This is a genomic window from Streptomyces sp. NPDC054849 (assembly GCF_053610945.1).
This window is the reverse complement of the sequence record NZ_JBSGZI010000042.1, coordinates 1-57,671: the sequence shown is the minus strand read 5'-3', so window position 1 is coordinate 57,671 and position 57,671 is coordinate 1. Positions and strand designations below refer to the sequence as shown.

Below are 57,671 nucleotides of genomic sequence, written 5' to 3'. Positions count from 1 at the left end.
GGGTCCACCACCGCCGGGCAGTGGCTCGACCGGATCGTCGCCCACGGTCTGGGGGTCCGCAGCCGGGTGGAACTCACCCTGACCGACGCGGGCCTCGACGTGGTCCGACCGGGGGCCACCGACTTCTTCGTACCGGCCGCGCAGCTGCGCGGCGCCCGCCTCGACAAGGGGATCGCGGGCAAGGTACTCACCGAGGGCGGTCTGCTCGTCGTCACATGGGCGCACGGCGACAAGCTGATCGACTCCGGATTCCGCTCCGACCGCGCGGCCGAGCACGCCGCCTGGGTCGAGGCCATCAACCTCATGAACTCATCCATCACGACGGAAGGCGCCGAACGATGACGACCTCCACCAGGGGAGCAGCCAAAGCTCCCGCCGTACTCGTCCTGGAGGACGGTCGGATCTTCCGCGGCCGCGCCTACGGCGCTGTGGGGGAGACCTTCGGCGAGGCCGTGTTCTCCACCGGCATGACCGGCTACCAGGAGACCCTCACCGACCCGTCGTACCACCGGCAGGTCGTCGTGATGACCGCCCCGCACGTGGGCAACACCGGCGTCAACGACGAGGACCCCGAGTCCTCCCGCATCTGGGTGGCCGGCTACGTCGTGCGCGACCCCGCCCGCGTGCCCTCCAACTGGCGCTCGCAGCGCTCGCTGGACGAGGAACTGGTCAAGCAGGGCGTCGTCGGGATCTCCGGCATCGACACCCGCGCCCTGACCCGCCACCTGCGCGAGCGCGGCGCCATGCGCGTCGGCATCTTCTCCGGCGACGCCTGGACGGGCATCCGCGACGAGGCCCTGCTGGCCAAGGTCCGGTCCCAGCCCCAGATGAAGGGCGCGAACCTCTCCGCCGAGGTCGCCACCAAGGAGGCGTACGTCGTCCCCGCGATCGGCGAGAAGCGCTTCACCGTCGCCGCCGTCGACCTCGGCATCAAGGGCATGACCCCGCACCGGATGGCCGAGCGCGGCATCGAGGTGCACGTGCTGCCCGCCACCGCCACGGTCGAGGACGTGTACGCGGTCGGGCCGGACGGCGTGTTCTTCTCCAACGGCCCGGGCGACCCGGCCACCGCCGACGGTCCCGTCGCCGTCATGCAGGGCGTGCTGGAGCGCAAGACCCCGCTCTTCGGCATCTGCTTCGGCAACCAGATCCTCGGCCGCGCGCTCGGCTTCGGCACCTACAAGCTGAAGTACGGCCACCGCGGCATCAACCAGCCGGTGCAGGACCGCACCACCGGCAAGGTCGAGGTCACCGCGCACAACCACGGCTTCGCCGTCGACGCGCCCCTCGACAAGGTCTCGGAGACCGCCTACGGCCGCGCCGAGGTCTCCCACGTCTGCCTGAACGACCAGGTCGTCGAAGGCCTCCAGCTGCTCGACCAGCCGGCCTTCAGCGTCCAGTACCACCCCGAGGCGGCTGCCGGCCCGCACGACGCCGCGTACCTCTTCGACCGCTTCGTATCCCTGATGGAGGCCGAGCGTGCCTAAGCGCACCGATATCCAGTCCGTCCTGGTCATCGGCTCCGGCCCGATCGTCATCGGACAGGCCGCCGAGTTCGACTACTCCGGCACCCAGGCCTGCCGCATCCTCAAGGCCGAGGGCCTGCGGGTCATCCTGGTCAACTCCAACCCCGCGACGATCATGACCGACCCGGAGATCGCCGACGCCACGTACGTCGAGCCGATCACCCCCGAGTTCGTCGAGAAGATCATCGCGAAGGAGCGCCCCGACGCGCTGCTCCCGACCCTCGGCGGCCAGACCGCGCTGAACACCGCCATCTCCATGCACGAGCAGGGTGTGCTGGAGAAGTACGGCGTCGAGCTGATCGGGGCCAACGTCGAGGCGATCAACAAGGGCGAGGACCGCGACCTCTTCAAGGGCGTCGTCGAGGCCGTCAAGGCCAAGATCGGTTACGGCGAGTCCGCCCGCTCGGTCATCTGCCACTCGATGGACGACGTCCTCAAGGGCGTCGAGACGCTCGGCGGCTACCCCGTCGTCGTCCGCCCCTCCTTCACGATGGGCGGCGCCGGCTCAGGCTTCGCCCACGACGAGGAGGAGCTGCGCCGCATCGCCGGCCAGGGCCTCACGCTCTCCCCGACCACCGAGGTGCTCCTGGAGGAGTCCATCCTCGGCTGGAAGGAGTACGAGCTGGAGCTGATGCGCGACACCAAGGACAACGTGGTCGTCGTCTGCTCCATCGAGAACTTCGACCCCATGGGCGTCCACACCGGTGACTCGATCACCGTCGCCCCGGCGATGACGCTGACCGACCGCGAGTACCAGCGGCTGCGCGACATCGGCATCGCGATCATCCGCGAGGTCGGCGTCGACACCGGCGGCTGCAACATCCAGTTCGCCATCGACCCCGCCGACGGCCGCGTCATCGTCATCGAGATGAACCCGCGCGTCTCGCGCTCCTCGGCGCTCGCGTCGAAGGCCACCGGCTTCCCGATCGCCAAGATCGCCGCCAAGCTGGCCATCGGCTACACGCTCGACGAGGTCCCCAACGACATCACCGAGAAGACGCCGGCCTCCTTCGAGCCGTCCCTCGACTACGTCGTCGTCAAGGCCCCGCGCTTCGCCTTCGAGAAGTTCCCGCTCGCCGACGCCACCCTCACCACCACCATGAAGTCGGTGGGCGAGGCCATGGCGATCGGCCGCAACTTCACCGAGGCCCTCCAGAAGGCCCTGCGCTCGCTGGAGAAGAAGGGCTCGCAGTTCACCTTCGTCGGTGAGCCCGGCGACAAGGACGAGCTGCTGCGCACCGCGGTCCGCCCGACCGACGGCCGCATCAACACCGTCATGCAGGCCATCCGCGCCGGCGCCACCCAGGAGGAGGTCTTCGAGTTCACGAAGATCGACCCCTGGTTCGTCGACCAGCTCTTCCTCATCAAGGAGATCGCGGACGACCTGATCGCAGCCGACAAGCTCTACCCCGAGCTGCTCGCCGAGGCCAAGCGCCACGGCTTCTCCGACGCGCAGATCGCCGAGATCCGCGGCCTGCGCGAGGACGTCGTCCGCGAGGTCCGGCACGCGCTGGGAGTCCGCCCGGTCTACAAGACGGTCGACACCTGCGCCGCCGAATTCGCCGCCAAGACCCCGTACTTCTACTCCTCCTACGACGAGGAGAGCGAGGTCGCACCCCGCGAGAAGCCCGCGGTCATCATCCTGGGCTCCGGCCCGAACCGCATCGGCCAGGGCATCGAGTTCGACTACTCCTGCGTCCACGCCTCCTTCGCGCTCAGCGACGCCGGCTACGAGACCGTGATGGTCAACTGCAACCCGGAGACCGTCTCCACCGACTACGACACCTCCGACCGCCTGTACTTCGAGCCGCTGACGCTCGAGGACGTGCTGGAGATCGTCCACGCCGAGTCGCTGGCCGGCCCCATCGCCGGTGTCATCGTCCAGCTCGGCGGCCAGACCCCCCTGGGCCTCGCGCAGGCGCTCAAGGACAACGGCGTGCCCGTCGTCGGCACCTCGCCCGAGGCCATCCACGCCGCAGAGGACCGCGGCGCCTTCGGCCAGGTCCTCGCCGAGGCCGGCCTGCCGGCCCCCAAGCACGGCACGGCCACCACCTTCCCGGGTGCGAAGGCCATCGCCGACGAGATCGGCTACCCGGTCCTCGTCCGCCCGTCGTACGTGCTCGGCGGCCGCGGCATGGAGATCGTCTACGACGAGGCCCGCCTCGAGTCGTACATCTCCGAGTCCACCGAGATCTCCCCGACCCGCCCCGTGCTGGTCGACCGCTTCCTCGACGACGCGATCGAGATCGACGTCGACGCCCTCTACGACGGCACCGAGCTCTACCTCGGCGGCGTCATGGAGCACATCGAGGAAGCCGGCATCCACTCCGGCGACTCGGCCTGCGCCCTGCCCCCGATCACCCTCGGCGGCTACGACATCAAGCGCCTGCGCGCCTCCACCGAGGCCATCGCCAAGGGCGTGGGCGTCCGCGGCCTGATCAACATCCAGTTCGCGATGGCGGGCGACATCCTCTACGTCCTGGAGGCCAACCCGCGCGCCTCCCGGACCGTCCCCTTCACCTCGAAGGCGACCGCCGTCCCGCTCGCGAAGGCCGCCGCGCGCATCTCGCTCGGCACCACCATCGCCGAGCTGCGCGCCGAGGGCCTGCTGCCGAAGACCGGCGACGGCGGCACCCTGCCGATCGACGCGCCGATCTCCGTCAAGGAGGCCGTCATGCCGTGGTCGCGCTTCCGCGACATCCACGGCCGCGGCGTGGACACCGTCCTCGGCCCGGAGATGCGTTCCACCGGCGAGGTCATGGGCATCGACGCCGTCTTCGGCACCGCCTACGCCAAGTCGCAGGCCGGCGCCTACGGCCCGCTGCCCACGAAGGGCCGCGCGTTCATCTCCGTCGCCAACCGCGACAAGCGCTCGATGATCTTCCCGGCGCGCGAGCTGGTCGCCCACGGCTTCGAGCTGATGGCCACCTCCGGCACCGCCGAGGTGCTGCGCCGCAACGGCATCAACGCCACCGTGGTGCGCAAGCTCAGCGAGGGCGAGGGTCCGAACGGTGAGAAGACCATCGTCCAGCTGATCCACGACGGTCAGGTCGACCTGATCGTCAACACCCCGTACGGCACCGGCGGCCGCCTCGACGGCTACGAGATCCGCACGGCGGCCGTGGCGCGCAGCGTCCCGTGCCTGACCACGGTCCAGGCGCTCGCCGCGGCCGTCCAGGGCATCGACGCGCTCAACCGCGGCGACGTGGGCGTCCGCTCCCTCCAGGAGCACGCGGAGCACCTGACCGCGGCCCGCGACTAAGCAGCCCGTACAGCCCGGACAGGGGGAGGGGGACACCGGTTTCACGACGGGTGTCCCCCTCCTCACGAGCGCAGAGGGATCTTCTCGACGATGTACAAAATCTTCTTCAACCTGGTCTTCAAGCGGATGGACCCGGAGCAGGCCCACTACATGGCCTTCCGCTGGATCCGCCTCGCGGCCCGTACGCCCGTGCTGCGCACCTTCCTCGCGGCCTGGCTCGCCCCGCGCCACAAGGAGCTCCGCACGCAGGCCCTGGGCCTGCGCATGCACGGCCCCTTCGGGCTCGCCGCGGGCTTCGACAAGAACGCCGTCGCCATCGACGGGATGTCGATGCTGGGCTTCGACCACATCGAGATCGGCACGGTCACGGCGCAGGCGCAGCCCGGCAACCCCAAAAAGCGGCTCTTCCGGCTCGTGCCGGATCGCGCGCTGATCAACCGGATGGGCTTCAACAACGAGGGCTCTGCCGCCGTCGCGGACCGTCTGGCCGCCCGCCGCCCGGTCTTCAGGACGGTCGTCGGCGTCAACATCGGCAAGACGAAGGCCGTGCCGGAGGAGGAGGCGGTGGGCGACTACGTCGCCTCCACCGAGCGCCTCGCCCGCCACGCCGACTACCTCGTCGTGAACGTCTCCTCCCCGAACACCCCCGGCCTGCGCAACCTCCAGGCCACCGAGTCGCTGCGCCCGCTGCTGACGGCCGTACGGGAGGCCGCGGACCGGACGGTCACCGACCGCCGCGTGCCGCTGCTGGTCAAGATCGCGCCCGACCTCGCGGACGAGGACGTCGACGCGGTCGCGGACCTGGCCCTGGAGCTGGGCCTGGACGGCATCATCGCGACGAACACCACCATCGCGCGGGAGGGGCTGGGCCTGAAGTCCTCCCCGGACCTGGTCAAGGAGACCGGCGGGCTCTCCGGCGCCCCCGTCAAGGAGCGCTCGCTGGAGGTCCTGCGCCGCCTGTACGCCCGTGTGGGGGACCGGCTGGTCCTGGTCGGGGTCGGCGGCATCGAGAACGCCGAGGACGCCTGGCAGCGGATCCTGGCCGGGGCCACGCTGATCCAGGGCTACAGCGCCTTCATCTACGAAGGCCCGTTCTACGCCCGCGCCATCCACAAGGGCCTGGCGGCGCGCCTGGCCGTCAGCCCGTACGCGACGCTCGCCGATGCGGTGGGCGCCGAGACCCGAAAGGCCGCACTGTGACCGCCCACCCGTCGCCCGACCACCGCCCCTCAGCGACGCCCTCCGGGCGGCCCCTTCCCTTCGGCACCCGCCTCCGCGAGGCGATGGACTCCCGCGGCCCGCTGTGCGTGGGCATCGACCCGCACGCCGCCCTGCTGGCGCAGTGGGGCCTCCGGGACGACATCGCCGGCCTGGAGCGGTTCTCCCGCACGGTCGTGGAGGCGCTCGCCGGGTCGGTGGCGGTCTTCAAGCCGCAGGCCGCCTTCTTCGAGCGGTTCGGCTCCAAGGGCGTCGCCGTCCTGGAGCAGACCGTCGCGGACGCCCGGGCCGCCGGGACCCTGGTCCTCATGGACGCCAAGCGGGGCGACATCGGATCGACGATGGCGGCCTACGCCTCGGCCTTCCTGGACCCGTCCTCGCCGCTGTTCTCGGACGCGCTGACGGTCTCCCCGTACCTGGGCTACGGCTCGCTGAAGCCGGCCGTGGACCTGGCCCGGGAGTCGGGCGCGGGCCTGTTCGTCCTGGCCCTGACCTCGAACCCGGAGGGCGCGGAGGTCCAGCGGGCGGTCCGGGAGGACGGCCGCACCATCGGCGCGACCATGCTGGCGCACCTGGCGGCGGAGAACGCGGACGCCTCCCCGATGGGGTCCTTCGGCGCGGTGGTCGGCGCCACCCTGGGCGACCTGTCCTCCTTCGACCTGGACATCAACGGGCCGCTGCTGGCCCCCGGCATCGGCGCGCAGGGCGCGACGGCGGCGGACCTGCCGACCGTGTTCGGCAAGGCCGTGCGCAATGTCGTCCCGAACGTCTCGCGGGGCGTCCTGCGGCACGGTCCGGACATGGCGGCCCTGCGCGACTCGGCGCGCCGGTTCGCCGACGAGATCCGCGAGGCCGTCTCCGCGTAGCCGGTCACCTGCGAGGTCCCGTCCGCACCTGCCCGGCGCGGCGTCTCGCACTCCTTGACGAAATTCGAACGTCCTTCCTCGGACAAAACAGGGGTATTTTGTCTGTGATGTACGGTTCAGTGGAGGCTGACCAGGACTTTTCGTTCGTTCTCGCTGACTGGAGCGGTGATGGCCGCTAGTCTCCGAGCAGAGTGAACGAGCAGCGAGCGATTTTCATCGCTGTTCGGGGGCTCGCCTGGTGTGGTGCCCTTGGGTTCCCCACCGGTCCGTATCCGACAGTTCGACATCCGAGGTGACGTAGGCGTGGCTCTTCCGCCCCTTACCCCTGAACAGCGCGCAGCCGCGCTCGAAAAGGCCGCCGCGGCTCGCCGGGAGCGGGCCGAGGTGAAGAATCGACTCAAGCACTCCGGCGCCTCGCTCCAAGAGGTCATCAAGACGGGCCAGGAGAACGACGTCATCGGCAAGATGAAGGTCTCCGCCCTGCTGGAGTCTCTGCCTGGCGTGGGCAAGGTGCGCGCCAAGCAGATCATGGAGCGTCTCGGCATCTCCGAGTCCCGGCGTGTCCGAGGTCTCGGTTCCAACCAGATCGCCTCTCTGGAGCGCGAGTTCGGCAGCACCGGCGCCTGAGGCGTCGACTGAAGTTCTCCCGGCGTTCTCAGGCAGTCCTGAGAACCTGGATAATCGCTCTATGGCAGCAGAGGTTCGTCCGCGGCTGACCGTGCTCTCCGGCCCCTCAGGGGTCGGCAAGAGCACGGTCGTCGCGCATATGCGCAAGGTTCACCCCGAGGTATGGCTCTCGGTGTCGGCCACCACCCGCAAGCCGCGGCCCGGTGAGCGACACGGAGTCCACTACTTCTTCGTCAATGACGACGAGTTCGACAAGCTGATCGCCAACGGCGAGCTGCTGGAGTGGGCCGAGTTCGCGGGCAACCGCTACGGCACACCCCGTGGCGCGGTGCTGGAACGCCTGGACAACGGCGAGCCGGTTCTGCTGGAGATCGACCTCCAGGGCGCACGGCTCGTCCGCGAGTCCATGCCCGAAGCCCAGCTGGTCTTCCTGGCTCCCCCGAGCTGGGACGAGCTGGTCCGCCGGCTGACCGGCCGGGGCACCGAATCGGCCGAGGTCATCGAGCGCCGGCTCGCCACCGCCAAGATCGAACTCGCTGCCGAATCCGAGTTCGACACCACCCTGGTCAACACCTCCGTCGAGGACGTTGCACGTGAGCTGCTAGCCTTGGTGGCAGTTGTCTGATCGTTGATCGATGTTTTGAATCGGTCGGCTCCAGGACGGCCCCATCTTTCACCCATCTTCGGAAGGTAGAGCGTGTCCTCTTCCATCACTGCGCCCGAGGGCATCATCAACCCGCCGATCGACGAGCTGCTCGAGGCTACCGACTCGAAGTACAGCCTCGTGATCTACGCGGCCAAGCGCGCGCGTCAGATCAACGCGTACTACTCGCAGCTCGGTGAGGGCCTGCTCGAGTACGTCGGCCCGCTGGTGGACACCCACGTCCACGAGAAGCCGCTTTCGATCGCGCTGCGCGAGATCAACGCGGGTCTGCTGACCTCCGAGGCCATCGAGGCCCCGGCCCAGTAAGGCACCGAGATTCCTTTCACCACAGGCCCGGCAGAACATCTGCCGGGCCTGTGGTGTGTCATGGGTAGGTACGACGATCAGAGCCGAACGCGTCGGACACGTCGAAGGGAAGTGCATGGTGGGTAAGCCGAAGGTCGTCCTGGGAGTCAGCGGCGGCATCGCCGCCTACAAGGCGTGCGAGCTGCTCCGCCTGCTGACCGAGTCCGGCCACGAGGTCCGGGTGGTACCCACCGCGGCCTCCCTGAACTTCGTCGGCGAGGCCACCTGGTCCGCCCTCTCGGGGAATCCGGCCTCCAGCGAGGTGTGGGAGTCCGTCCACGAGGTGCCCCACGTGCGCATCGGACAGTCCGCCGACCTCGTCGTCGTCGCCCCGGCCACCGCCGACATGCTGGCGAAGGCCGCCCACGGGCTCGCCGACGACCTGCTCACGAACACCCTGCTCACCGCCCGCTGCCCGGTGGTCTTCGCGCCCGCCATGCACACCGAGATGTGGGAGCATCCCGCCACCCGGGAGAACGTGGCCACGCTGCGCCGGCGCGGCGCCCTCGTCATCGAGCCCGCCATCGGCCGGCTCACGGGCAAGGACACGGGCAAGGGGCGGCTGCCCGACCCTCAGGAGATCTTCGAGGTGTGCCGGGGCGTCCTGACCCGCGGGGTGGCCGAGCCGGACCTCGTCGGGCGGCACGTGGTGATCAGCGCCGGCGGTACGCGCGAGCCGCTGGACCCCGTCCGCTTCCTCGGCAACCGCTCCTCCGGCAAGCAGGGCTACGCGCTCGCCCGTACGGCCGTCGCCCGTGGCGCCCGGGTCACCCTGGTCGCGGCCAACACCGCACTGGCCGACCCGGCCGGGGCGGACGTCGTCCGCGTGGGCACGGCCGTGCAGCTGCGCGAGGCCGTGCTCAAGGCGGCCGCGGACGCCGACGCCGTGGTGATGGCCGCGGCCGTGGCCGACTTCCGGCCCGCCGAGTACGCGGGCGGAAAGATCAAGAAGAAGGACGGCCAGGAGCCCGCGCCGGTCGCGCTCGTACGCAATCCGGACGTTCTCGCCGAGATTTCGGCCGACCGGGCCGTGGACGGCCAGGTCGTGGTCGGATTCGCGGCCGAGACCGACGACGTCCTCGCCAACGGCCGCGCCAAGCTCGCGCGCAAGAGGTGTGATCTTCTCGTCGTGAATGAGGTCGGGGAAGCAAGGACCTTTGGATCCGAGGAGAACGAGGCGATTGTCCTGGCCTCCGACGGGTCGGAAATCCAAGTGCCCTTCGGTCCGAAGGAAGCGCTGGCGGAAGTGATTTGGGACCAGGTGGCGGTCCGGCTTCCGGCGCGACGCGCCTGAGCGGATTCCCTTCTCCTGGTCACATCCGTACGTCAGAATGTGAGTGCCGCAGGTCACAGGGCTCCCACAAGGCGAGACGGGTGGTCCCGGAAACGGTGGCGACCGATAAACTGCACTCGGAACGTGATCGGGCGCAGCCCCCGATGTGGTTCCGCCAAATGATCAGCCAGCAGCCGCTGCAACCCCAGGGAGCGTTGTGTCCCGTCGTCTGTTCACCTCGGAGTCTGTGACCGAGGGCCACCCCGACAAGATCGCTGACCAGATCAGCGACACGATCCTCGACGCGCTCCTCAGCGAGGACCCGACCTCGCGTGTGGCCGTGGAGACCCTCATCACCACGGGTCTCGTGCACATTGCGGGAGAGGTGACGACGAAGGCCTACGCGCCGATCGCGCAGCTCGTCCGGGACAAGATCCTCGAAATCGGTTACGACTCCTCGAAGAAGGGCTTCGACGGCGCCTCCTGTGGCGTGTCGGTGTCCATCGGCGCCCAGTCCCCGGACATCGCGCAGGGTGTCGACACCGCCTACGAGAAGCGGGTCGAGGGCGACGAGGACGAGCTCGACAAGCAGGGCGCCGGCGACCAGGGCCTGATGTTCGGCTACGCCTGCGACGAGACCCCCGAGCTCATGCCGCTGCCGATCCACATCGCCCACCGGCTCTCCCGCCGGCTGTCCGAGGTCCGCAAGAACGGGACCATCCCGTACCTGCGCCCCGACGGCAAGACCCAGGTCACCATCGAGTACGACGGTGACAAGGCCGTGCGCCTGGACACCGTCGTGGTCTCCTCGCAGCACGCCTCGGACATCGACCTGGACTCGCTGCTCGCTCCCGACATCCGCGAGTTCGTCGTCGAGCACGTGCTGGCCCAGCTCGTCGAGGACGGCATCAAGCTCGACACCGAGGGCTACCGCCTGCTGGTGAACCCGACCGGCCGCTTCGAGATCGGCGGCCCGATGGGCGACGCCGGCCTGACCGGTCGCAAGATCATCATCGACACCTACGGCGGCATGGCCCGCCACGGTGGCGGCGCCTTCTCCGGCAAGGACCCGTCCAAGGTCGACCGTTCCGCCGCGTACGCAATGCGCTGGGTCGCCAAGAACGTGGTCGCCGCCGGCCTCGCCTCGCGCTGCGAGGTGCAGGTCGCGTACGCCATCGGCAAGGCCGAGCCGGTCGGTCTCTTCGTCGAGACCTTCGGCACCGCCAAGGTCGAGGTCCAGAAGATCGAGGACGCGATCGGCGAGGTCTTCGACCTGCGCCCGGCCGCGATCATCCGCGACCTGGACCTGCTGCGCCCGATCTACGCCCAGACCGCCGCCTACGGCCACTTCGGCCGCGAGCTGCCGGACTTCACCTGGGAGCGCACCGACCGCGTGGACGCGCTGCGCGCGGCCGCCGGTCTGTAGGACCTGAAGACGCACGGCCCCGGACCCTCGCGGTCCGGGGCCGTACGTGTCTCCGGACCGCCTGTGTCTCCGGACCGCCTGTGTCTCCGGGACCTCCTCGGTTCCCCGGCCGCAGGGGCTGCGGGCGGGCCCGTTGTCGGTGGCGTTTGGTAAGAATGCGGGTGTGAGCAGCGCGAACGAGCCCGAGCAGCGGCGTGTGGACCAGGGTCCCGGCGGTCCGCCGGAGCAGCTTGCGCTGATGCGGGAGATGGTCGCCGAGGCGAAGGCCAAGGCTCCCAAGGCCAAGCCGCGCACCTGGCGCGGCGCCGCGCTCGCCGAGGAGCGGCCGATCGCCAGGGTCCTGGTCAACAAGGGCGTTCTGCACCTCGACCAGACCTGGGACTACGCCGTTCCCGAGCACCTCGACGCGGACGCTCAGCCGGGTGTCCGCGTCCGGGTCCGCTTCGGCGCGGGCGAGGGCCGGGTCCGCGAGGGGCGCCGCGAGGGCGGCGGCCTGATCGACGGATACCTGATCGACCGCGTGTCCGAGACGGACTACGACAGACCGCTCGCGGCCCTCGCCCAGGTGGTGTCGCCCGAGCGGGTGCTCAGCCCCCAGATCGAGAAACTCGCGCGGGCCGTCGCGCGCCGCTACGGCGGAAGCCTGGCAGACGTCCTGCAACTGGCGATCCCGCCCCGCCACGGACAGGCCGAGAGCCGGCCCTCGCCCGCCCCGCTGCCGCCGCCCGGTGCCCCAGGCCCCGGAGGCTGGGAGCGCTACCCGGCGGGGCCCGAGTTCCTGCGCGAGCTGGCGTCCGGCGCGAGCCCGCGCACGGTGTGGACCGCCCTGCCAGGCCCGACGTGGCCGGACGAACTGGCACGGGCCATGGCGGCCACGCTCGCCTCGGGGCGGGGAGCACTCGCCGTGGTGCCCGACGGCCGCACCGCCGCGCGGGTCGACGAGGCGCTGACCGCCCTGGTGGGCAAGGGGCTGCACGCCGTACTGACCGCCGAGTCCGGGCCGCAGAAGCGCTACTCGCAGTGGCTCGCGGTGCACCGCGGATCGGTGTGGGCCGTCATCGGGACCCGGGCCGCGATGTTCGCTCCGGTGCACCGACTCGGTCTCGTGGCGATCTGGGACGACGGAGACTCCAGCCACAGCGACACCAGCGCGCCGTTTCCCCACGTGCGCGAGGTACTGCAGCTGCGCTCCCTGACCGAGGAGTGCGGTTTCCTGCTCGGCGGCACCAGCTGCACGGTCGAAGCGGCCCAGCTCGTCGAGTCCGGCTGGGCCCGGCCCCTGGTCGCCGACCGCGAGACGGTACGGTCCTGCGCGCCCCGGATCCGGACCGTCGGCGACGAGCTGCTCGCCCGCGACGAGGCGGCGCGGGCCGCGAGGCTGCCCAGCCTGGCCTGGGAAACCGTACGGGAGGGGCTGAAGACGGGGCCCGTGCTCGTGCAGGTGCCGCGGCGCGGATACGTGCCCCGGCTGGCCTGCGAGCGGTGCCGGACACCAGCCCGGTGCACGACCTGCGCCGGACCGCTGGAGGCACCGGACCAGCAGGACCTGCAGTGCGGCTGGTGCGGGCTGCAGGAGACGTCCTGGCACTGCGAGGAGTGCGGCTCCTTCCGGCTGAGGGCACAAGTGGTCGGCGCCCGCCGCACGGCCGAGGAACTCGGGCGGGCCTTCCCCGCCGTACCCGTGCGCACCTCGGGCCGCGACCACGTCCTGGAACGGGTCCCGGACGCGCCCGCCCTCATCGTGTCGACGCCGGGAGCGGAGCCGGTGGCGGAAGGCGCCGGGTACGCGGCCGCGCTGCTGCTGGACGGCTGGGCCATGCTGGGCTTTCCCGACCTGCGGGCCGGGGAGGAGGCGCTGCGCCGGTGGATCGCCGCCGCCTGCCTGGTGCGGGGCGACGGCCAGGTGGTCATCGTCGCCGAGCCGACGCTGCGGCCGGTCCAGGCGCTGGTGCGGTGGGACCCCGTCGGGCATGCGCTGCGCGAGCTGGCGGAGCGGGCCGAACTGCGGTTCCCGCCCGTGTCCCGGATGGCGTCGGTGGTCGGGCGGGCCGCCGCGGTGGAGGACTTCCTGGCAGCCGCCGAGCTGCCCCCGGACGCCGAGATCCTGGGCCCGGTGCCGCTGCCGGGCCGGCGCGGAGAGCCCTCGCCCGGGGAGCGGGCGCTGGTCCGGGTACCGCCCGGCAGCGGGGCGGCGCTGGCGGCTTCCCTCAAATCCGCGCAGGCGGCCAGGATGGCCCGCAAGGTGGCTGCGACCGAGGCGGTGCGGGTCCGGATCGACCCGCCGGACATCGGCTGACGCCGCATGCCGAAGCCCCCGGCGGGACGACCGGGCGGTCGCCCCGCCGGGGGCGGAGTCGGGTCGGCGAGCGACAACCGGCCGTCGGGGGTCGGCGTCCCGGCGGCAGGACGCGCGTCAGCCGTTGCGCGGGCCGGGGAAGGCGGGCGACCGGGGGGCCTCTCCGAGACCCCGTCCGGGCGGACCGGCGGCCGCGGCCTGGGCCTCCTCGCGCACCGGCTGCGGCGGCACCGAACGGGCGGCCGGGACGGTCGGCAGCGGCCCCAGGGTCCGCGTGGTCGTCGCCTCGGCCACCGGCTCCGCCGACTCGGCGGACTGCGCCCGGCGGGCACCGTAGCGGCGGTGCACGGCCTGCTTGGTGACACCCAGCGCCGAGCCGACCGCGTCCCACGAGAAACCGAGCGAACGGTCGAAGTCCACCGCGGCGGTGACCAGCGTCTCGACGCTGTCCCGCAGCTCCTGCGCGAGGCGGACGGTGGGTGCGGGCGCCCGGCCGTAGACGACGAAGCCCGTGGAGGGACCTGAGCGGCGCGGGCGGTACACGTTGCCGAGCTGGGCGGTGAGCGTACGCAGGGCATCCACCTGCCGGCGAACCCGCTCGATGTCCCGCACCAGCAGGTGCAGGCTGGCCCGGGCTTGGGCGTCGTGGGTGGCGTGGTCGGCCATGAAGAAGCCTCTCGAACCGGTGCTGAAGGGCGGATCGGGCCGCAGACACCGTTCACACGCGGCCCGTTTTGGTCAATCTCTCTTGACCAACGCGCCACCCGTCGCCCAGGTCACGCTGTGGGGGCGTGTCGGCATATGCGAGGGGCGCGCGGGTGTGTGTACGCCCCCTCGACTCCGCAGCCGGGGCGACCGGCGACCCCCTGCACCGGCGCCCCATAGACTGGTGCGCTGCTGACAGCCGAGATAGCGAGGTAGGACCCCAGTGAAGCTCGTCTTCGCAGGCACCCCCGAGGTCGCCGTACCCGCCCTGGACGCCCTGATCGCCTCCGGGCGGCACGAGGTCGCCGCCGTCGTCACCCGGCCCGACGCACCGGCCGGCCGCGGTCGGCGGCTCGTCGCCAGCCCGGTCGCCGAGCGAGCCGAGGAGGCGGGGATCGAGGTGCTCAAGCCCGCCCGCCCGCGCGACGCGGACTTCCAGGCCCGCCTGCGCGAGATCGCCCCGGACTGCTGCCCCGTCGTCGCGTACGGGGCCCTGATCCCCAAGAGCGCCATCGACATCCCCAAGCACGGGTGGGTCAACCTGCACTTCTCGCTGCTCCCCGCCTGGCGCGGCGCCGCCCCCGTCCAGCACTCGATCATGGCGGGGGACCAGGTCACCGGCGCCTCCACCTTCCAGATCGAGGAGGGCCTGGACTCCGGCCCGGTCTACGGCATCCTGACCGAGGAGATCCGGCCGACCGACACCAGCGGCGACCTGCTCACCCGGCTCGCCTTCGCCGGATCCGGACTGCTGGCCGCCACCATGGACGGCATCGAGGACGGCACCCTGCGCGCCGTCGCCCAGCCCCACGACGGGATCTCCCTCGCGCCCAAGATCACCGTCGAGGACGCCCGGATCGACTGGGCGGCCCCCGCGATGCGCGCCGACCGCGTCGTACGCGGCTGCACGCCCGCGCCGGGCGCGTGGACCGTCTTTCGCGGCGAGCGGCTGAAGCTGATCTCACTGGGCCTGGTCCCCGACCGTACGGACCTGGCGCCGGGCGTGCTGGCCCCGGCCAAGAACAACGTCTACGCCGGCACCGGCTCGCACGCCGTGGAGCTGCTGTGGGTGCAGCCGCAGGGCAAGAAGCCCATGCGGGCCGCCGACTGGGCCCGCGGGGTGCGGATCGCTCCCGGCGAGCGGCTCGGCGGGGCCGACGTAGGCTGAATCGAGCCGCGCCGCTCGCGGCGGCGCGGGCGCAGCACCGTACGGCCCGCCCCTCCGGGGCGCCGGCACCTCTCCACCTCATCACCGCAGCACCTCGTAAACCCGGAGCACCTTTCACGTGAGCGAACAGCCCCGTCCCCGTCGCAACCCCGCAGGCACCCGGCAGGCCAAGCCGCACCGCCGGCCGCAGAAGGACCCCGTCCGGATGCTGGCCTTCGAGGTGCTGCGGGCGGTGGACGAGCGCGACGCCTACGCGAACCTCGTGCTGCCGCCGCTGCTCAAGAAGGCCCGCCAGGACGAGAGCTTCCAGGCGCGCGACGCGGCACTGGCCACCGAACTGGTCTACGGAACGCTGCGCCGGCAGGGCACGTACGACGCCGTCATCAAGGCGTGCATCGACCGGCCGCTGCGCGAGGTGGACCCGCCGGTGCTGGACGTGCTCTCGCTCGGCGCGCACCAGCTCCTCGGCACCCGGATCCCCACCCACGCGGCGGTCTCCGCGAGCGTGGAGCTGGCCCGGGTGGTGCTCGGGGACGGGCGCGCCAAATTCGTGAACGCCGTCCTGCGGAAGATCGCCGCGCACGACCTGGACGGCTGGCTGGAGCGGGTCGCTCCGCCCTACGAGGACGACGCCGAGGAACACCTCGCGGTCTACCACTCGCACCCCAGATGGGTCGTCAGCGCCCTGTGGGACTCGCTCGGCGGCGGGCGCGCGGGGATCGAGGACCTGCTGGAGGCCGACAACGAGCGGCCCGAGGTGACGCTGGTCGCACGGCCGGGGCGGTCCACGGCGGAGGAGCTCCTGGAGGCGGTCGGCGAGGAGTCGGCGCTGCCCGGGCGCTGGTCGCCGTACGCCGTCCGGATGGCCGAGGGCGGCGAGCCCGGAGCGCTGGAGGCGGTGCGCGACGGTCGCGCCGGCGTGCAGGACGAGGGCAGCCAGCTGGTGGCGATGGCCCTCGCGGCCGCGCCGGTCGAGGGCCGCGACGAGCGGTGGCTCGACGGCTGCGCGGGCCCCGGCGGCAAGGCGGCGCTGCTCGCGGCGCTCGCGGCGCAGCGCGGGGCGTTCCTGCTGGCCTCGGAGAAGCAGCCGCACCGGGCGCGGCTCGTGCAGCGCGCACTGGCGGGCAACCCCGGCCCCTACCAGGTCATCGCGGCCGACGGCACCCGGCCGCCGTGGCTGCCGGGCTCCTTCGACCGCGTCCTGATGGACGTCCCGTGCACCGGCCTGGGCGCGCTGCGGCGGCGCCCGGAGGCTCGCTGGCGCCGCCGTCCGCAGGACCTGGAGGGCTTCGCACCGCTCCAGCGCGGGTTGCTGCGGGAGGCGCTCTCGGCGGTGCGGGTGGGCGGCGTCGTGGGCTACGCGACGTGCTCGCCGCACCTGGCGGAGACGCGGGTCGTCGTGGACGACGTCCTGAAGGGCCGGGGCGCGGGCGCGTCGCCGGTGTCGGCGGAACTCATCGACGCCAGGCCGTTCATGCAGGGCGTACCCGGCCTGGGCGAGGGCCCGGACGTCCAGCTGTGGCCGCACCTGCACGGTACGGACGCGATGTACCTGGCATTGCTGCGCCGGACGGCGTAGCGGCGGCCGGGGGGCCGTGTGACCTTCGGTCCGAGGCTTGCAACTGCTGCAGTGCTCTCGTCGGTCACCCGTCCGAACGTGCGGTCTTGCCCGGGTTCGCGCGGTTCGCCGACGGCAAGTCCTTGCCATGGCGAGGACTTGCCGTCGTGAGGCCTTCACGCCGGCCCTGACCGGCCGATAGACCCATGGCATGTCCTCCCCCTCTCAGGCTTCCGCCTCCCGGCGCAGGCGCTGGCGGCTGATCTCGGCCGCCACCGTGGTGCCGCTGCTGGCGTCAGGGCTCGCAGCTCTGCAAGCGCCCGCTCAAGCCGCTCCGAGCAAGCCCCCCGCCCCGCCAACCCCTGGGCGACCCACAAGGTCACCCTGGTCACCGGCGACGTCGTCACGGTCTCCACCATGGCCGACGGCAAGCAGATAGCCGAGGTCGACCGGCCGGACAGCGCGGTCGGCGGCGTAAAGGTCCAGGAGATCAAGGGTGACCTGTTCGTCATCCCGGACGAAGCCGTGCCCCTGCTGGGCACCGACAAGCTGGACCGGCGGCTGTTCAACGTCACCGACCTGATCGAGATGGGCTACGACGACGCGAAGACGCCCGCGGTGCCGCTGATCGCCACGTACACGGGGTCGGCATCCCGCTCGGCCGCCGAGCCGACCGCCCCCCGGGGCAGCAGGCTGACCCGCAACCTCAAGAGCATCCGCGGTGCCGCGCTGAGCACCGAGAAGCAACAGGCCCGCACCTTCTGGACCGCCGTCGCGCCGCAGGGCGGCACGACGTTGGGCGCGGACGTGGCGAAGCTGTGGCTCGACGGTCGGGTGAAGGCCGGCCTCAAGGAGAGCGCGCCGCTGATCGGCGCGCCCGAAGCCTGGGCGGCCGGGTACACCGGCAAGGGCGTCAAGGTCGCGGTGCTCGACACCGGCATCGACGTCAACCACCCCGACTTCGCAGGCCTGATCGACGGCACGGCCAGCTTCGTGCCGGGCGAGGCCGTCACCGACGTCAACGGGCACGGCACACACGTGGCCGGCACGATCGTCGGCTCGGGCGCCGCGTCAGGCGGGGACCACAAGGGCGTGGCCCCCGGCGCCGACCTGGTCGTCGGCAAAGTGCTCGGTGGCGCGGAAGGCTCCGGCCAGGACTCCTGGGTCATGGCCGGCATGCAGTGGGCCGCCGAGTCCGGTGCGGACATCGTCAACATGAGCCTCGGGGATTCGTACCCGACGGACGGCAGCGACCCGATGTCACAGACGGTCGACGCGCTGTCCGCGCAGTACGGCACGCTGTTCGTCATCGCCGCCGGCAACGCGGGCCCGGAGAGCATCTCCTCCCCGGGTGCGGCCGCCTCGGCGCTGACGGTGGCCGCCACGGACAAGCAGGACCAGCTCGCGTCCTTCTCCAGCACCGGGCCGCTGGCCTACTCCGGCGGCATGAAGCCCGACATCGCGGCGCCCGGCGTGGACATCACCGCAGCCCGCTCTCAGGAGATGACCGACGGTGGCGGAGGTCTCTACCGCACCATCAGCGGCACCTCGATGGCCACCCCGCACGTGGCCGGTGCCGCAGCGATCCTGGCCCAGCAGCACCAGGACTGGACCGGCGCGCAGCTCAAGGAACACCTGATGAGCACCGCGAAGGATCTGCACGACCGCCACTCGCCGTACGAGGTCGGCGCGGGCCGTCTCGACGTGGCCGGCGCCGTGGGCACCACGGTCCGCAGCGCCGGATCGCTCTTCTTCGGCAACTACACGTGGCCGCACGAGCCGGGCGATGTCGCCGTCACCAAGGACCTGACCTTCACCAACTCCGGTTCCGCCGAGGTCAGGCTGAACCTGGCGCTGACCGGCCACGGCGGCCCGTTCACGCTGGGAGCCACCACGGTGACCGTCCCTGCGGGCGGCACCGCCACCGTCCCGGTGACCGGTGACCCGCGCACCGCCCCGGCCGGCCGGCACGCCGGCTACGTGACGGGCACCGACGCGACCACCGGGAAGCCGGTGACCCGCACCTCCGTGGCGCTGCTCAAGGAGGAGGAGCGCCACGACCTGAACATCAAGCTTGTCGGCCGGGACGGCAAGCCCGCCGCAGGCTGGGTCTCGGTCAACCTGGCCGGCGACCTCTGGCCGTGGAACCTCTACGTCGACGGCTCGACCACCATGCGCATGGCACCCGGCCTGTACACCGTCGCGGCGTACCTCGACGTGGCCGGTGAGGAGGCGGACCGCTCGGGTCTGGCCGTGCTGGTCGACCCGGAGACCGTACTCAAGGACGGCTCCGCGGACGTGGTGCTGGACGCGAGCAAGGCACACCTGCTGCAGACGCAGGCGCCCCAGCGCACCGAGGACCGCCAGCGCAAGGTCGACTTCAACGTCCACTACAAGGGCCTCGACCCGTACACGGACTACCGCAGCGCGTATGTGCTGCCGATGACGTACGACGACGTCTACGTCGCGCCGACCGAGCCGATGAAGCAGGGCGACTTCGTGCTGACCACCCGCTGGCGCAAGGGCGAGCCGCAGCTCAGCCTGAGCGCGCTGGGCGGTCGGCTCCAGTTCGAGACACGGGTGCAGGCGGGCAGCGCCCTGGGCACCGCCACGGACAGGCTGCACGCCGTCTACGCGGGCAACGGTGCGGCGGCCTCGTACGAGAAGACCGACGCCAAGGGCAAGATCGTCGTCATCGAGCGCAGCGACGAGGTCTCGCCGCAGGAGCGCACCCGGGCGGCGGTCGCGGCCGGTGCGAAGGCGCTGATCGTGGTCAACAACGGCGCCGGTGCCCTGATCGAGTACGTCGGAGAGGCGGCCATCCCGGTCGCCGGCGTCCACCGCGACGAGGGGAAAACCCTCGTCTCGATGGCCAAGGCCGGGAGATTCCAGCTGACCGCGAAGCAGACCGAGCACACGCCCTTCGTCTACGACCTGACCCGGGACTACCCCGGCCAGGTTCCGGACCGGGCCCTGGTCTACAAGCCGGCCGAGGCCGACCTCGCCCGGATCGACGCACGCTACTACTCGGCCACCGACGGCGGACCGGCGGAAGGCTACCGGTCCGACTTCACCCTCAGCCCGTCGTTCAACTTCCCCGAGCGCGAATGGCACCCGGGCACCCGCACCGAATGGGTGACGCCGGGCCAGGTCTGGAGGGAGTTCCACACGCAGGGCGTCGACGGAGCCCTGCCGTGGGCGATGGTCTCGGGCGACAACACCTATGCCAAGGGCGGCACCACACGGCTGGACTGGTTCGCCCCGGCGACCCGGCCCGGCCAGGGCGAGGCCTTCGGCGTGTACAACTCCCGTTGGCAGAACCACATGACCTGGAACGTGCAGGCGTGGGCCTCCGCCAGCGACACCATGCGGCTGGGCGGCTACCTGCCGTGGGGTGAGACGCCGTCCCGCCTGCAGATCTTCCAGGGCGACACACTGATCCACGACAACCCGGTCAGCGGTGACATGCAGTGGCAGGAGGTGCCGGCGGGCAATCTGCCCTACCGCGCCGTCCTCGGCGTGGAGCGGCCCGGTGACGTCTTCCGGCTGTCGACGCGCACCCACACCGAGTGGACCTTCATGTCCGACACCGTCGACTCGGACCGCTTCGAGCGGTTCTCGGTGCTGAACCTGGACTACAGACTGGAGTCGGATCTGCACGGCGACGTCAAGGCCAACGCGACCCAGAGGATCGCGCTCAAGCCGGTGTCGATGGACGGCGGCACCGTGCCCGGCAAGGTCGCCGCGGTGAAGCTGGACGTCTCGTACGACGACGGCGCCACCTGGCAGAAGGTGACCCTCTCCAAGGACGCCCACGGCTACTGGGCGGGTTCGTTCAGGACGGCGAAGAAGCCCGGGGGCTTCCTCTCGGTCCGCGCGAGCGCCGCGACGGACCGCGGTTTCAGTGTCAAGAACGAGATCATCCGGGCGTACGGCCTGCGATGAGCCGTACTGGCGGGCCCCGGGGAGGCGAATCCCCGGGGCCCTTCCCCTCGCACCTGCTCCCAGCAGGGACTTTTCAGGGTCTGCCGCCATGGCGCATACTCTCTCCGCTGCGGCAAGCGGAAGAGAGTCGGTCGCGGATGCTGGATGTTCTGGGCCTCGAACCCGACGACGAGCGCGTCTACCGTGCGCTGCTCGGGCGGCCGGACGCCACCGCGCTGCTGCTGTCGGACCTGCTCGACGTAGCGCAGGCCGACGTGGACGAGGCGCTGTCCCGACTCGTCGGGTGGGGACTGGCGATCAGGTCGGCGGGCGAGCGGTTCACCACCGCGCCGCCGGCCATGGCGCTCGGCGCTCTCATCAGCCAGCGCCGAGACGGGCTGCGCAGGGCCGAGCAGGCACTGGTGACCTTCGCCGAGGAACACCGGGCGGCGATGACCGGGAGCAGCATCAGCGATCTGATCGAGGTCGTCGCGGGCGTCGACGCCATCCGCCATCGCTTTCTGCAGGTGCAGCAGGCGGCCCGCACACAGGTCCGCAGCTTCATCACCGCACCGTTCGTCGCCGTGCCGCCCGACGAGAACACGGCCGAAGCCATGGCCATCGGTCGCGGCGTGCACTTCAGGGCCGTACTGGACCGGACCGTGCTGGCGGAGCCGGGCATCGTCACCGACGCGATCGCGTCACTGCACAACGGTGTGCAACTGCGTGTCGCCGATCACCTGCCGATGAAACTCGTCCTGGCCGACGCCGACCTCGGCCTCGTCCCGCTCGCGGTCACACCGGACGGAGAGCCCGGCGCGGTGCTGTTGCACCGCAGCGGTCTCCTGGACGCCCTGGACGCACTGTTCGAGACGGTATGGCGGACCGCTCACCCGCTTGAGCTGTCGGGCACGGGCGCAGAGGCGGAAACCACCGTCGAGGTCGGTCCGCAAGGCCCGACCGACCTCGACCGAAGGATCCTCGCGCTCCTGCTGGCCGGTCTGACCGACCCGACGGCCGCGGCTCAGCTCGGGCTGTCCCCGCGCACGCTGCACCGACGCCTGCGCCACCTCATGGACGTGGCCGGGGTCCGGACCCGGATGCAGCTCGGCGGGTACGCCGTCCGTCACGGCTGGGTAGATCCACAAGCATGAGTTAAAGGTTCGCCATGATCACTTAAGCGTTGTTGTGCCCGCGCGACTTCCGGGGTCGTGGCCGGAACCGGCCGGGGGCATGGCAGGCTTGGGTCATGGCCGCTCAGATTTATCCCAGCATCCTGTCCGCCGACTTCGCCCGACTCGCCGAGGAGGCGAAGGCCGTCGAGGGGGCCGACTGGCTGCACGTCGACGTCATGGACAACCACTTCGTCCCGAACCTCACCCTCGGCATGCCGATCGTGGAGTCCCTGAGCAGGGCCACCGACATCCCGCTGGACCTCCACCTGATGATCGAGCAGCCGGACCGCTGGGCCCCGCAGTACGTGGAGGCCGGCGCGGGTTCGGTCACCTTCCACGCCGAGGCGGCGGCGGCGCCCGTGCGCCTCGCGCGGGAGATCCGGGCCAAGGGGGCGCGGGCGTCGATGGCGCTCAAGCCCGCGACGCCCATCGAACAGTACGAGGACATCCTCCCCGAGCTCGACATGCTGCTGATCATGACGGTCGAGCCCGGCTTCGGCGGCCAGCCCTTTCTGGACATCATGCTGCCCAAGATCCGCCGTACCCGGGAGCTGATCGCCAAGCACGGTCTGGAGCTGTGGCTCCAGGTCGACGGAGGGGTCTCGGCCTCGACCATCGAACGCTGCGCCGAGGCCGGCGCCGACGTCTTCGTGGCGGGCAGCGCGGTCTACGGGGCGGTCGATCCGGGCGCCGCCGTCCGTACGCTGCGTGAGCAGGCGGGTGCGGCCATCGCCGCGGCGCCGTGGGCTTGCGACCACTGAACCAAGGGATGATGAACAGCTCGGTGAACGGGAGCTGTCCAGGCTGATCAACGGCCGTCGGATCTGACAGGATGAACGGCGAGTCGAGAGTGTGAACACGACAGTGTGAACAGCAGTGAGGAGAACGCGGTGTCTGCAATGTCGGCGGGACGGTCAGCCCTGCGGATGGGACCCGCGGAGCTGGTGCAGGCGGCGGCCATGGCGCGCCGCTTCTACCTCGAGGGCAAGTCCAAGATCCAGATCGCCGAGGAGTTCGGCGTGAGCCGCTTCAAGGTGGCCAGGGTCCTGGAGACCGCCCTCGAACGCGACCTCGTACGGATCGAGATCCGGGTGCCGGCCGAGCTCGACGCGGAGCGGTCCGACGCCCTCAGGGCCCGGTACGGGCTCCGGCACGCCGTCGTCGTGGAGTCGCCGGCCGACGCCACCGAGGACGCGCCCGACCCGGAGAACCTGGGCGCGGTCGCCGCCGACCTGCTGGGCGAACTGGTCAACGAGGGCGACGTGCTCGGTCTGGCGTGGGGGCGGTCGACCATTCACATGGCCGCCTCCCTGCACAGGCTGCCGCAGTGCACCGTGGTGCAGCTGACCGGCGTGTACGACGCGGGGACCGCGGAGCGCGGTTCGGTCGAGGCCGTGCGCCGGGCCGCCCAGGTCTCGGGCGGCGACGCTCACCCCATCTACGCGCCGATGCTGCTGCCCGACCCGGCGACCGCGGCCGCGCTGCGCAGCCAGACCGGGATCGCGCGCGCCTTCGAGTACTTCGACAAGGTGACGGTCGCGGCCGTCTCCATCGGGTCGTGGGAGCCGGGCATCTCCACCGTCCACGACATGCTGACCGACGAGGAGCGGGCCCACTACGCCTCGCTGGGCGTCGCGGCCGAGATGTCGGCCCACCTCTTCGACTCCGAGGGGCGGCGGGTCGGCCGGGACCTCGGCGAGCGGTGCATCACCGTCGAGGCGGACCGGCTGCGGCGGATCCCCGAGGTCGTGGCGATCGCGGGCGGGCTGCGCAAGGCCTCGGCGATCGGGGCGGTGCTGCGGTCGGGGCTGGTGACCAGCCTGGTCACGGACACGGCGGTCGCCGACTACCTGCTCACCGAATCGGCCCCCGGGCTGCGACCGGCGCTGGACCGGGCCGACCCCGACGACTGATGCGGCCCGACGGGGCGTATCGGGCCTGACCGGGCGCCTTCCGGGGCCCCGCTCGCCGCCGCCGGCGCGGATGGTGCCGGAATTGAGATCCGAACGGCGGACCGCGCGGCGGCCTGCTGGGCGCATACTGGTTCCAATGACAAAGTCAGCAGTACCTCGCCGCCATTTGCCGTCCAGCCCGTTCAAGGCCCCCGTGGAACAGCCCATCCGGCAGTTCAGCGTCGGCGACCGGGTCACACACGACGAGCACGGCCTCGGCCGTGTCGTCGGAATCGAGGAGGGGATCGCTGTTCTCGTCGACTTCGGTTCGGTTCAGAAGCGAATCTTGAGTCCCTACACCAAGATGGCCGCTCTCTGAAGCCATCGGGCGATTCGCGAGCGAATCGGATATTTGGCACGATCGGTGCATGATCTTTCGGAACGTGCCCCGATCGTTGCTGCGTTTATCGGGTGCCGTGTTCCTCTGCGTCGCGCTGGTCGGCGCGGTGGGCTGTGCCGGGCAGAAGTCCGCGCCTGCCGCCGCCAGCACCAGTGACAGAGCCGGTGCCAGTAGCAGTGCCAGTGCTGAGCAGGGTGCTGATCCCCGTGCCGTCCCGTCGTGGGCGAAGGGGATGGCGACCGTACGGGCCGACGCGCTGCCGCCGCAGGCCCGGGACGTGCTCGCGCTGATCGACAAGGGCGGCCCGTATCCGTACCGGCAGGACGGCGCCGTCTTCGGGAACCTCGAGAAGGTCCTGCCGAAGCAGAAGCGTGGGTATTACCACGAGTTCACCGTGCGGACGCCGGGGGAGCGGGATCGCGGGGCCCGGCGGATCGTGACGGGTGAAGGTGGGGAGTTCTTCTACACGGACGACCACTACGACACCTTCAAGGCGGTTCTCCGATGAGCCTGGACCCGCAGCCGCTCGCCCCGGCACTCGAAGCCGCCGAAGCCGCGGGCTGGACGACCGTACGGCTGGACCTGGACGGTGTACGGGGCAAGGACGAGCTGATGCGGCGGTGCGGGGGTGCCTTGCGGCTGCCGGAGTGGGTCGGGGGGAACTGGGACGCACTGGCGGATGCGCTGCGGGATCTGTCCTGGTTGCCCGATACCGGGGGGCGGCTCGTGGCCGTGACCTCGTGGCGGGGGTATGCGCAGGCTCGGCCCGGTGAGTGGGACATCCTCGTGGATGTCCTGGAAGAGGCCGTGGATTTCTGGCGGGGGGAGGGCGGGGCGCCGCCGCTGGTGGTGCTGCTGGCCGAGGCCGGGTCCGAGGCGGGGCCGCCTGCCGGAGCTCCGCCCCGGACCCCGCGCCTCAAGCGCCGGCGGGGCTGAAAGACCGGGGCTCCGCCCCCGACCCCGCGCCTCAAACGCCGACGGGGCTGGACATGCCGGCGGGGCTGGAGATGCCAGCCGGGCTGGACGGGGCGGTGGGGGCAGGGGTGGCTTGTGCCCCCACCGGTTGCGCATCAGGTCGTCGGCGGCTGCGGGATCCAGGGTGGGGTCTGGCCCCAGGACCAGACCGGAATCTTGGCCGCGTCGACCGGGGGTGGGGTGGGGCCCGAGTAGATCAGGGCCATGCGGGTGCCCCACTCGATGTAGTAGGCGAACACGCCCCGGAATTCGGGGTCCGTCGGCAGGCCGACCTCGTCGGCCGTGTCCATGAGCAGGTCCACCCAGCGGCGGCGCTGCCTCTCTGTGATCGCGCGGCCCAGGTGCTTGGTGGCCATGTGCTGGTGGCCGCCGTGGTGGGAGGTGTAGTCCGAGGGGCCGCCGAAGACCTCCGACAGCCAGACGGCGACGTGCTGCGGGTGCTCCGCGTCCATGCCGGCGAAGACCGGGGCCAGGATCTCGTCCTGCAGGGCGTGGGCGTAGAAGGCGTCGGTGAGGCGGTTCATCGCCTCCGCCCCGCCCATCCACTCGTAGATCGTGGGTGTGGTGCTCATCGCTGGCCGGCGCCCTTTCCCGTGCCCACGACGCCCGTCACGAGGTAGTGCTGCATCTCCTCGATGGCCGTCACGTACGGTCGGATCGCGCTGAAGAAGGCCGGGAAGTGCTCGCCCTTGCGGAATCCGCCCAGGTGGGCCTCGATCGAGGTCCAGCGGATGCGCAGGATGTAGCGCTCCTTCTCCTCCTCGCAGCGGGCCAGTTCGTAGTCGATGCACTCGGGCGAAGCGGCCAGGGCCTCGGCGGCCCGGGCGTACGCGTCCTCGAAGGCCGGCTGGTCGTCCAATGCGATCCGGTAGCGGATGTATTCGACGGTGGTGGTCATGGTGTCCGTGCCTCTCCCTGGGTGTCGGTCGTGGCCAGCCTTACGCGATCACGTGCGTCCGTGGGGCTCATTCGTCATTCGGACCCGGACTTCATGGAGTCGGTGGTGCCGGTGACGTCGGGGCCCTGCGCGCGGACCTGGTGGACCTTGTCCAGGGAGTCGCGCAGCTCCGTCAGCCAGGTGTCGGTGTTGCGTCCGACGAGGCGGACGCACCAGGCCAGTGCGTCGGCCCGGCTACGGGCGACGCCGCCGGCGACCAGGGTGTCGAGGACCTGGCGTTCGGACTGGCGCAGGCGGGTCATCACGGGGACGGCGAGGTGGGTGAAGAGCGTCGTCTCCTCACCCACCCGCACGCCCCAGGCCACCTTGCGGCGGTAGAGGGACTCGGCCTCGCGGGCCACCTCGATGCGCTGTTCGCGGGTGCGTTCGCGGAAGTCCTTGACGGACTCGGTCGCCGGGATGGTGCCGACGACCGTGATCTCCTCGCGGTCGGCCGTGACCGAGAGGAGGGACTCGTAGACGTCCACCGGCAGGCGCTCGGCGAACCACGCGCGGAGCTGTTCGCTCTGTTCGGCTGTAATCATGTAATCAACGTTGCATCGCGTACCTGCTTGATCGCAAGGTTCACGCCCTCACCGGACGCCGTGTTCGCTGTCAGCCCATCGAGCGGTAGCGGTGGATCAGCGAGACGGCCATCGCACCCTCTCCCACGCCCGAGGCGACGCGCTTCACCGAGTGGGCGCGGACGTCGCCCGCCGCGAAGACGCCGGGGACGCTCGTCTCCAAAGGGTAGGGGGCGCGCTCCAGACTCCACTCGGCCGGGAGTTCGCCGCCGTTCGCGATCAGGTCCGAGCCGGTGAGGACGAAGCCGTACTCGTCCCGCTCGACGACTCCCGAGAGCCAGTCGGTGTGCGGCCGGGCGCCGATGAAGGTGAACATGAAGCGGGCAGGGATCTCGGTGTCCTCGCCCGTCTGAGCGTCGTGGAGGGTCAGCCGTTCGAGGTGCTCCTCGCCGTCCAGCCGGACCACCGTCGTGCGTACCCTCACCTCGATGTTCGGGGTGCGGTCGATCTCGTCGATCAGATAGCGGGACATGCTCGCGTCCAGGGAGGCCGCGCGGACCAGGATGGTCACGCGCGCGGCGTACTTGGCGAAGTGCACGGCCGCCTGGCCCGCGGAGTTGGCCCCGCCGACGATGAACACGTGCTGCGAGATGCAGGCCGAGCTCTCCGTGGTCGCCGCTCCGTAGTAGAGGCCCGCCCCCTCGAAGCGGTCGGCGCCCGGGGCGTCGAGGCGGTTGTACGACACGCCGGTGGCGAGCAGGACCGTCTCGGCGGAGATCTCCGTGCCGTCCGCCAGGGTGAGGATCTTCGCCGGGTCGTCCCGGGTCAGCGATATCACCTCCACGGGGTGCAGGATCTCGGCGCCGAACCGGGAGGCCTGAATGGTGGCCCGGCGGGTCAGGTCGCCGCCCGAGAGGCCCGAGGGGAAGCCGAGGTAGTTCTCGATCAGGCTGGAGGTGCCGGCCTGGCCGCCCGGGGCGCGCGAGTCCAGCATCAGGGTCGAGAGGCCCTCCGAGGCCGAGTAGACGCCCGCCGCCAGGCCCGCCGGACCCGCGCCGACGATGACGCACTCGTAGTGCGGGCGCGAGGCGGTGGTGGCCAGGCCCAGGCGCTGTGCGAGCTGGGTGTCGGTCGGGGCGGAGAGCACCGAACCGTCCGGGAAGCGGACGAGGGGGAGCGCCCCGTCGGGCTGGGCCGCGATCAGGGTCAGCGCCTCGGGGTCCCGCTCGACGTTGAGGAAGCGGAACGGCTGGCCGTTGCGGGTGAAGAAGTCCCGGACGGCGTGGGTGCCGGGGGAGACCAGGTGGCCGGCGACGATGATCCCGTCGTACGCAGGCCGGTAGGCGGCCAGCCAGTCCGAGAGCAGGTCGTCCAGGACCGGGAAGAGCCGCTCGTGCGGCGGATCCCACGGCTTGAGCAGGTAGTAGTCCAGCCTGACCCGGTTGATGGCGGTGATCGCCGCGTCGGTCTCCGCGTACGCCGTCAGCAGGACGCGTCGGGCGTCCGGGAATCGGCTGACCGCCTCCAGCAGGAACTCCACGCCGGTCACGTCCGGCATCCGCTGGTCCACGAGGAACAGCGCCGGGTCGTGGCCACGTTCGTCGAGGGAGTCCAGGATCTTCAGGGCGTCGGCGGCCGAGGAGGCGCCGAGCACCCGGTAGCGGTCGCCGTAGGCGCTGCGCAGGTCGCGGCGGACGGCGCGCAGCACCTGGGGGTCGTCGTCCACGGCCAGGATGACGGGCTTCCTGTTCTCCGCGCGCTCGGCGGCGGCCGCGGCCGCCGGCGGGGCGGCGGGGGCGGCGGGGCTCTCCGGGGCCGCGCTCACGCCGGGTCCAGCATCAGCTTGTCGGTGTAGCACCAGGCCCAGTCCTCGCCGGGCTCGTGGGAGGCCGCGATGGGGTGCTCGGTGGTCCGGTAGTGCCGGGTGGCGTGACGGTTCTTCGAGGAGTCGCAGCATCCGACGTGCCCGCAGCTGAGGCACATCCGCAGGTGCACCCAGGTGTCGCCGGCGACGAGGCACTCCTCGCAGCCCACGGCAGTGGGCCTCACCGGACGTATCTGATCCATGTGTGTGCACAACAGGTCCATCGTCCCCGTCCCTTTCCTCGCGCTCATGCCGTTCACCACCACAGCCCCGCGCGCCCGTGCTGCACGGCGTGTCCAGACCATAGGGCGGGCGCTGCGAAATGGTTCATCGATTCGGCCGAAGTCAGGTAGTCCTGAAGCTACTTCATGACGTCCGCGGACGACTTCCTGAGGTGCTGCCATGACCTGCCCCGCTACCTCACGAAGTCGCATACCAGCGCTTTGACGAAGGCCTCGGCCGCGGCCAGTGTGGGGGACGCCAACGACAACAGGCGGCGCCTGGAGGAATACGTGAGCAGAAAGATTCTGGTCATTGTCTCCGAACACGGTTACTGGGCCGAGGAACTGATAGGCCCCGTTTCGAAGTTCGACGAGCAGGGCTACGAGGTCACATTCGCCACGCCGACCGGAAAGCGTGCACACGCTCTCCCGCCGAGCCTCGACGCGAACTACATCGACCCTCCGCTGGGACGCTCGGTCACCACCGAGGAGAACGCCCGTCTGGGGCGGGAGTTCGAGCGGTCGAGCCGGCTGGACTCGCCGCTCGACATCGAGGCGTGGGTCCCCGAGCGTCCGTACACGAGCGACGAGGGCTACCTGCCCAAACTGGAGCAGTACCACCGCGACCTGGACAAGCTCGACGCCGACATCGCCGGATACGACGCGATCCTCATCGTCGGCGGCAGCGGCCCGATCGCCGACCTCGCCAACAACGAGCGCGTGCACGCCCTGATCCTGGCCTTCCGGAAGGCCGGCAAGGTCGTGGCCGCGGAGTGCTACGGAGTCGCCTGCCTGGCCTTCGCCCGTGACTGGGACGACCGCAGGAGCATCATCTGGGGCAAGCACGTCACCGGCCACTGCAAGGAGTACGACTACAAGGACGGCACCGGATTCCTCGGTACCGACTTCAACATGGGGCCGCCGCCGTATCCGCTGGAGTACATCCTGCGCGACGCGACGGGCCCGCACGGCGCGTACCACGGGAACTTCGGAAAGCCGGTCTCGGTGATCGTCGACTTTCCCTTCGTCACCGGACGTTCCACCCCCGACTCCTATCTCACGGGGCAGAAGATCGTGGAAGTCCTGGAGGACGGTCTCACCCGATACGGCTGGTAATCCCGGAGGCCGCGGATACGGCGGAGAGTTGAGGGGGAATTCATGGAAGCCACTCCCGGACGGGAAAGGCTGATCGAGCAGTTCAAGGCCGACGGCCTGAAGGTGATGTTCGGAAATCCGGGGACGGTGGAACAGGGATTCCTCGACGCGGTGGACGCGGCGGAGGACTTCCACTACATCCTCGCCCTCCAGGAGACCGTGGCCGCCGGCATCGCCGACGGGTACGCCCGGGCGACCGGCGGCGCGGCCCTGCTCCAGCTGCACTCCGGGGTGGGTCTGGGCAACGGCATCGGCATGCTCTACCAGTCGCTGCGCGGCCACACCCCGCTCGTCGTGGTCGCCGGTGACGCCGGGGTGCGCTACGACGCCATGGACGCGCAGATGGCGTCCGATCTGGTGGCGATGGCGAAGCCGGTGACCAAGTACGCGACCCGGGTCACCGACCCCCGGTCCGTGCTCCGCACGATCCGTCGTGCCGTGAAGATCGCGCTCACCCCGCCCCGGGGGCCCGTGTTCGTGGCGCTGCCGATGGACGTGCTGGACGAGCTCAACTCCGAGCCCGTCCTGCCCGCCACGGTGCCGCTCACGGACGTGGCGCCCTCGCCCGCCTCGGTGGGGCGGGCGGCCGAGCTGCTCGCCTCCGCCGAGCGGCCGGTGGTCCTCATCGGGGACGGGGTCGCGCTCTCCGGGGCACAGAACGAGCTCGTCGCCGTCGCCGAGCTCCTGGGCGCCGACGTGTACGAGGTCGACTCCTCCGAGGTGAACATCGCGGCCTCGCACCCGCTGCGGCGCGGCCAGACCGGCCACATGTTCGGCCCGCACAGCAAGGAGCTGGTCGGGGACGCCGACGGGGTCCTGATCGTCGGCACCTATGTCTTCCCGGAGGTGTTCCCCGAGCTGGAGAGCCCCTTCCAGGCGGGTGCGAAGGTCGTCCACATCGACCTCAACGCCTACGAGATCGCCAAGAACCACCCGGTGGACCTCGGCCTGGCCGCGGACCCCAAGCAGGCGCTGCGCGCCCTGGCCGGCGTACTGGACGGGCTCCTGACCCCGCAGCGCAGGGCCGCGGCGGCCGCCCGGCTCGACGTGCGGACCCGGGAACGGGCCCGCGGGACGCGGACGGCCCCGGACGACGGCACGCCGATGGCCGTCTTCCTGAAGACCCTGGCCGAGCGCACCGGCGGGGACCTGATCGTCTTCGACGAGGCGCTGACCACCTCGCCGCTGGTCACGCGGTACCTGCCGGCGGAGCGTCCCGGCGACTACCACCTGACCCGGGGCGGTTCGCTCGGCGTGGGCTTCCCGGGCGCGGTCGGCGCCAAACTGGCCCGGCCGGAGCGGCTCGTCGTCGGCTTCGCGGGCGACGGCGGGTCCATGTACACGTACCAGGCGCTGTGGACCGCGGCCCGGCACGGCATCGACGCCAAGTTCGTGGTCTGCAACAACCGCAAGTACCGGCTGCTGGACGACAACATCGCCCAGTACTGGCGTGAGCGGGACATCCCGGAGCACGGCTTCCCGGGCTCCTTCGACCTCTCGCACCCCGAGATCGACTTCGCCGGGCTGGCCCGGTCGCTCGGCGCCGGCGGGATGCGGGTGGAGAAGCCGGACGAGGCGGTCGCCGCCGTGGACCGGATGCTCACCCACCCCGGGCCGTTCCTCGTCGACATCCAGATCTGACCGATCTCACAGCCATCCGACGCAGCACCCGTACGGAACAGGAGGAGACCGCATGCCCGCCGAGCGGCAGCTGACCGAGGACGCGATCCGCAGTTTCGCCGAGAACTGGTACGTGGCGCTGGACCAGCACGTGGGTCTGGACGACGTGCTCGCCCTGATCACCGAGGACCTGGAGTTCAAGGTCCCCGAGGACACCTTCCTCGGGCACGAGGGCTTCGGCCGCTGGTACGCGGCCGTCACCCACCGCTTCTTCGACGAGGTGCACACGGTCGTGAAGGTGGAGCCCGTCATCGAGGGCGACCGGGCCGTCGTCCGAGTCCTCGTCAACTGGCAGGCCAAGATCTGGGATCCGCCGGCCGCCCGCAGCCAGTGGCTCGGTTTCGACGCCGACCAGACCTGGACCGTGGTGGCCGGTCCGGACGGACCGCTGATCAAGCAGTACACCGTCAACGACCTGGCGCCCATGCCCGGTTCCGGCTCGCTCTGACCGCCGGCGAAGGAGAAGCGACGATGACCGACGTGACACGGGAGCGGGTCGAGGCGGCCTATGCCGCCCTCGGCTCCGGCGACCGGGCGCGCATCCTGGAGTACTACTCCGAGGACCTGCGCTGGCTGGTGCCGGGCAACCATCCGCTGGCCGGCTGGTACGAGAGCCTGGACGCCTTCCTGGAACTCATGGGGCAGACCCACAAGCTCACGGGCGGCACCTTCCGGATGGACCTGGAGGCGGTTCTCGTCGGCCAGGACTGTTCCGCGGACGTATGCCGCAACGTCGCCCTGCGGGACGGCGCGGCCCAGGGCAGCCGGTCCCCGTACGAGCGGATGGACTACCCCGTCTTCCACTTCATGCGGTGGCGGGACGGCCGGATCGTCGAGGGCCGCGACGGGCTCTTCGGAGACTCGGCGACCGCCTTCAGTCAGTTCTGGGCGCCGTTCGCGCCGGACGGAACCCGCAGGGACCGATAGGGGATGAGCGCGATGGACGCACGAGAGATCTTGACCAGGTACTACCAGTACGCCAACGCCGGGGACTGGGACCGCTGGTGCGACCTGTTCGCCGACGACCAGGTCATGGACGAGCAGCTGGCCGGCCACATCGAGGGACTGGAAGTCCTGCGCTCGATGATGAAGGGCATGGGCACGATGTACCGGGTCTTCCGGAACGAGCCCGTGCACTTCCTCGTCGACGGCGAGAAGGCCGCGGCCGTCTCGCACCTGACCGCGGTCAGCGCCTCCGGCGAGGCCATCGAGGCCGAGGTCATGAACTTCTTCCGGATCGTGGACGGAAAGATCGCCTACATGGCGAACTACCACGACACGGTTCCCTTCCAGGTACTGAGCCAGGGCTGAGGGGGACCCGTGAGCGTCGAAGAGTACGACTACATCGTCGTGGGATCCGGCACCGCGGGCAGCGTGCTGGCGGCCCGGCTCTCCGAGGACCCGGACGTCTCCGTCCTGGTCCTGGAGGCAGGCGGCCCGCGGATCCCGCCCGAGGTGGACGACCCGTCCTCCTGGTACAAGCTCCTCGGCGGGCCCGTGGACTGGGGCTACACCAGCACCCCGCAGCCGGGCCTCGACGGCCGCCGTACGTACGAACCGCGGGGCAAGGCCCCCGGCGGCAGCAGCAACCTCTACATCATGATGCACATCCGGGGCCACGCCTCGGACTTCGACAACTGGGCCTACCAGGGCGCGGCCGGCTGGGCGCACGAGGACGTGCTGCCGTACTTCGCCCTGCTGGAGGCCCAGGAGGACGCCACCGCCTCCACCACCGGCACCCGGGGTCCCCAGCGGATCACCCACGCCGGGCGGCACGGTCCCAACCCGGTCTCCCGGGCCTTCATCGACGCCGCCGTGGAGCTGGGCCACGAGGAGATCGCCGACTTCAACACCGACGGTCCCCGGCGCGGCCTCTTCGGTACCGGCTGGCATCACATCGACGTGGCCGACGGCCGCCGCCAGGGCGCCCTGGCCGCCTACCTGGAACCGGCGCTCGGCCGCTCCAACCTGACCCTGCGCACCCATGCGCAGAGCACCCGGCTGCTGTTCGACGGGGACACGTGCACGGGCGTCGAGTACGTCCAGCTGAGGGCCCCCGCCACGCTTTCGGACAGCGACGTCCCCGGCCGGACCGTCCGGGACGGGCACAGCAGCGCTGCGGCGCCAGGGCTGCACACCGTACGGGCCCGCCGGGAGGTGGTCGTGGCCGCGGGGGCGATCGAGTCCCCGAAGCTGCTGCTGCTCTCCGGCATCGGCCACCCCGAGCAGCTGAGCGAGCACGGCATCGAGGTCACCGCAGCGCTGCCCGGCGTCGGCGAGAACTTCCACAACCACGTCCTGACCGGGCTGATGGCCGAGGTCACCCAGGAACTCCCGCCGCCGGCGCAGAACCTGTCGGAGAGCGCTCTGTTCCTGTCCTCGCAGCCCGGACTGCCCGCGCCGGACCTCCAGATCGCCTTCGTCCACGTGCCCTTCGACGTGATCGTCGGCCAGGACCACCCCAACACCGTGTCGATCCTGCCCGGCGTCGTGCGCCCGGTCTCGCGCGGCTGGATCAGGCTGGCGAGCGCCGACCCGCTGGCCCACCCGCTGATCAACCCGAACTACCTGGGCGACCGGTGGGACCTGGAGCGGATGGTGCAGGGCGTCAGGATCGCCCGGGAGATCTTCGCGACCTCCGCGTTCTCGCCCTGGTACAAGCAGGAGCTCCAGCCCGGTCCCGGCTACGTGAACGACGACGATCTGCGGACCTTCGTGAAGCAGAAATCGGAGAGCTACCACCACCAGGCCGGCTCCTGCCGCATGGGCGTCGACGACCTCTCCGTCGTCGACCCCGAGCTGCGGGTGCACGGCGTGCGCAATCTGCGCGTCGTCGACGCCAGCGTGATGCCCGCGGTCCCGTCGGGCAACTGCCACACCGCCATCGCGATGATCGCCGAGCGCGCGGCGGACTTCCTGAGGGGGGTGTCCCGTGCCTGACGCCGTGCTGCGCGAGGGTGCGCTGTCCGGGACCCGGATCGCGGTCCTGGTCGAGAGCGACTACTACGAGCCGGAGATCTTCTACTACGGGCACCGGTTCGCGGAGGAGGGCGCCGAGGTCGACTTCCTGACCCGGCTGTGGGGCAACGACTCCATCACCTTCACCGGGCACGAGTACCGGGCGCCCTTCACCGCGAACCAGTCCCTGGAGGGGCTGAGCGATGAGGACCTGCGCCGGTACGCGGCGGTCATCGTGCCCTCCGGCATGGTGGCCGACCGGCTGCGCTACACCGAGGACGTGGACGTCCTCGCCCCGGCGACCGAACTGCTGCGCCGGGCCTTCGAGGAGCCGACCGTCCTGAAGGGGATCATCTGCCACGGCATGTGGCTGGCCTCATCGATCCCGGACAAGGTGCGCGGCCGCAAGGTCGTCTGCCACAACAACCTCATCGGCGACGTCCGGAACATGGGCGCCGAGTACGTCGACGAGGACGTGGTGGTCGACGGGGACCTGGTCACCGGCCGCACCGGCGCCCACCACCACCTGTTCGCCCGCAGGATCATCGAACTGATCGCGGCCGGGCGGGGCCGGGGAGCCGGCTGATGGCCGGGCTGCGGTGGTCGCACGTCGGACTGAACTGCACGGACCAGAAGATCACCGAGGAGTTCTACACCCGGTACTTCGGCTTCACCCGGGCCCGGGTGGTCGACCTCGGGGAGGCCCGGATCGTGTTCCTGCGCAAGGGGGACGCGTACCTGGAGCTCTTCGCGGCCGGCGCCGTCGAACCGGCCCGCGCGGCGCCGGGGGTCCCCCCGGCGGTAGCGGAGGGAGACGGTCCGCAGGCACCCGGCCGGATGCGCCACCTGGCCTTCCAGACCGACAGCGTGGACGCGTTCCTGGCCGATCTGGGCGACGCGGCGGAAGTGACCTTGGGACCGCTCGACTTCGACGACTTCATCTGCGGGTGGCGCACCGTGTGGGTCCGCGATCCCGACGGGGTCATCGTCGAGGTCAGCCAGGGATACGAGGACGACCGCTCTCACGAGGGCTCTCACGACAAGGACGGTGCATGACATGGCGGATGCCGTGAGCTTCTCCTTCTCCGACACCATCGCGGGCTACGTCGTCCGCTTCGACTCCGGTACCCGCGTGCTGCGGCTGAAGACCCCGGACGGCCGGGAGTCCGACGTCTCGCTGGCCGGCGACCCCAGCGCCGAGCTGGTCCGCAACCTGGACGAGCCCTACATCGACGCCTCCGGGCACATCGACGAGATGCTCTCCCCGGGCCGGTTCCTCTTCGTCTACGGGGTCCACTACCCGGAGCGGGGCGGGCGCTTCGACGCCAAGCGCCTGGTGTTCCTGGGCCGCGGCGCCGAGGACTACCGCTTCGAGGAGCCCAGCTGGTGGATCAAGCAGATCGAGTCGCTGGCCGACTTCTACAAGCGGGCGCAGTTCGGCGACGGGCCGGTGGACTTCACCGAGTACCGCACCGAGATCCGGCTCGGCGGTGACAAGACCGCCAGTCACGTCCAGGAGACCGACACGATCTCCCGCCTGGTCTACGGCATGGCCTCGGCCTACCTGCTGACCGGCAAGGACGAGTACCTGGAGGTGGCCGAGCGCGGCACCGAGTACCTGCGCAAGCACATGAGGGTAGTGGACGGCGAGGAGGACGTGGTCTTCTGGTACCACGGCATCAGCGTCGACGGGGACACCGAACGCAAGCTGTTCACCTCGGAGTTCTCCGACGACTACGACGCGATCCCGATGTACGAGCAGATCTACGCGCTGGCCGGGCCCATCCAGACGTACCGGATCACCGGTGACATCCGGATCAAGAACGACGCGGACGCCACCATCCGGCTGTTCGACAAGTTCTTCTTCGACCCGGAGCAGGGCGGCTACTACTCGCACATCGACCCGATCCTCTTCAGCGCCGACCACGAGTCCCTCGGGGAGAACGCCGAGCGCAAGAACTGGAACTCGGTCGGCGATCACGCGCCCGCGTACCTGATCAACCTGTACCTGGCGACCGGCGACCAGAAGTACGCCGACTTCCTCGAGTACACCTTCGACACCATCGCGGACAAGTTCCCGGACTACAAGAACAGCCCCTTCGTCCAGGAGCGCTTCTTCCGCGACTGGTCGCACGACACCGCGCACAGCTGGCAGCAGAACCGTGCGGTGGTCGGCCACAACCTGAAGATCGCCTGGAACCTGATGCGGATGAACTCGCTGAAGGCCAAGCCGGCCTACGAGGAGCTCGCCAGGAAGATCGGCGCGATCATGCCGGCGGTCGGCAGCGACCTGCAGCGCGGCGGCTGGTACGACGTCGTGGAGCGGCTCAAGTCCGGAGACGAGGAGACGTATCGTTTCGCCTGGCACGACCGCAAGGCCTGGTGGCAGCAGGAGCAGGCGATCCTCGCCTACCTCATCCTGAACGGCACGGTCGGCGGCGAGGCGAACCTGCGCGAGGCCCGGCAGGCGCAGGCCTTCTACAACACCTTCTTCCTCGACCACGACGAGGGCGCCGTCTACTTCAACGTGCTCGCCAGCGGCACGCCGTACCTGCTCGGCACCGAGCGGCTCAAGGGCAGCCACTCGATGTCCATGTACCACTCGGCGGAGCTCTGCTACCTCTCCGCCGTCTACAACAACCTGCTCATCAACGGCCGGGAGATGGACTTCCACTTCCAGCCCGACCCGGCCGGCCTGCCCGACCGCGTCCTGCGCGTCTCGCCCGACCTGCTCCCGGCCGGCTCGGTGCGGATCGCGTCCGTGGAGATCGACGAGAAGCCGTACACCGACTTCGACGCCGACGCCCTCACCGTGCGGCTGCCCGACGTCCAGGGGCGGGTGAAGGTCAAGGTCCGGCTGCGTCCAGTGGCCAAGAAGTAGCGCTCAACGGGGGGCGCCCCAACCAGAGGGGAATGCAATGACTCTCAACGTCAAGGAACGCCGGAACAAGACGGGCACCGTGCTCGTCGCCACCGGTGAGATCAACAGCGAGACATCCGGCTCGCTGCTCCAGGCCCTGCTGCCGCTCGTCCGCGAGGGCAAGCCGCTGAAGATCGACCTCACGGCGGTCACCTACGTCTCCAGTGCCGGCCTGCGCACCCTGCTCGTCGTCTACCGCGAGGCGCAGCACGCCGGCGTCGCCGTCACCCTCTACGGGGTGAGCGAGGAAGTCCGGTTCGTCATGTCGGCCACCGGCTTCCTCGACTTCTTCGAGACCGGGGAGGCCGTCGCGGCGGCCGCCAAGGCCAAGGCCAAGGCCGCGCGATGAGCGAGACCCGGTCCGAGCAGGTGCTGCGCGTCGACGCGTACCCGACCCACGAGGTGGGCGGGTACCGCGTCCGCGCGGGCAAACCGTTCCCCTTCGGGGCCAACGTGGTCCCCGGTGGGGTCAGCTTCTCCGTCTTCTCCGACCAGGCCACCTCCATGACCCTGGTCATCTACAAGCGCGGAGAGCCCGAACCGATGGCCGAACTGGAGTTCCCCGAGGAATTCCGGACCGGCAGCGTGTTCGCCATGACCGTCTTCGGCCTCGACCACGAGAACATCGAGTACGGGTACCGAGCCGACGGCCCCTACGACCCGGTCACCGGCCACCGCTTCGACGCCCGGCAGGTCCTCTCCGACCCCTACGCCCGGCTGATCGCCGGGCGCGACGTCTGGGGTGTGGAGCCGGACCGCAGCCGCGGCTACCAGTACCGCTCCCGCGTCTGCCTCCAGGACTTCGACTGGGGCGACGACACCCCGCTGGGCATCCCCGCCGAGGACCTCGTCGTGTACGAGGCCCATGTGCGCGGCTTCACCCGGCACCCCAACTCGCAGGTGAGCGCCCCCGGCACCTTCGCCGGACTGCGCGAGAAGATCCCGTACCTGAAGGAACTCGGGGTCAACTGCATCGAGCTGCTCCCCGTGTTCGAGTTCGACGAGAGCGACAACCCGCGCTCCAACCCGGAGACGGGCGAGCGGCTCTTCGACTACTGGGGCTACAACACCGTCTCCTTCTTCGCGCCCAAGGCCGGCTACGCGGCCACCGGGCGGTACGGGATGCAGGGCGACGAGTTCCGCACCCTGATCAAGGAACTGCACGCGGCCGGCATCGAGGTCATCCTGGACGTCGTCTTCAACCACACCGCCGAGGGCAACGAGCAGGGGCCGACGATCTCCTTCAAGGGGCTCGACAACGCCACCTACTACATGCTCACGCCCGAGGGGTACTACTTCAACTTCAGCGGCACCGGCAACACCGTCAACTGCAACCACCCCGTCGTGCGCAACTACGTGCTCGACTGTCTGCGTCACTGGGTCGCCGACTACCACATCGACGGCTTCCGCTTCGACCTCGCGGCCATCCTCGGCCGGGCCTTGGACGGCACCCCGCTGCCCAACCCGCCGCTGCTGGAACTGCTCGCCTACGATCCGGTCCTGCGGCACACGAAGCTCATCGCCGAGGCCTGGGACGCGGGGGGCCTCTACGAGGTCGGCAACTTCCCGGCGTACGGGCGCTGGGCGGAGTGGAACGGGAAGTACCGCGACACCGTGCGCAGCTTCCTCAAGGGCGACCCGGGGGTCACCGGCGAACTGGCCACTCGCATCGCCGGCTCGCCCGACCTCTACTCCAGCCGCGGCACCGCGGCCTCGGTCAACTTCCTGACCGCGCACGACGGATTCACCCTCGCCGACCTGGTCTCCTACAACGACAAGCACAACGAGGCCAACGGCGAGAACAACAACGACGGCGCCAACGACAACAACAGCTGGAACTGCGGCGTAGAGGGGCCCACCGACGACCCCGAGGTCAACGCCCTGCGGACCCGGCAGATGAAGAACGCGCTCGCCATCCTCCTCACCAGCCAGGGCATCCCGATGCTGCTGTCCGGGGACGAGGTCGCGCGCACCCAGCAGGGCAACAACAACACGTACTGCCAGGACAACGAACTGTCCTGGTTCGACTGGGACCAGGTCGACGAGAACGCCGAACTGCTGCGGTTCACACGCGAGATGATCGCCTTCCGCAAGCACCACCGCGAGCTGCGCTCCACCTCCCACCCCACCGGCCGGGTCCGCGACGACCTCGGCCTGCCGGACATCAGCTGGCACGGGGAGCGGGCCTGGCAGCCCGACTGGTCGGCCGAGAGCCGGCTGCTGGCGGTGGCCCGCTGCGGCACCGGGGACGACGACGTGGTGTACGTGGCCATGAACGCGCACTGGGAGTCGCACGACCTGGAACTGCCGGCCCTGCCGGGCGGGCGCAGCTGGCACCTGTTCGCCGACACGGGGGCCGCGGCGCCGCACGACATCCGCAGCCCCGGCGCCGAGCAGGAACTGGACAACGCCGGGAAGTACCTGATCGGCCCGCGTTCGGTCGTGATCCTGGTGGGCCGCACGAACGATCGCGACGACGTCGACACGCCCTGACCGAAGGAGACTGACATGCCGCTTTCCGTGTCCCTGAGCATCGAGGGCGAGACCACCGTGATCGAACTGACGGGCGAGCTGGACGCCAAGACCGCGCCGGAGTTCCACCAGACCATCGAGAAGGCCGCGGGCCACGGCACCAGCACCGTGGAGATCAGGATGGCCGGCGTCGGCTACATGGCCAGCGCCGGACTGCGTTCCCTGGTCTTCGCCCAGCAGAAGGTCGCGAACCACGTCACCATCAAGGTGGTCGGTGCCATCGAGCCCGTGTCCCGGACCATCCGGACGGCAGGGCTCGACCGCAGCATCGTCCTCTCCGATGAGTGACCACCGTGACTGACATGGTCGAACTGGCGAGGACGCCCGCCGTACTGGAGGTGCCCGCGACGGTGGGGGCACTGGGCGACATCGCCTCGTTCGTCCTGCGGCTGGCCGGCCGGGCGGGCCTGGACAAGCGCGCCTCCTACCGGCTTCGGCTGGCCGTGGACGAACTGGCCACGAACATCGTGATGCACGGGTACCGGGGCGGCGACGGACGGATCACCGTCCGCGGCCGCTCCGGCCCCGGCCGGGTGCGGATCGTCATCGAGGACTCCGCACCCGCCTTCGACCCCGTCGAGGGCCGCCTGCCCCCCGCCCCCGGGGTCCCCCCGGAGAACCGGCGGATCGGCGGACTCGGCATCCACCTGGCACTCACCAGCGTGGACGAGTTCGGCTACGCGTACAGGGACGGCCGCAACATCAGCACGCTCGCCGTGTACGCCGAGGGGACGGACCGATGCCCTCCACGACCGTGATCATCCTCGATGAGTACCCGCCACCGCCGCCCGAGCTGCTCGACGCCCTGCGGACGATGGACGCCTCGCTCGTCACCCGCACGCTGACCGAGCTGCGCGAAGGCCCACAGGAACAGCTGCCCGTCGCGGACGTCCTGCTCGCCCCGGCCGAGTGCGACGGGGAGGCCGTACGGCTGGCTGTACGCCGGCTGCGCCGCTGGGCCGGGGCCCCCATCGTCGTCGTCTGGACCGTGACGCATTTCGCCGCACTGGAGGAACACGTCCGGATCGGACACGACTACCTCGTACCGCCCTTCCTGCCCGCCCTCGTGGGAGCCCGGCTGCACAGTTGCTCGGAGCGCGCCGGACTCGGCCGCACCCTGCGCGAAGCCGACGCCCGCGCCGAACTCATGGGCTACGAGAAGGAGCTGGAGATCGGCCGGGAGATCCAGGCCGGCTTCCTGCCCGAATCGCTGCCCGTCCCCGCCGGCTGGGAGATCGACGTGCGCTTCCGGCCCGCCCGGCAGGTCGCCGGGGACTTCTACGACGTCTTCGAGATCTCCCGCGGCCGCCGCCTCGCCTTCGTCGTCGCCGACGTCTGCGACAAGGGGGTCGGCGCCGCGCTCTTCATGGCGCTCATCCGGTCGCTGCTCCGGCACACCGCGCAGAACAGCGGCCTGCAGCACCTGGTCGCCGCCGGACGGGCCGGCGGCAGCCGGCGGATCCCGGTCGTCGGCGCCACCCCGCTGCTCAACGCGGTCACCGCCACCAACGGCTACCTCACCCGCAACCACCTGCGGCAGGGCTATTTCGCCACCCTGTTCTTCGGGGTGCTGGACCCGCTCACCGGCAGCCTCGTCTACATCAACGGCGGCCACAATCCGCCCCTGCTGCTGCCCGCCGACGGCGGCCCGCCCGCCGCCCTGGACATCACGGGGCCCGCGGTCGGCGTCCAGCCCGACTGCGTCTACACCCTCGGCTACGCCCAGCTGAACCCGGGCGACACCCTGTTCGTGTTCACCGACGGAGTGCCCGAGGCCCGCTGTCCGAACGGCAGCTTCCTCGGCGACGAGCGGATGCTTGAACTGCTCGCCGCCACCCCGGCGAGCGGCAAGGACATGGTCGACCGGGTGGACCTGGCGGTGCGCGAGCACACGGGCACCGCCGAGCAGCACGACGACGTCACCATGCTGGCCCTGCACCGGCCACGCGCGGCGCGGGGGCCGCGCGCGGACGGCGCCCGCCACCGGGTGGTGGCCTAGATGACCCGCACCATCGTGGTGCACTCGCACCGCGGCGGGACGGGGAAGTCCTCGGTACTGGCGAACCTCGCGCTGCTGATCGCGGCCGGGGGCCGCCGGGTGGGGGTGGTGGACACCGACATCCAGTCACCCACCCTGGACCTGCTGTTCCGGCTCGGGCCCGGCCCCTCGCTGGCCGACTACCTGCTCGGCCGCTGCGAGATCGAGGCCACCGCCCAGCAGGTGGGCGCCGGTTCCGGTCCGGGCGTGCTGTACGTCGTACCGGCCCGGACCGGTACGGCCGCCCTGCGCGAGATCATGGCCGGCGGCTACGACGTGGGGCTGCTGCCGGAGGGCTTCGACCGGCTGGCCCGGCACCACGCCCTCGACGTGCTGCTGCTCGACACCCACGCCGGACTCAACAACGAGTCGGTGACCGCCATGGCGAGCGCCGACGTACTGATGATCATGGCCCGGGCCGACCGGATCGACCTCTCCGGGGTCGAGGAGACCATCGCCCTCGCCGGGCGCCTGACCTGTCGGCGGGCCCTGGTACTGAGCATGGCCCCCGAGGGCATCGACCGGGACGCGGCCCGTCGGCGCTCCGAGGAGGTCTACCGGGCACCCCTGGCCGGAATCCTTCCGTACTCGCCGGAAATGGCGGCCCTGTACGGGGAGCGCATATTTGCAGAAGCCCATCCCGACCACCCCCTGGTCGGTGAATTCCGCACCATCATCTCGGCGTTGGACGCACGTGACGAAGTATCGCGGGCCTGACGTCACCCCCTTACGCCCCCTGCGGGGGGCGTGTTGAATCGGCAGCGAATCCAGAACAAGGAGAGAATCATGAAGATTCTCGTCGTCATGACGGCCAAGGCCACACTGCATCTCCTGGACGGAGAACAGCATCCCTCGGGATTCTGGGCCGAGGAATTCGTCGTTCCCTTTTCCCTCTTCAAGGCGGCCGGCCACGACGTGGACGTGGCGACGATCGCCGGCCGGGCGCCCACGGTCGACCAGACGAGCATCGACCCCCAGTTCCTCCGCTGGGTCCGCCCCCAGGGTTCACCGGACGAGGACGCGGCCAACGCCGCCGAGTACGTCCGGGTCATCGAGAACACCCCCCAGCTGAAAACCCCCCTCGCTCTGGAGGACCTCACCGAGAAGGACATCGCCGACTACGACGGCGTGTACGTCAGCGGCGGCCACGGCGCCATCGGCGACCTGCCCAAGTCCGACGAGCTCGCCCAGATCCTGCGCTGGGTCATCGCCCAGGACAAGCCCCTCGCCACGGTGTGCCACGGCCACACCTCGCTGCTCGCCCTGCGCGACGGCGAAGGCCGCTGGCCGTTCGAGGGCTACCGGATGACGGCCTTCTCCCACAGCGAGGAACTGGTCACCAACATGGCCGGCCGGCTCCCGCTGATCCTGGAGCTCGAACTCACCCGGCTCGGCGCGCGCTACGAGAAGGCCGACGTCATCTGGGACACGCACGTGGTCGTCGACCGCAAGCTGACGACCGGTCAGAACCCCTACTCCTCCAAGGCCCTCGCCGAGACCTTCTTACGGCAGCTCGCGAAGGGCTAGTACCGCCCCCGCATCCGAAACGGAAGGCAGCCATGACCAAGCGTGAGCTGAGCGGCCAGCCCTTGGCCAACCCCGGGAAACTGTTCATCGGCGGCAAGTGGGTTCCGGCCCAGGACGGCCGCACCGAGCCGGACGTCAGCCCCGTGGACGGACAGGAGATCGTGCCGGTGGCCCAGGCCACCGCCGCCGACGCGGACGCGGCCGTCGCCGCCGCCCGCACGGCGTACGAGGAAGGCCCCTGGAGCAGACTGTCAGCCCAGGAGCGCGCGCTGCGGCTGAACCGGGTCGGGGAGCTCATCGAGCGCGACCTCGAAGAGATAGCCCTGCTGGAGACCGTGGACATGGGCAAGCCCTTCGCCTTCTCCAGCACGGTCGACGCCCCCATGGCCGCCCAGCTCATGCACTACTACGCCGGCGCCGTGACCCGGGTCGACGGCTCCTCGCGGGCCCCGGCCGGGGGCCAGCTCGCGTACACCCTGCGCGAACCGCTCGGCGTGGTCTGCGCCATCACCCCGTTCAACTTCCCGCTGCTGCTGTCGATGACGAAGATCGCACCGGCGCTCGCGGCGGGGAACACGGTGGTCCACAAGCCCTCCCCGGCCACCCCGCTCACCGCACTGAAGATCGCCGAGCTCTTCCAGGAGGCGGAGATCCCGGACGGCGTGCTGAACGTGATCACCGGTCCCGGCGTGGAACTGGGGGAGACCCTCACCGACCACCCCGGCATCGACAAGATCGCCTTCACCGGCTCCACCTCCGTCGGCCAGTCCATCATCCGCAAGGCGGCCGGCACCCTGAAGAAGGTGACGATGGAGCTCGGCGGCAAGTCCGCCAACATCGTCTTCGCCGACGCGGACCTCGACGCCGCCGAGGAGCTCGCCTTCTTCGGCATCTACTACAACAAGGGCGAGATCTGCACCGCCGGCTCCCGGCTGCTGCTGCACCGCCCCATCCACGACGAGATGGTCGAACGCCTGGTCCGCCGGGCCGCCGCCCTCAAGCCCGGCGACCCGCGCGATCCGGCCACCCTCTTCGGGCCGCTCGCCCACCGCGGCCAGTTCGACAAGGTCAGCTCCTACATCGAGATCGGCGAGAAGGAAGGCGCCGTCCTGCGCACCGGGGGCACCGGATGGACCCCCGAAGGCGCCTCCAACGACCTCTCGGCCGGCTTGTACTTCCTGCCGACCGTCTTCACCGGCGTCGACAACGGCATGCGGATCGCCCAGGAGGAGATCTTCGGCCCGGTCCTGTCGATCATCCCCTTCGACACCGAGGAGGACGCCGTCCGCATCGCCAACGACAGCGCGTACGGCCTCGCCGCCGGCGTCCACACCAAGGACCTGCGGCGCGCCCACCGGGTCGCCTCGCAGATCAAGGCCGGCACGGTCTGGGTCAATTGCTACAACCAGTACGACCCCGCCGTGCCCTACGGCGGTTACAAGGCCTCCGGCTACGGCCGTGAATGCGGCCCCGAGTCGCTGGAGAGCTACACCCAGACCAAGTCGGTCTGGATCGGCATGGACTGACACCCTTCTTCCCGAGGAGCGTCAATGCGGACAGGCATCATCGGCACCGGGCGGATCGGCTCGACCCTCGCCAGGATCCTCGTGGCGGCAGGCCACCAGGTCGTCCTGGCCAACGCCCGGGGCCCGCAGACCCTCGGCCCGCTCGTGGCCGAGCTGGGACGCGCGGCCTCGGCGGCGCACCCCGCCGAGGCCGCCGGCCAGGCCGAACTCCTGGTGCTGATGGTGCCCTTCGACAGCGTCCGGGGGCTGCTCCCGCCGCACGTCGTGCAGGACAAGGTGGTCATGGACGCCACGAACGCGTTCGGCGGCCCCGGCACCCCGGCCGACCTCGGCGGGCGCGGCTCCAGCGACCTGGTCGCCGAGTGGTATCCCGACGCCCAGATCGTGAAATCCCTGAACACCATGCATTTCGAAACCCTCGCCGTCGCGGGCACCGCACCCGGAGAACGCCTGGCCCATTTCACCGCGGGCGACGACGTGAAAGCGAAAGAAATCGTCACGGGAATCATCACGGATCTGGGATTCGCGCCCGTCGACACCGGCCCGCTGCACTCCGGGGGAATTCTCCAACAGCCCGGCGGGCCCCTCTTCAACCGGCCGCTCACGGAAGCGCAGGCGCTGGCATGGATATCACACTGAAGGTGAACGGAAGACCCGAGCAGTTCTCGGCGCAGCCGAACGAACTGCTCGTGGAACGGCTCCGCGACGGCCTCGGACTGACCGGGACCAAGGTCGGCTGCGACACCGGCCAGTGCGGCTCCTGCGTCGTCCGGCTCGACGGCAGGTCCGTCAAGAGCTGCCTGATCCTCACCGCCGCGGCCGCCGGCTCCGAGGTGGCGACCATCGAGGGCGTCACCACCCCCGGCGGTGAACTGTCCGGCCTCCAGGAGGCGCTGCGCCGGGAGCACGGCACCCAGTGCGGCTTCTGCACCCCCGGCATGGTCATGGCCCTCGGCGAGCTCGTCGACTCCACCGCCGACGGCCCGGCCCCCACCGAGCCCGAGATCCGTGAGTGGCTCACCGGGAACCTGTGCCGCTGCACCGGCTACCACAGCGTCGTACGCGGGGTGCAACGCGCCTGCGCGGTCGCCCGAGCCGAGGTGCCCGCCGGCATCCACGAGGCCGGCACCGTCGCCGCATCCACCACTGCCGGACAGGAGGCGTGAGGGACATGACCGCAGTGACGGGGGACGTCCCGGCCGTGGGGAACGGCGTGCTCGGGCAGCCGCTGGACAGCCGCGAGGATCCGCAGCTGCTGCGCGGCGAGGCGACGTACGTGGCGGACATCGACCTGCCGGGCACCACGCACATGGCCATCCTGGGCAGCCCGGTGGCCCACGCGAAGATCCTCTCCATCCAGACCAAGGCGGCCGGGCAACTGCCCGGCGTGCTGAAGGTGGCCACCGCCGCCGACTTCACCGACGTCATGCCGCTGCCCTGCATCTGGATCCCGGGCGGGGTCGAGAGCCACTTCCCGCCCCACCCCTACGGCCTTCCCGGTTCCCGCCCGGTCCTGACCGGCGACACCGTGCGGCACGTCGGCGACCCCATCGCCGTGGTCGTCGCCGAGACCCCCCGCCAGGCCGCCGCGGCGCTGGCCGCGATCACCGTCGAGTACGAGCCGCTGCCCGTGGTCACCCGGGCCGACGAGGCGCTCGCCGACGGGGCGCCCCAGCTGCACGAGGCCGTGCCGGGCAACCTGAACGCGTACTGGACCTGCGGCGACAAGGACCGCACCGACGCGGCCATCGCCGAAGCCGAGGTGACCGTCGAGCTCGACCTCGTGAACCAGCGCACCATCAACAGTCCCATCGAGCCGCGCGGCGCGGTCGGCGACTACCACGCCGCCACCGGCGAGTACACGCTCTACGCCTCCACCCAGGGCCCGCACAACCACCGCTTCCTGCTCTCCGCCCTGGTCCTCGGCATCCCCTTCAACAAGCTCCGGGTGATCGCCCCGACCGTGGGCGGCAGCTTCGGCACCAAGGGCTACCTGTATCCCGACATGGCCCTGGTCCTGCTGCTCTCCAAGGCGCTCGGCCGGCCCGTGAAATGGGTGGACACCCGCACCGGGCTGATGAACTCCACCGTCCAGGGCCGCGACCACCGCCAGCACGTCACGCTGGCCGGCACCCGCGACGGCCGGATCACCGCCGTGCGCTGCACCAGCTACGCCAACCTCGGCGCGTACCCCTCGACGATCGGCCCCGGTGTCGCCACCGCCCTGATGGGCCGCTCCATCAGCGGGATGTACGACATCGACGCCGCGTTCTGCGAGGTGTACGCCGCCTTCACCAACACCGTGTCCCTCGGCGCCCAGCGCGGCAGCGGGCGCGCCGAGGCCGCCTTCCTCATGGAGCGCCTGGTCGACCGGTACGCCTCCGAGATCGGCATGGACCCGGCCGCCGTCCGCCGCAAGAACCTGGTGCCGAAGGAGAAGTTCCCCTACGACAACGGCCTCGGCTGGACCTACGACTCGGGGAACTACCTGCTGAACTTCGACAAGGCCGTCGAACTGTCGGGCTACGCCGACATGCCCGCCCGCAAGGCCGAGGCCCGCAGCCGCGGCAAGCGGCTCGGCGTCGGCCTCGCCACGTACGTCGCGATCTGCGGAGTCGGCCCCTCCACCCGGATGTCCCAGGAGGGCATGCTCGGCGGCACCTGGGAGAGCGCCAACATCCGCGTCCACCCGACCGGCGAGGTCACCGTCACCGTCGGCTCCGCCTCCACCGGCCAGAGCCACGGCACCGTCTTCGCGCAGGTCGCCGCCGACGAGCTCGGCATCGACCCGGACACCGTGCAGGTCCTCGAAGGCGACACGCAGAAGGCTCCCTACGGGCAGGGCACCTACGGCTCGCGCTCCTACAGCATGGCCGCGCCCGCCGTCGCCCTCACCGCCCGGAAGATCAAGAGCAAGCTGGTCCGGGCCGGCGCCGTCTTCCTCGGCGTCCCCGAGGACAAGGTCGTATACGAGGGCGGCAGGATCCACGAAGAGGGCAACGAGGAGAACACCAAGACCTTCGCCGAACTGGCGATGGCCATGTGGTACGGCTGGGGGCTGCCCCCGGAGATCGAGCCGGCCCTCGACGAGACCACCCACTTCGACCCGCCGGACTTCAACTACCCCTTCGGGACGCACGTCGCGGTCGTCGAGATCGACGAACTGACGGGCGAGACCGAGGTGGTGGCCTACACCGCCGTCGACGACGCCGGGAACATCGGCAACCCGAAGATCGTCCACGGACAGATCGAAGGCAGCATCGTCCACGGCCTCGGTCAGGCCCTCATGGAGATCGCCGAATACGACGGGAACGGTCTGCTCGTCAGCGCGGACCTGACCAACTACGCCCTGCCGCGCGCCGCCGACGTGCCGTTCTTCACGCTCGACAAGACCGTCACGCCCAGCCCCCACAACCCGCTCGGCGCCAAGGGCGCGGGTGAGATCGCCACCGTCCCGCCCGCCGCGGCCGTCGTCAACGCAGTCGTCGACGCCCTCTCCGACCTGGGCGTCCAGCACATCGACATGCCGGTCACCCCCGAGAAGGTGTGGCGCCGCCTGAGAGGGGAATCCCAGTGATCCTCACCGAGTTCGACTACGTCCGGCCCGCCGGCCTCGACGAGGCACTGTCCCTGCTGTCCGGGACGCGCGGCGCCCGGGTCCTGGCCGGCGGGCAGAGCCTTCTCCCCGGCCTGCGCACGGGAGCCGAGCACGCCCGGCTGCTCGTCGACATCCGCCAGCTGGCCGAACTGCGCGGCGTCGGGCGCACCCCGGACGGTCCGCGGCTGCGCATCGGTGCATGCACCACGCTCGCCGAGCTCGCCGCGGATCCGCTCGTGCTCGCCGAGGCACCGGAACTGGCCGCCGCGGCCCGCTCCAACGGCGACCCCCAGGTCCGCAACCTCGGCACCGTCGGCGGCAACCTCGCCGCCGCCGGGCGGGCCACCGACCTGCCCGTCGCCGCCCTCGCCGCCGACGCCGTCGTCGAACTGGCCGGACCCGGCGGGCGGTCGACCCTGACCGCCGAGGAGTTCGCGGCCGGCGGCGCACCCGCCGGCACGGTCCTGACGGCCCTGCTGGTGCCCGCCGCCGGGCGGGCCGCCGCCTTCGAGAAGACCGCCGACCGGGCCACCCGCTATCCGGTGTGCGCCGTCGCCGTACGGATCACCCCGGACGGGCCGCGCATCGCCGTCACCGGAGCCACCTCGCGCGCGCTGCGGCTGCGCGGCGTCGAGGACCGGCTGCGCGGAGGCCCGTACGGCACGGATGCCGTGCTCGCCGCCTTCCGCGCCGAACCCCGGGAGCTGTTCGTCCCCGGGCGCGGCACCTCGGCCGAGTACCTCGGCCACCTCGCGGGGGTCCTGACGGCCCGAGCCTTGCAGAGGGCCGGTCGGGCACTCGCCTGACCGGCCGCCACGGGACCCGCAACGGGGCCCATCACGGGGGAGTTGAGTGAAGCAGTGGCCGAACCGTCCAAGACGACCACGGGAGTGACCGTGCACCCAGCCGCCCGTGCGGCCGGTGGGGCCGTTGCGCCCAGAGGCTCCGGCTTCTGGGTGGTGGGCGCGGTGCTCGTCCTGCTGATGCTCTCCTCCTCCGTGCCCTCCGCCCTCTATGTGCTCTACCAGCAGGAATGGGGACTGTCCTCCGGCACGATCACGGTGGTCTTCGCCCTGTACGCCGTCACCGTGCTTGCCGGGCTCCTGCTGTTCGGGTCGCTCTCCGACACCCTGGGCCGGCGCCCGGTCCTGGCCGCCGGACTGCTCCTGGCGATCGTCTCCATGGTCCTGTTCGCCGCGGCCCAGGGGCTCGGGCTGCTGCTCGCGGCCCGCGCCGTACAGGGGCTCGCGGTGGGCCTCGCCACCGGGGCGATGGGTGCGGCCCTGCTGGAACTCAGCCCCGCGTCGAGGCCTGCGCTCGGCGCCCAGGTCAACAGCGCCGGCCCGACCGTGGGCATCGGGCTGGGCGGGCTGGGGGCCGGACTGCTCGTCCAGTTCGCGCCCGCGCCGACCGTCCTGAGCTACCTGCTGCTGGTCGGTGCCTTCGCCGTGACCCTGGTGGGGGTGATCCGGATGCGGGAGAGCGCGCCGGGCGCCGGGGGCCGCTTCCGGGTGGTCCCGCACCGGATCCACGTACCGGCCGGCGCCCGCGGCCGCTTCGCCGTCCTCGTCCTGACCATCGTCGCCGTCTGGTCGGTGGGCGGCTTCTACCTCTCGCTCGGCCCGCACCTGGCGCTCTCGCTGCTGCAGTCCACCAACTACCTCGTCGGCGGGGCCACGGTCGCCCTGCTGGCCGGCGCCGCCACCGTCGCCCAGCTGATGCTCGGCCGCACCGAGGCGCTGCGCACCGCCGTGCTCGGACTGCTCGGCCTGCTGACCGGCCTCGGTCTGGTGCTGCTGGCGCTGGGCCTCGGCTCGGCCCCCGTGTTCCTGGCGGCCACGGCCGTGCTGGGCAGCGGCTGGGGCGCCGCCTTCCTCGGTTCCTTCCGCGCGCTGAGCATGCTCGCCGACCCGGCGCACCGCGGTGAACTGACCGCCGCCGTATACGTTTTCGCGTACCTCGCCATGAGCGTGCCGGCGGTCCTCGCCGGCATGCTCACCAACATCCACGGGCTGCACCGCACCTCGGTCGGCTTCATGGCCGCCGTCGCCGCGGTGTGCGCACTGGCCCTGCTGGCCACGCTGCGGCTGGCCGCCCGGACCCGGGCCGAGGGGAGTACGGCGTGAACGCCACGGAGCTGCGGTCCGCCCTGCACGGGCTGGAGATCTTCGCCGGGATCACCGGGGAGCAGCTGGACTGGCTGGTCTCGGTCTCGCAGCCCCGGGTCCTCGCCGACGGGGAGGTGCTCTTCCGGGACGGCGAGGAGGCCACCGGCTTCCACGTCCTGCTGTCGGGCGGGCTGGTCGTCACCAAGGTCGTCGACGGCCGGGAGGAGGTGCTCACCCGGCACTCCACCGAGGAGGAGAGTGCCGCCGCCGAGGACCACGACGGCAAACCGTCGGCCGCCCACCGGTTCACCGGCGAGCTGCCGCTGCTGACCGACGGCGCATACGTGGCCACCGCGGCCGCGAGCGGCCCGTCGACCACCGTCGTGGCGTATCCGAAGGCGGTCTTCTTCGAGATGCTGACCCGGTGCCACGGGGTGGCCGCCGTACTGATCCCCGTGCTGGCCTGGCGGATCAAGTCCTCCGAGGTGCAGGCCCGCAAGCGGGCCACCGTGGAGGCGCTCGGCACCCTCGCCGCCGGCCTCGCGCACGAGCTGAACAACCCGGCGGCCGCCGTGGCGCGGGCAGCCCAGGAACTGGCCCCCGCGCTGGACCGGCTCACCCGCACCGCCCAGGCCTGGGGCGCGGCCGCCACCGGCGCGGAGCGCTCGGTCTTCGACCGGCTCGCCGGCGAGCTCGACACGCTGCCGCCGCCGGTGACCACCGACCCGTTCGCCCAGGCCGACGCCGAGGAGGAGATGGCCGACTGGGCCGAGGAGGCGGGCGCCGAAAGGCCCGGCCTGCTCGGCTCGGGGGTGTCGGACCTCGGACTGGACCTGGGCTGGCTGCTGAAGCGGCTGGAGGGCGTCGGCGAGCCGGCCCGCGCCTGCGCCCTGGACCACCTGGCGGCGCTGCTGGAGATGCGGTCGCTCGCCGCGGAGCTGCGGGCGGCGGGTCCCCGGATCTCCCAACTCGTCGCCGCGACCCGGGATTACGCCAATCTCGACCGGGCGCCCGAACAGCGCTTCCCGGTGACCGAGGGGCTGGAGAACACGCTGGTCGTGCTGCGTGCCAAGCTCGCCGGCATCAGCATCGTCCGTGAGTACGAGCCCGACCTGCCCGAACTGACGGGCTACCCGGGCGAGTTGAATCAGGTGTGGACCAACCTGGTCGACAATGCTGCCGAGGCCATGGAGGGCTCCGGCGTGCTGACCCTGCGCGCACGCGCCGAGGGCGTCTGCATGGTCGTGGAGATCGCCGACACCGGCCGGGGCATCCCGGAGGAATCCCTGCCGCGGATCTTCGAGCCCTTCTACACCACCAAGGACGTGGGCAAGGGCACGGGGCTGGGGCTGCACCTCAGCTATCGCATCGTGACCCAGCGTCACCACGGGTCGATCACCGCCCGCTCGCGGCCCGGCGAGACCCGGATGGTCGTCCGGCTGCCCTTCGCCGGCAGTGCCCGGTCCTGCGCCTCACCTGCCACGACACCCGATACGGCATCCGCCGTGCGGACCTTCTCGAGTTGAAACGGAGTCGACATGGCCACGTACGACATCTCCAAGCTGCACCCGGTGTTCGTCCGACAGATGGACGCGCTGGCCGCCCTGGACATCGAGGCGGTGATGAAGAACTACACCGACGACGCCGTGCTGCTGCGCTTCGAGGGCGCCTCGGTGGGCATCGAGGCCGTTCGCGAGACGTTCACCGGCTATCTCACCGTGAAGCCCACCCTCGTGGAACTCCAGGAGTACATCGAGACCGAAGACACCATCTTCTACCGGGCGATCATGAATCTGAACGGCGAACCGGAGCACGCGTTCGGGACACTTGTCGTCCGCGATGGCCGAATCTGGCGGCAGACCGCTGGATTCGGCGGCTGACGGTCGAAATCTGGGTAGCGTGTGCGGGGAGGGCGGGAGAACGCCCTCCCCGTATGTGTGGGTATACCACGGGTGCGCCGGATGCATATATGCAGGGCATGGCAAAGGGGAGGCAATGGAAAACGAAACCGGGCGGATCGAGGCATTCAGTGACGGTGTATTCGCCATCATCATCACGATCCTCGTTCTGGAATTAAAGGTTCCGGAAGAAACGGGGTCGGAGTTCTGGCATGGCGTCCGGGAACAGTGGCCCCATTACGCCGCCTACGTCGTGAGTTTCCTCATCATCGGCGTGATGTGGGTGAACCACCACACCATCTTCAGTCACCTCAAGAGGGTCGACCGCCCCTTGTTGTTCCTGAATCTCCTGGTGCTGATGGTGGTGTCGGTGATTCCATACACCACCAACGTCCTCGCCGAGCACCTCGTGGAGGAGGGCGGCTCCGCCAACGCCGCCGCGGTCCTTTACAGTGGCGTCACCGTGGCCTATGCCTTGGCCTTCCTGGCCTTCTGGTGGTACGTCACCCGCATCGGCCACCTGTTCCACGAGGAGGTCGACAAGGAGGGCGCACGGGCCACCCGGATGCGCTTCGGCCTCGGCGCCATCGCCTACCCCCTCACCGTCGTCCTGGCCTTCTACTCCGCAACACTCACACTCGTGGCCCACTTCCTGATCGCGATCTACTATGCGGCGAACCAGATCCCCATCCCTCTCGTGGTAGAGGAAGAGCGGCTCGATTCTGCCAGCGACCTCAGGAAGTAGCCGCAGGGGCCTACGGCCGTTCTCGGCGGTCAAGTAGGGTATTGGATCTAGCTGGTCGCGGGGGAGGCCCAGATGGCTCGCGTAGTCGTGCAGGAGGATTCCACGAAGGAAATCTCCGAATTGATCGACGTACTGATCTCTCTGCTCTTCGAGTCCTTACCCCGGCGGGACCAGCGAAACTGGGCCCGGGTTTATCTGAACGGCCTCGTGCGGACCACTGGAAAGAAAACAATCCGTAACATCGCCGGAACGGGGGCCAGTTCCGTCGAGCAGAGCCTGCAGCAGTTCATCAGCAAGTCCCCCTGGGACTGGACCCCGGTCCGCCGCTCCCTCGCCCAGCACCTCGAACGCACCGCGCAGCGCCCCCTGGCCTGGGTGCTCCAGCCCATGGTCATAGAGAAGGCCGGCGACCGCTCGGTCGGCGTCGGCCGTCAGTTCGTCCCCCAGCTCGGCCGGACGGCCAACTGCCAGCAAGCCGGCGGGATCTGGCTCGCCTCCAGCGAAGCCAGCTTCCCGGTCGAATGGACCCTCACCCTCCCCGGGCCCTGGACCAGCGAACTCCTGCGCCGCCGGCGGGCCGGCATACCCGACACCGCGCGCTCCCTCACCCCCGCCCAGGACGCCGTACACGCCGTCCAGCGGATGGCCGCGACCTGGCAACTCCAGCGCCGGCCCGTGGTGATGGAGGTCGCCAACGGCGATCTGCCGCAGTGCATCGAGTCCTTCGCCCTGCACGACATCCCCTTCGTCTTCAAGGTCGACGGCTCGCTGCCCGTCTCCTTCGGCGGCGCCGGCCGGCACAAACCCGGGCCGCACACCGCACCCGCCCGCGAGCTCATCGACTCCCTGCGCTCCCAGCGCCGCGTCGTCGAATGGACCCGGCACGGCCGCGCCGAGGGAGCAGTGACCCTGCTGACCTCGGCCTCGATCTTCGCCACCCCCTGCGAGGACCGCCCCGTGCCCGCACCGCCCATGCCGCTGCTGCTCGTCGGAGCATGGACCGAGGCGGCCCTGCTGCCCTCAGAGTTCTGGATCACCAACATCGGCGACCGGCCGCTCGCCCAGCTCTTCCTGCTCGCCAAACTCACCGACCGGGTATCCCTGGACTTCGCGGAGACCTGCGAGCCCGTGGGCATCCGGGACTTCGAGGGCCGCTCCTTCCGCGGCTGGCACCACCACGCCACCCTGGCCAGCGTGGCCCACGCGGCGAAACTGCTCGGGGGGCGGCCGCAGGTGCCCCAGGGGTTCCCCGGGCCCACCCGGTCGGCGGCCGCGGCGCCCCGGCCCACCACGCTGCCGGCGACCCCGGCCGTGCTGCCGCCGCGCCCGCTCCTGCCCGGACAGATCCCGCGCCGTGAGTACATCCGCTGATGCTCGACCTCGTCGACGAGCTGCGTGCGTGGTGCGCCGCGCAGCGGGATTTCGCCCTGGCCACCGTCGTCGCCGTCAGCGGAAGCGCCCCGCGCGGCCCCGGCGCCTCGCTGGCCGTCGACGACCGGGGCACCGCGCTCGGCTCCCTCTCCGGGGGTTGCGTGGAATCCGCCGTGCACGAGCTCTGCCTCGACGCGATCGCCTCCGGCGAAGGCGGCCTGCACCGCTTCGGCTACAGCGACGACGACGCCTTCGCCGTCGGCCTGACCTGCGGGGGCGTCCTGGACGTCCTGGTCACGCCGGTACGCGGGCTCGATCCCGTACGCCCCGTCCTCGGCTCGGTGCTCGACGCCGCCGCCGGGGGCACCCGGGCCGCGCTCGCCCGGGTGGTCTGCGGACCGCCGCGGCAGCTGGGCCGGGCCCTCGCCGTCCACGCCGACGGCTCCTATGAGGGCGGTCTCGCCGGCGGCCCGGCCCTGGACCGGGCCGCCGCCGGGCGGGTACGGGCCCTGCTGCAGGCCGGGCGCACCGGCACCGCCGAGCTCGGCACGGCCGGCGGACTGTGCGGGGAGCCGCTGACGCTGCTGGTCGAGTCGGCCGCCGAACCGCCCCGGCTGCTCGTCTACGGGGCCATCGACTTCGCCGCGGCCCTGGCGCGGATCGGCGCCTTCCTGGGCCACCGCGTCACCGTGTGTGACGCCCGGCCCGTCTTCGCGACCCCGGCACGCTTCCCCGACGCCGACGAGGTGATCGTCGACTGGCCGCACCGCCACCTGGCCGCGGAATGGGAGGCGGGCCGTCTGGACTCCCGTACCGCCGTCTGCGTCCTCACCCACGACGCCAGATTCGACGTACCGCTGCTGGAGCTGGCCCTGCGGCTGCCGCTGGGCTACGTCGGAGCCATGGGGTCGCGGCGCACCCACGCCGCCCGCGAGAGCGCCCTGCGGAAGGAAGGGGTGGCCGACTCCGACCTGGCCCGGCTGCGCTCACCCATCGGCCTCGACCTCGGCGGCGCCACCCCCGAGGAGACGGCCCTGGCCATCGCCGCCGAGTTCACGGCCGTCCGGCACGGAGGATCGGTGCTCCCGCTGGCCGGACGCCACGGGCCCGTCCACCGGCGGAACCGGCCGGCGGGGGCAAAGGTCCCGTAGGAAACGACCACACGGACCGGTATGTCCTGGACGATCGCCCCGGGCTGTGTAAACGCCAGGTCGTGGGAGAATGAAGTACGTGCGTTTCCTCGGCTGTCCCCTGTCGAGGCACCTCCGATTGACTGGGATGTTCAGCACGTGCGTTTCCTCAATGACCTGAAGCCGCCGTACGACCTGACGTACGACGATGTGTTCATGGTGCCGAGCCGCTCCGCGGTCGGTTCCCGCCAGGGCGTGGACCTGTCCTCGCCCGACGGCACCGGCACCACCATTCCGCTGGTCGTGGCGAACATGACCGCCATCGCCGGCCGCCGGATGGCCGAGACGGTCGCCCGCCGCGGCGGCATCGTCGTCATCCCGCAGGACATCCCGATCGAGATCGTCACCGACGTGATCTCCTGGGTGAAGACGCGCCACCTCGTGCTCGACACCCCGATCACGCTGGCGCCGACCCAGACGGTCGCGGACGCGCTGTCCCTGCTGCACAAGCGCGCCCACGGCGCCGGTGTCGTCACCGACGCCGAGGACCGCCCGATCGGCGTCGTCACCGAGCACGACCTCTCCGGCGTCGACCGCTTCACGCAGCTCTCCGAGGTCATGTCGAAGGAGCTGCTGCTCATCGACGCCGACATCGACCCGCGCGAGGCCTTCAACCGGCTCGACGCCGGCCACCGCAAGCTGGCCCCGGCCGTCGACCGGGACGGCAAGCTCGTCGGCATCCTCACCCGCAAGGCCGCCCTGCGCGCGACGCTCTACACGCCCGCCACCGACGCGAACGGCAAGCTGCGCATCGCGGCAGCCGTCGGCATCAACGGGGACTTCGTGCAGAAGGCCAAGCAGCTGCTCGACGCGGGCGTGGACACGCTCGTCATCGACACGGCGCACGGTCACCAGGAGTCGATGATCAACGCGATCAAGGCCGTCCGCGGCCTGGACCCGAAGGTCCCGATCGTGGCCGGCAACATCGTCGCCGCCGAGGGCGTCAAGGACCTCATCGACGCCGGCGCGGACATCATCAAGGTCGGCGTGGGTCCCGGCGCCATGTGCACCACCCGCATGATGACCGGCGTGGGCCGCCCGCAGTTCTCCGCGGTGCTGGAGTGCGCGGCCGAGGCGAAGAAGTACGGCAAGCACGTGTGGGCCGACGGCGGCGTCCGTCACCCGCGTGACGTGGCGATGGCGCTGGCCGCCGGCGCGTCCAACGTCATGATCGGTTCCTGGTTCGCCGGTACTTACGAGTCTCCGGGCGACCTCCAGCAGTCCGCCGACGGCCGCCTCTACAAGGAGTCCTTCGGCATGGCCTCCGCTCGCGCGGTGCAGAACCGCACGAGCGAGGAGTCGGCCTACGACCGTGCCCGCAAGGGGCTGTTCGAGGAGGGCATCTCCACCTCGCGCATGTTCCTCGACCCGGCCCGCCCGGGCGTCGAGGACCTGATCGACTCGATCATCGCGGGCGTCCGCTCCTCGTGCACCTACGCCGGGGCCGGCTCCCTCGCGGAGTTCGAGGAGAAGGCCGTGGTCGGCATCCAGTCCGCGGCCGGGTACGCCGAGGGCAAGCCGCTGCACGCCAGCTGGAACTAGGGCGTCGTTGCCGTGGCCCCGGCCGTCCCTTGGGGAC

Annotated in this window: 54 protein-coding genes (1 of these 54 running past the window's edge); 48 read left to right on the top strand and 6 right to left on the bottom strand. The window is 70.8% G+C overall.

Annotated features, from left to right (window positions below):
* The 11 genes from ACWGIF_RS19920 to ACWGIF_RS19870 all read left to right on the top strand — a co-directional run.
* A protein-coding gene (locus tag ACWGIF_RS19920) for a PH-like domain-containing protein (protein WP_453499081.1) crosses the window boundary here: on the top strand, positions 1–342 show its 3' portion. Its footprint begins 240 nt before the window's first position; 342 of the gene's 582 nt are visible here — the last part of the coding sequence; its start codon lies beyond the left edge, outside the window; its stop codon occupies positions 340–342.
* Positions 339–1,487 (top strand): glutamine-hydrolyzing carbamoyl-phosphate synthase small subunit, encoded by a 1,149-nt coding sequence (gene carA, locus ACWGIF_RS19915; protein WP_453499079.1) that lies wholly within the window; start codon positions 339–341, stop codon positions 1,485–1,487. The genes ACWGIF_RS19920 and carA overlap by 4 nt, the downstream gene beginning before the upstream one ends.
* Positions 1,480–4,788 carry a carbamoyl-phosphate synthase large subunit gene (carB, locus tag ACWGIF_RS19910; protein ID WP_453499077.1) on the top strand — a complete coding sequence of 1,103 codons (3,309 nt, stop codon included), beginning with the start codon at positions 1,480–1,482 and terminating at the stop codon, positions 4,786–4,788. The genes carA and carB overlap by 8 nt, the downstream gene beginning before the upstream one ends.
* Positions 4,789–4,878: 90 nt before the next feature.
* Positions 4,879–5,988, top strand: coding sequence for a quinone-dependent dihydroorotate dehydrogenase (locus ACWGIF_RS19905; RefSeq protein WP_453499075.1), 1,110 nt, complete (start codon positions 4,879–4,881; stop codon positions 5,986–5,988).
* Positions 5,985–6,872, top strand: a complete 888-nt coding sequence (pyrF, locus tag ACWGIF_RS19900) for an orotidine-5'-phosphate decarboxylase (protein ID WP_453499073.1) — start codon at positions 5,985–5,987, stop codon at positions 6,870–6,872. Before ACWGIF_RS19905 ends, pyrF begins: the two co-directional genes overlap by 4 nt.
* Positions 6,873–7,175: 303 nt before the next feature.
* Positions 7,176–7,499, top strand: a complete 324-nt coding sequence (locus ACWGIF_RS19895) for an integration host factor (protein WP_030008746.1) — start codon at positions 7,176–7,178, stop codon at positions 7,497–7,499.
* 61 nt (positions 7,500–7,560) lie between these two features.
* A complete protein-coding gene (gene gmk, locus ACWGIF_RS19890; protein WP_453499071.1) occupies positions 7,561–8,124 on the top strand; it encodes a guanylate kinase in 564 nt (187 codons plus the stop codon).
* Positions 8,125–8,196: 72 nt separating this feature from the next.
* Positions 8,197–8,469 carry a DNA-directed RNA polymerase subunit omega gene (gene rpoZ, locus ACWGIF_RS19885; RefSeq protein WP_004948662.1) on the top strand — a complete coding sequence of 91 codons (273 nt, stop codon included), beginning with the start codon at positions 8,197–8,199 and terminating at the stop codon, positions 8,467–8,469.
* A gap of 118 nt (positions 8,470–8,587) precedes the next feature.
* Positions 8,588–9,802, top strand: a complete 1,215-nt coding sequence (coaBC, locus tag ACWGIF_RS19880; RefSeq protein WP_453499096.1) for a bifunctional phosphopantothenoylcysteine decarboxylase/phosphopantothenate--cysteine ligase CoaBC — start codon at positions 8,588–8,590, stop codon at positions 9,800–9,802.
* Positions 9,803–9,998: 196 nt separating this feature from the next.
* A complete protein-coding gene (gene metK / locus ACWGIF_RS19875) occupies positions 9,999–11,207 on the top strand; it encodes a methionine adenosyltransferase (RefSeq protein ID WP_453499069.1) in 1,209 nt (402 codons plus the stop codon).
* Positions 11,208–11,370: 163 nt separating this feature from the next.
* Positions 11,371–13,503, top strand: a complete 2,133-nt coding sequence (locus tag ACWGIF_RS19870; protein WP_453499067.1) for a primosomal protein N' — start codon at positions 11,371–11,373, stop codon at positions 13,501–13,503.
* A 117-nt stretch (positions 13,504–13,620) separates the two neighbouring features.
* On the opposite strand, the gene ACWGIF_RS19865 is transcribed toward ACWGIF_RS19870, so the two are convergent.
* Positions 13,621–14,169 carry a hypothetical protein gene (locus ACWGIF_RS19865; protein WP_453499065.1) on the bottom strand — a complete coding sequence of 183 codons (549 nt, stop codon included), beginning with the start codon at positions 14,167–14,169 and terminating at the stop codon, positions 13,621–13,623.
* Between the two features lie 262 nt (positions 14,170–14,431).
* On the opposite strand from ACWGIF_RS19865, the gene fmt reads away from it, so the two are divergent.
* The 9 genes from fmt to ACWGIF_RS19820 all read left to right on the top strand — a co-directional run bounded on the left by fmt (position 14,432) and on the right by ACWGIF_RS19820 (position 25,261).
* Positions 14,432–15,376, top strand: a complete 945-nt coding sequence (fmt, locus tag ACWGIF_RS19860; RefSeq protein ID WP_453499063.1) for a methionyl-tRNA formyltransferase — start codon at positions 14,432–14,434, stop codon at positions 15,374–15,376.
* Positions 15,377–15,494: 118 nt separating this feature from the next.
* Positions 15,495–16,955, top strand: a complete 1,461-nt coding sequence (locus tag ACWGIF_RS19855) for an RsmB/NOP family class I SAM-dependent RNA methyltransferase (protein WP_453499061.1) — start codon at positions 15,495–15,497, stop codon at positions 16,953–16,955.
* A 396-nt stretch (positions 16,956–17,351) separates the two neighbouring features.
* Positions 17,352–20,879, top strand: coding sequence for a S8 family peptidase (locus tag ACWGIF_RS19850; RefSeq protein WP_453499059.1), 3,528 nt, complete (start codon positions 17,352–17,354; stop codon positions 20,877–20,879).
* 137 nt (positions 20,880–21,016) lie between these two features.
* Complete coding sequence (locus ACWGIF_RS19845) at positions 21,017–22,012, top strand: helix-turn-helix transcriptional regulator (protein WP_453499057.1); 996 nt, start codon at positions 21,017–21,019, stop codon at positions 22,010–22,012.
* Positions 22,013–22,107: 95 nt separating this feature from the next.
* A complete protein-coding gene (gene rpe, locus ACWGIF_RS19840; RefSeq protein WP_453499055.1) occupies positions 22,108–22,794 on the top strand; it encodes a ribulose-phosphate 3-epimerase in 687 nt (228 codons plus the stop codon).
* A gap of 138 nt (positions 22,795–22,932) precedes the next feature.
* Complete coding sequence (locus tag ACWGIF_RS19835; RefSeq protein ID WP_453499094.1) at positions 22,933–23,946, top strand: sugar-binding transcriptional regulator; 1,014 nt, start codon at positions 22,933–22,935, stop codon at positions 23,944–23,946.
* A gap of 136 nt (positions 23,947–24,082) precedes the next feature.
* On the top strand, positions 24,083–24,304 hold the full coding sequence (locus ACWGIF_RS19830) for a CarD family transcriptional regulator (protein ID WP_189740325.1): 222 nt from the start codon (positions 24,083–24,085) through the stop codon (positions 24,302–24,304).
* 49 nt (positions 24,305–24,353) lie between these two features.
* Complete coding sequence (locus ACWGIF_RS19825; RefSeq protein WP_453499053.1) at positions 24,354–24,833, top strand: ribonuclease domain-containing protein; 480 nt, start codon at positions 24,354–24,356, stop codon at positions 24,831–24,833.
* On the top strand, positions 24,830–25,261 hold the full coding sequence (locus tag ACWGIF_RS19820) for a barstar family protein (RefSeq protein WP_453499051.1): 432 nt from the start codon (positions 24,830–24,832) through the stop codon (positions 25,259–25,261). The genes ACWGIF_RS19825 and ACWGIF_RS19820 overlap by 4 nt, the downstream gene beginning before the upstream one ends.
* Before the next feature lie 134 nt (positions 25,262–25,395).
* Here ACWGIF_RS19820 and ACWGIF_RS19815 read toward each other — a convergent pair whose 3' ends face one another.
* The 5 genes from ACWGIF_RS19815 to ACWGIF_RS19795 all read right to left on the bottom strand — a co-directional run bounded on the left by ACWGIF_RS19815 (position 25,396) and on the right by ACWGIF_RS19795 (position 28,849).
* Complete coding sequence (locus tag ACWGIF_RS19815; protein WP_453499049.1) at positions 25,396–25,872, bottom strand: group II truncated hemoglobin; 477 nt, start codon at positions 25,870–25,872, stop codon at positions 25,396–25,398.
* The gene (locus tag ACWGIF_RS19810; RefSeq protein WP_453499047.1) at positions 25,869–26,198 is read right to left on the bottom strand and encodes a putative quinol monooxygenase; all 330 of its coding nucleotides are present in this window, start codon (positions 26,196–26,198) and stop codon (positions 25,869–25,871) included. The genes ACWGIF_RS19815 and ACWGIF_RS19810 overlap by 4 nt, the downstream gene beginning before the upstream one ends.
* Before the next feature lie 74 nt (positions 26,199–26,272).
* Positions 26,273–26,782 (bottom strand): hypothetical protein, encoded by a 510-nt coding sequence (locus ACWGIF_RS19805; RefSeq protein ID WP_453499045.1) that lies wholly within the window; start codon positions 26,780–26,782, stop codon positions 26,273–26,275.
* 70 nt (positions 26,783–26,852) lie between these two features.
* Positions 26,853–28,586: an FAD-dependent oxidoreductase gene (locus ACWGIF_RS19800; protein ID WP_453499043.1), complete on the bottom strand. Its 1,734-nt coding sequence runs from the start codon at positions 28,584–28,586 to the stop codon at positions 26,853–26,855.
* Positions 28,583–28,849, bottom strand: a complete 267-nt coding sequence (locus tag ACWGIF_RS19795) for a UBP-type zinc finger domain-containing protein (protein WP_453499092.1) — start codon at positions 28,847–28,849, stop codon at positions 28,583–28,585. Before ACWGIF_RS19795 ends, ACWGIF_RS19800 begins: the two co-directional genes overlap by 4 nt.
* A 288-nt stretch (positions 28,850–29,137) precedes the next feature.
* Here ACWGIF_RS19795 and ACWGIF_RS19790 point away from each other — a divergent pair, with 288 nt between their 5' ends.
* The 28 genes from ACWGIF_RS19790 to ACWGIF_RS19655 all read left to right on the top strand — a co-directional run bounded on the left by ACWGIF_RS19790 (position 29,138) and on the right by ACWGIF_RS19655 (position 57,634).
* The gene (locus tag ACWGIF_RS19790; RefSeq protein WP_453499041.1) at positions 29,138–29,962 is read left to right on the top strand and encodes a type 1 glutamine amidotransferase domain-containing protein; all 825 of its coding nucleotides are present in this window, start codon (positions 29,138–29,140) and stop codon (positions 29,960–29,962) included.
* 42 nt (positions 29,963–30,004) lie between these two features.
* Positions 30,005–31,642 (top strand): thiamine pyrophosphate-binding protein, encoded by a 1,638-nt coding sequence (locus ACWGIF_RS19785; RefSeq protein ID WP_453499039.1) that lies wholly within the window; start codon positions 30,005–30,007, stop codon positions 31,640–31,642.
* Positions 31,643–31,694: 52 nt separating this feature from the next.
* Positions 31,695–32,129, top strand: coding sequence for a nuclear transport factor 2 family protein (locus ACWGIF_RS19780; protein ID WP_453499037.1), 435 nt, complete (start codon positions 31,695–31,697; stop codon positions 32,127–32,129).
* A 23-nt stretch (positions 32,130–32,152) separates the two neighbouring features.
* A complete protein-coding gene (locus ACWGIF_RS19775; protein ID WP_453499035.1) occupies positions 32,153–32,608 on the top strand; it encodes a nuclear transport factor 2 family protein in 456 nt (151 codons plus the stop codon).
* Between the two features lie 12 nt (positions 32,609–32,620).
* On the top strand, positions 32,621–32,992 hold the full coding sequence (locus ACWGIF_RS19770; RefSeq protein WP_453499033.1) for a nuclear transport factor 2 family protein: 372 nt from the start codon (positions 32,621–32,623) through the stop codon (positions 32,990–32,992).
* 9 nt (positions 32,993–33,001) lie between these two features.
* Positions 33,002–34,621 carry a GMC family oxidoreductase gene (locus ACWGIF_RS19765; RefSeq protein ID WP_453499031.1) on the top strand — a complete coding sequence of 540 codons (1,620 nt, stop codon included), beginning with the start codon at positions 33,002–33,004 and terminating at the stop codon, positions 34,619–34,621.
* Positions 34,614–35,225: a DJ-1/PfpI family protein gene (locus tag ACWGIF_RS19760; protein ID WP_453499029.1), complete on the top strand. Its 612-nt coding sequence runs from the start codon at positions 34,614–34,616 to the stop codon at positions 35,223–35,225. Before ACWGIF_RS19765 ends, ACWGIF_RS19760 begins: the two co-directional genes overlap by 8 nt.
* A complete protein-coding gene (locus ACWGIF_RS19755) occupies positions 35,225–35,695 on the top strand; it encodes a VOC family protein (RefSeq protein WP_453499027.1) in 471 nt (156 codons plus the stop codon). Before ACWGIF_RS19760 ends, ACWGIF_RS19755 begins: the two co-directional genes overlap by 1 nt.
* Before the next feature lies 1 nt (position 35,696).
* Positions 35,697–37,520 (top strand): AGE family epimerase/isomerase, encoded by a 1,824-nt coding sequence (locus tag ACWGIF_RS19750; RefSeq protein ID WP_453499025.1) that lies wholly within the window; start codon positions 35,697–35,699, stop codon positions 37,518–37,520.
* Positions 37,521–37,557: 37 nt separating this feature from the next.
* Entirely contained in the window at positions 37,558–37,908 is a 351-nt protein-coding gene (locus tag ACWGIF_RS19745) for an STAS domain-containing protein (protein ID WP_030008823.1), read from the top strand.
* Entirely contained in the window at positions 37,905–40,052 is a 2,148-nt protein-coding gene (gene glgX, locus ACWGIF_RS19740; protein WP_453499023.1) for a glycogen debranching protein GlgX, read from the top strand. Before ACWGIF_RS19745 ends, glgX begins: the two co-directional genes overlap by 4 nt.
* A gap of 15 nt (positions 40,053–40,067) precedes the next feature.
* Complete coding sequence (locus tag ACWGIF_RS19735) at positions 40,068–40,379, top strand: STAS domain-containing protein (RefSeq protein ID WP_453499021.1); 312 nt, start codon at positions 40,068–40,070, stop codon at positions 40,377–40,379.
* Positions 40,376–40,849, top strand: a complete 474-nt coding sequence (locus tag ACWGIF_RS19730) for an ATP-binding protein (RefSeq protein WP_453499019.1) — start codon at positions 40,376–40,378, stop codon at positions 40,847–40,849. Before ACWGIF_RS19735 ends, ACWGIF_RS19730 begins: the two co-directional genes overlap by 4 nt.
* Positions 40,831–42,090, top strand: coding sequence for a PP2C family protein-serine/threonine phosphatase (locus tag ACWGIF_RS19725; protein WP_453499017.1), 1,260 nt, complete (start codon positions 40,831–40,833; stop codon positions 42,088–42,090). Before ACWGIF_RS19730 ends, ACWGIF_RS19725 begins: the two co-directional genes overlap by 19 nt.
* Complete coding sequence (locus ACWGIF_RS19720) at positions 42,091–42,846, top strand: P-loop NTPase (RefSeq protein WP_453499015.1); 756 nt, start codon at positions 42,091–42,093, stop codon at positions 42,844–42,846.
* Positions 42,847–42,915: 69 nt separating this feature from the next.
* Positions 42,916–43,656 (top strand): type 1 glutamine amidotransferase domain-containing protein, encoded by a 741-nt coding sequence (locus ACWGIF_RS19715; RefSeq protein WP_453499013.1) that lies wholly within the window; start codon positions 42,916–42,918, stop codon positions 43,654–43,656.
* Between the two features lie 32 nt (positions 43,657–43,688).
* Positions 43,689–45,182 (top strand): aldehyde dehydrogenase family protein, encoded by a 1,494-nt coding sequence (locus tag ACWGIF_RS19710; RefSeq protein ID WP_453499011.1) that lies wholly within the window; start codon positions 43,689–43,691, stop codon positions 45,180–45,182.
* A gap of 24 nt (positions 45,183–45,206) precedes the next feature.
* The gene (locus tag ACWGIF_RS19705) at positions 45,207–45,821 is read left to right on the top strand and encodes an NADPH-dependent F420 reductase (protein WP_453499009.1); all 615 of its coding nucleotides are present in this window, start codon (positions 45,207–45,209) and stop codon (positions 45,819–45,821) included.
* Positions 45,806–46,348 carry a (2Fe-2S)-binding protein gene (locus ACWGIF_RS19700; protein ID WP_453499007.1) on the top strand — a complete coding sequence of 181 codons (543 nt, stop codon included), beginning with the start codon at positions 45,806–45,808 and terminating at the stop codon, positions 46,346–46,348. Before ACWGIF_RS19705 ends, ACWGIF_RS19700 begins: the two co-directional genes overlap by 16 nt.
* A 5-nt stretch (positions 46,349–46,353) precedes the next feature.
* Entirely contained in the window at positions 46,354–48,759 is a 2,406-nt protein-coding gene (locus ACWGIF_RS19695) for a xanthine dehydrogenase family protein molybdopterin-binding subunit (protein WP_453499005.1), read from the top strand.
* Positions 48,756–49,586, top strand: a complete 831-nt coding sequence (locus tag ACWGIF_RS19690; RefSeq protein WP_453499003.1) for an FAD binding domain-containing protein — start codon at positions 48,756–48,758, stop codon at positions 49,584–49,586. The genes ACWGIF_RS19695 and ACWGIF_RS19690 overlap by 4 nt, the downstream gene beginning before the upstream one ends.
* A 42-nt stretch (positions 49,587–49,628) precedes the next feature.
* Positions 49,629–50,906, top strand: a complete 1,278-nt coding sequence (locus ACWGIF_RS19685; RefSeq protein WP_453499001.1) for an MFS transporter — start codon at positions 49,629–49,631, stop codon at positions 50,904–50,906.
* Positions 50,903–52,414, top strand: a complete 1,512-nt coding sequence (locus ACWGIF_RS19680) for an ATP-binding protein (protein ID WP_453498999.1) — start codon at positions 50,903–50,905, stop codon at positions 52,412–52,414. Before ACWGIF_RS19685 ends, ACWGIF_RS19680 begins: the two co-directional genes overlap by 4 nt.
* Positions 52,415–52,426: 12 nt before the next feature.
* Positions 52,427–52,768, top strand: coding sequence for a nuclear transport factor 2 family protein (locus ACWGIF_RS19675; RefSeq protein ID WP_453498997.1), 342 nt, complete (start codon positions 52,427–52,429; stop codon positions 52,766–52,768).
* Positions 52,769–52,883: 115 nt separating this feature from the next.
* Positions 52,884–53,531, top strand: coding sequence for a TMEM175 family protein (locus ACWGIF_RS19670; RefSeq protein WP_453498995.1), 648 nt, complete (start codon positions 52,884–52,886; stop codon positions 53,529–53,531).
* Positions 53,532–53,603: 72 nt separating this feature from the next.
* Positions 53,604–54,902, top strand: coding sequence for an IS701 family transposase (locus ACWGIF_RS19665; RefSeq protein ID WP_453498993.1), 1,299 nt, complete (start codon positions 53,604–53,606; stop codon positions 54,900–54,902).
* Positions 54,902–56,053, top strand: coding sequence for an XdhC family protein (locus ACWGIF_RS19660; RefSeq protein ID WP_453498991.1), 1,152 nt, complete (start codon positions 54,902–54,904; stop codon positions 56,051–56,053). Before ACWGIF_RS19665 ends, ACWGIF_RS19660 begins: the two co-directional genes overlap by 1 nt.
* Before the next feature lie 117 nt (positions 56,054–56,170).
* On the top strand, positions 56,171–57,634 hold the full coding sequence (locus ACWGIF_RS19655; RefSeq protein ID WP_453499090.1) for a GuaB1 family IMP dehydrogenase-related protein: 1,464 nt from the start codon (positions 56,171–56,173) through the stop codon (positions 57,632–57,634).
* Positions 57,635–57,671: the final 37 nt, after the last annotated feature.

Excerpts from the sequence above, each read along its gene's own strand:
- carA (WP_453499079.1), top strand. The coding sequence starts at position 339 with ATGACGACCTCCACCAGGGGAGCAGCCAAAGCTCCCGCCGTACTCGTC.
- ACWGIF_RS19905 (WP_453499075.1), top strand. The coding sequence starts at position 4,879 with ATGTACAAAATCTTCTTCAACCTGGTCTTCAAGCGGATGGACCCGGAG.
- gmk (WP_453499071.1), top strand. The coding sequence starts at position 7,561 with ATGGCAGCAGAGGTTCGTCCGCGGCTGACCGTGCTCTCCGGCCCCTCA.
- ACWGIF_RS19865 (WP_453499065.1), bottom strand. The coding sequence starts at position 14,169 with ATGGCCGACCACGCCACCCACGACGCCCAAGCCCGGGCCAGCCTGCAC.
- ACWGIF_RS19850 (WP_453499059.1), top strand. The coding sequence starts at position 17,352 with ATGGCCGACGGCAAGCAGATAGCCGAGGTCGACCGGCCGGACAGCGCG.
- ACWGIF_RS19845 (WP_453499057.1), top strand. The coding sequence starts at position 21,017 with ATGCTGGATGTTCTGGGCCTCGAACCCGACGACGAGCGCGTCTACCGT.
- rpe (WP_453499055.1), top strand. The coding sequence starts at position 22,108 with ATGGCCGCTCAGATTTATCCCAGCATCCTGTCCGCCGACTTCGCCCGA.
- ACWGIF_RS19835 (WP_453499094.1), top strand. The coding sequence starts at position 22,933 with ATGTCGGCGGGACGGTCAGCCCTGCGGATGGGACCCGCGGAGCTGGTG.
- ACWGIF_RS19830 (WP_189740325.1), top strand. The coding sequence starts at position 24,083 with ATGACAAAGTCAGCAGTACCTCGCCGCCATTTGCCGTCCAGCCCGTTC.
- ACWGIF_RS19825 (WP_453499053.1), top strand. The coding sequence starts at position 24,354 with ATGATCTTTCGGAACGTGCCCCGATCGTTGCTGCGTTTATCGGGTGCC.
- ACWGIF_RS19820 (WP_453499051.1), top strand. The coding sequence starts at position 24,830 with ATGAGCCTGGACCCGCAGCCGCTCGCCCCGGCACTCGAAGCCGCCGAA.
- ACWGIF_RS19815 (WP_453499049.1), bottom strand. The coding sequence starts at position 25,872 with ATGAGCACCACACCCACGATCTACGAGTGGATGGGCGGGGCGGAGGCG.
- ACWGIF_RS19810 (WP_453499047.1), bottom strand. The coding sequence starts at position 26,198 with ATGACCACCACCGTCGAATACATCCGCTACCGGATCGCATTGGACGAC.
- ACWGIF_RS19805 (WP_453499045.1), bottom strand. The coding sequence starts at position 26,782 with ATGATTACAGCCGAACAGAGCGAACAGCTCCGCGCGTGGTTCGCCGAG.
- ACWGIF_RS19795 (WP_453499092.1), bottom strand. The coding sequence starts at position 28,849 with ATGGACCTGTTGTGCACACACATGGATCAGATACGTCCGGTGAGGCCC.
- ACWGIF_RS19785 (WP_453499039.1), top strand. The coding sequence starts at position 30,005 with ATGGAAGCCACTCCCGGACGGGAAAGGCTGATCGAGCAGTTCAAGGCC.
- ACWGIF_RS19780 (WP_453499037.1), top strand. The coding sequence starts at position 31,695 with ATGCCCGCCGAGCGGCAGCTGACCGAGGACGCGATCCGCAGTTTCGCC.
- ACWGIF_RS19775 (WP_453499035.1), top strand. The coding sequence starts at position 32,153 with ATGACCGACGTGACACGGGAGCGGGTCGAGGCGGCCTATGCCGCCCTC.
- ACWGIF_RS19770 (WP_453499033.1), top strand. The coding sequence starts at position 32,621 with ATGGACGCACGAGAGATCTTGACCAGGTACTACCAGTACGCCAACGCC.
- ACWGIF_RS19755 (WP_453499027.1), top strand. The coding sequence starts at position 35,225 with ATGGCCGGGCTGCGGTGGTCGCACGTCGGACTGAACTGCACGGACCAG.
- ACWGIF_RS19750 (WP_453499025.1), top strand. The coding sequence starts at position 35,697 with ATGGCGGATGCCGTGAGCTTCTCCTTCTCCGACACCATCGCGGGCTAC.
- ACWGIF_RS19745 (WP_030008823.1), top strand. The coding sequence starts at position 37,558 with ATGACTCTCAACGTCAAGGAACGCCGGAACAAGACGGGCACCGTGCTC.
- glgX (WP_453499023.1), top strand. The coding sequence starts at position 37,905 with ATGAGCGAGACCCGGTCCGAGCAGGTGCTGCGCGTCGACGCGTACCCG.
- ACWGIF_RS19735 (WP_453499021.1), top strand. The coding sequence starts at position 40,068 with ATGCCGCTTTCCGTGTCCCTGAGCATCGAGGGCGAGACCACCGTGATC.
- ACWGIF_RS19725 (WP_453499017.1), top strand. The coding sequence starts at position 40,831 with ATGCCCTCCACGACCGTGATCATCCTCGATGAGTACCCGCCACCGCCG.
- ACWGIF_RS19720 (WP_453499015.1), top strand. The coding sequence starts at position 42,091 with ATGACCCGCACCATCGTGGTGCACTCGCACCGCGGCGGGACGGGGAAG.
- ACWGIF_RS19715 (WP_453499013.1), top strand. The coding sequence starts at position 42,916 with ATGAAGATTCTCGTCGTCATGACGGCCAAGGCCACACTGCATCTCCTG.
- ACWGIF_RS19710 (WP_453499011.1), top strand. The coding sequence starts at position 43,689 with ATGACCAAGCGTGAGCTGAGCGGCCAGCCCTTGGCCAACCCCGGGAAA.
- ACWGIF_RS19705 (WP_453499009.1), top strand. The coding sequence starts at position 45,207 with ATGCGGACAGGCATCATCGGCACCGGGCGGATCGGCTCGACCCTCGCC.
- ACWGIF_RS19700 (WP_453499007.1), top strand. The coding sequence starts at position 45,806 with ATGGATATCACACTGAAGGTGAACGGAAGACCCGAGCAGTTCTCGGCG.
- ACWGIF_RS19695 (WP_453499005.1), top strand. The coding sequence starts at position 46,354 with ATGACCGCAGTGACGGGGGACGTCCCGGCCGTGGGGAACGGCGTGCTC.
- ACWGIF_RS19675 (WP_453498997.1), top strand. The coding sequence starts at position 52,427 with ATGGCCACGTACGACATCTCCAAGCTGCACCCGGTGTTCGTCCGACAG.
- ACWGIF_RS19670 (WP_453498995.1), top strand. The coding sequence starts at position 52,884 with ATGGAAAACGAAACCGGGCGGATCGAGGCATTCAGTGACGGTGTATTC.
- ACWGIF_RS19665 (WP_453498993.1), top strand. The coding sequence starts at position 53,604 with ATGGCTCGCGTAGTCGTGCAGGAGGATTCCACGAAGGAAATCTCCGAA.
- ACWGIF_RS19660 (WP_453498991.1), top strand. The coding sequence starts at position 54,902 with ATGCTCGACCTCGTCGACGAGCTGCGTGCGTGGTGCGCCGCGCAGCGG.